Raw genomic sequence first — 56,256 nt, 5'->3', positions numbered from 1 at the left:
GACCTTTCGACGGGCGAGATCGTCCTCGATGCGACCGACGGGTCGGATGCCGGCATCGACGTGGTGTCGAGCGAATATGCCGTCATCGCCGCCGAACAGACGGCGCTTGAAAATCTCTCGCAGGACCTTGCCCAGCGGATCGTGACGCGCGTCGCGCTGGCGCTTCGCAACCAGCGGTGAAGCTGACGAACCGCGATTTCGCGGCGAAGGGGCGTTCGGCCGCACAGGGCTGTTCGATTTTCTTCTTTTGCGGCCAGGACGAAGCCGGGGCGACAGCTGCTGCCAACGATCTGGTCACCTGGCTTCCCGAACCGGGCGAGCGGTTGGAGATGTCCGGCGGCGAGGTAAAGAACGATCCGGCCAAACTGGGCGATGAAGCGCGTACCAATTCGCTCTTCGGCGACAAGCGTCACATCTGGATTCGCGCCAACGGAGACGAGGCGGCAGAGGCGCTGAAAGTGCTGATCGAAACCAGCGATGCTGGGGCGGGCGAGGCCTGTCCGGTGATTGTCGTGGCCACGTCCGCCACCGACAAATCGCGCACCGCCAAGCTGCTCGAAAAGCGCAGGGATGCGCTGGTGGCCATGTTCTATCCGCCCGATCTGCCCTCCGTCACCCGCAGCGTGCGCGCATTGGCGGATGGGGCGGGCGTGCGGCTGGGCGGCGATCTGGCGGAACGGATCGCGCGAGCCGCCAATCTCGACATCCGACTGGCCAAGAGCGAGGTCGACAAGCTGGCTCTTTATCTGGATGCCAGCGCGCAAAGTCCGCAGACGGCCACCGCGGACGATCTCGATGCCATCGGCGCATCGAGCGAAGACGATGGTTTTGCCTCGCTCGTCAATGTCGTGATGGGGGGGCAGGCCGCCAAGCTCGGGATCGAACTGGGGCGGATGAAGCAGCTCGGCCTCAATCCGGTGGGCGTGCTGCTGGCCTTTGAGCGGCGTGCGGCGCAGCTGGCGCGGATCGCCGCAGCACTCGGCTCGCGCGGGTTTGGCGATCTGGATCGGGGCGAAGAGGCGCGGCTCGGCATCTTCTTCAAGGAAAAGCGCGAGATCGGGCAGCAACTGGCGCTGTGGCGGCACGGCGACAAGCTGGACCGGCTGACCCGGCGGCTCGTCTCCCTGCACCGCGAACTGCTGACCAACAGCCAGGCGGCCGAACTGCTGCTGGCGCAGGGCCTGGCCGACATCGCCAGGGTGGCGACGGCGCGGACCCGCTAAGCGGCAGGTATCAGTTTTCGGGGACCGAGAACGTGCCTGTGACGCGGCCGCCCGACTGGCCCTGGCCGGTGACCGAGGACGATCCGCTGGCACGGCCATCAACGCTCGACACGCCGGTCGCCAGATCGATGACCAGCCGTCCGCCGTTCAGCGTATCGCCGCCGCGATTAAGGCGGACATTGCCCGCCATGGTGATGATCCGGCGGTTGAAATCATAAACCGCGGTGTCGCCGCGCGCGCGCTCGTTCCCGCGGGTCACCTGGACGCCGCCTGTAGCCATGATGCGCTGGATTTTCAGCGAACCGGCATCGGTATAATTGACGATGGTGCGCGCCGCATCGAGATTGAGACCAGCCTGCGTGATCTTCACATTGCCCGACAGGACGACGCGGTTCTGCCGGTCCTGCAGTTCGATGCGATCGGCCGCATAGCTGACCGGCGCATTGGAATTGTGCCCGGCAATCGCCTGCGCCGAAAGCTGAATGCCGGCAAAGGCGGCCGCCGTGACGGCAAAAGACCCGATGCCCCAGCGGGCGATGGTGGGGAGCAACGGCTTCATCAGGGCATCCTCAGCTTTCCGGGTTCCATGCGCAAGCGCGCATTGCCTGTCAGGGTAATGGTGCGTGCCGAAAGATCGGCGTTCAGGCGGTCGGCGCTGAAGGTGCCGGCGGGTATGGCGCCGTCGACCCCGCCCGAACCGACGAGCTGCTTGTTCGCAAGGTCGAGCGATACGCCGCGTGCGACCATGCGGTAGCCGTCGGCCGCCGTCAGGCGCAACGGCCCGCGTACTGCGACGATTTCGTTGTCGATACTATATTGCCCGCCCTGCGCGACCAGCCTTGCGGGACCTTCGTCGAGCAGCAGACGCGCCACGACATCGTTCATGCGCACGATGCCTTCGGCGCTGGAGCGCTGGACCGCTTCGCCCGCTGTCAGAGAGAAGGGACGGTTCTTGTTGTCGGCACCGCGATAAAGCGCATTGTCGACGCGCAGCCGCTCGTTGATGACGGCCACCTTGTTCCGATCGAGCAGGAAGCTGACTTCACCGCGCGGACTGAGCGGCGTGATCACCATCAGCGCCGCCAGCACCCCAACGCCCATGGGCAGAGCGCGCGACAGGAAAGCAACCATGCGATCGTGCGAGCCACCGGGCTCGGCCCAGTGCTGGCGCTCGCTGCGGCGCGCTTTCGCTTCCTGCGTTTCTATCCTGCGGTGCCGCGATACCATGGGTTATGCCTGACCGGCCTATCCTTACATATGGCTGAAGATGTCGTGGTCGGCCCAGCCTGCCACGTCCAGCCGCGCGCGTGTGGGAAGGAAATCGAAGCAGGCCTGTGCCATCTCGGTGCGCCCTTCGCGTTCCAGCCGACGGTCGAGTTCTTCCTTCATCCGGTGAAGATAGCGAACATCGCTCGCGGCGTATTCACGCTGCGCATCGTTCAGCACCGGGCCGCCCCAGTCGCTCGACTGCTGGGCCTTGGAGATGTTTTCGCCGAGCAGTTCCTCGACCAGCATCTTCAGTCCGTGGCGGTCGGTATAGGTACGGATGAGCTTGCTGGCGATCTTGGTGCAATAGCAGGGCGTCGCCATGACGCCGAGGTAATGCTCGATCGCGGCCAGGTCGAAGCGGGCGTAATGAAACAGCTTCAGACGGGCCGGATCGGCCAGCACGGCTTTCAGGTTCGGCGCATCGTAACTGCTGTCGGGGCCGAACCGGATAAGGTGCTCGTCGCCCTTGCCGTCGCTGATCTGGACGACGCAAAGCCGGTCGCGGATCGTGACCAGACCCATGGTTTCGGTATCGACGGCAACGGGGCCGTCGGCGAGTACGCCTGCGGGGAGGTCTTCTTCGTGGAAATGCACTGCCATGTGCGCGGCCTTAGGCCGATTGGGGATTGGTGGGAAGGGGTGCTGGCGAGCAAAGGCGGATCGGCCTAGTCCATCTGTCATGGCAAGCGAACCGATCCCCGAAAGCTGGCAACCCGTACTGGAACCGGTCCTGGCGACCGCAGAGGCGCGGCAACTGGGTGGGTTTCTGGTCGCAGAAGAACAGGCGGGCAAACAGATCTACCCGCCGCGCGGCTGCCGGTTGAAAGCGCTCGAACTGACGCCGCTGGACGAGGTGAAGGTCGTGATCCTGGGGCAGGATCCCTATCATGGTCCGGGTCAGGCCATGGGGCTGTGCTTTTCCGTCCCCGAAGGGGTGAAGATCCCGTCGAGCCTTGTAAGCATCTACAAGGAACTGGAAGCGGACCTTGGTGTGGCGCGCGCCGATCATGGCGATCTGAGCAAATGGGCGCGGCAGGGCGTGCTGCTGCTTAATAACACCCTGACGGTCGAGGCGGCCAAGGCCGGCAGCCACGCCAAGCGAGGATGGGACGCTATCACCGACGCCTGCGTTGCAGCAGTTGCGGCCCGCGATGAACCGAGCGTGTTCATTCTCTGGGGCAGCCATGCGCAGGCGAAGGCAAAGCGGATCGCCGGCCTGCGCGAAGGGCCGCACTGCGTGATCGAGAGCCCGCACCCCAGCCCTCTATCGGCGCATCGCGGGTTTTTCGGCTCGAAGCCGTTCAGCAGGACCAATGCCTTTCTTTCAGACCATGGCCGCGAGGCGATCGACTGGGCGTTGTAATCGCTTGCCAGTCGCCGGCACGTGTAGGATGATCGGTGGGATGGCAGGGGGAACGATGAAGCAAGCGATATTCAGGGCGAGCACTGCGCTGGCGGTGCTGGGCATGGCGATACCTGCGGGGGCGCAGACCGACAAGGCGCCCGCCGTGCAGACCGAACCCGCTGCGCAGATGGATGCTGCCAAGGCAGCCGCGCTGGCCGAAGCCATGCGCGCCAGCGAATTATGGATCGAAGGACAGCGCCGATACCGTAACATTCCTGCGATCTCCGCCGCTGTGGCTCTGGGCGACCGGACGGTGTGGGCGAAGGGGTTCGGCGCGACCGATCGCAGGCAGGACAAGCCCGCTACACCCGAGACGATTTATTCGATCTGCTCGATATCCAAACTGTTCACTGCCGTCGCGCTGATGCAGCAATGGGAACAGGGCAAGGTCGCGCTCGACGCGCCGATTACGCAATATCTGCCGTGGGCGAGGCTGGCGGACGATCCGCGTGAAAGCGTGCCGATCACCTTGCGCGGGGCGTTGACCCATTCGGCAGGCCTGCCGCGCGAAGCAGACTTTCCCTACTGGACCGGGCCCGATTTTACCTTTCCCTCGCAGGAGCAGGTTCGCGCGACCATCGGCAGCCAATCACCGCTCTATCCTGCATCGACAACCTGGCAATATTCGAATCTCGGCCTGACGCTTGTCGGCGAGACGGTCGAAGCGGTAAGCGGCCGACCCTATGCGGACTATGTGACCGCGAACATCATCGAGCCTCTCGGCCTGAGCGATACGCGTCCCGGTATTCCGGCGGAACTCTATGGCAAGCAGATGGCCGTGGGCTGGGGCGCTCTGGAGGCGGATGGCACACGTCCGGAACTGAAGCTGTTCAATCCGGCGGGCATCGCGCCTGCGGCAGGTTTCAGCGCCAGCGTGGCAGACCTCGCCAAATTCGCCAGCTGGACGTTCCGCCTTGCCCGGACGGGGCAGCGCGAAGTCCTGCGGCCCTCGACCCTGCGCGAGATGGAGCGGGTGCATTACGTGTCGCCCGATTGGGAGACCAACTGGGGCCTTGGCTTTGCCGTGCGCAATATCGGCGGCACCACCGTGGTCGGGCATGGCGGCAGTTGCCCCGGCTATCGCAGCATGCTGATGCTGGCGCCGGCCGAAGAGATGGGCGTGGCCATCGCCATGAATGCGATGGACGATCCCGGGCGCCTCGCCGAAGGGATCGCGGCGCTGATCAAGGCGCGCGGCGAAGCCAAACCGTTCGATGCGGTCGAGGGAGTCGATCTGGCCGAATTCGCGGGCGTCTATGACGGGCAGCCGTGGTCGGGCGAATTCATGTTCGTGCCATGGGCCGGCGGGCTCACCTGGATCGATCCCGATGCCGGGGCACCGGCGGACAAGATGTCGCGCCTGAAACCCCTGGGCGGCGATCGCTTTCGGGTCATCTCGCCCAGCGGCGAAGAGCGCGAGGAGGTGGTCTTCGAACGCGACCGTGCAGGCAAGATCCACACAGTCCGGCAGCATTCGAATACCAGCCGCCGGCTAAGGCCGCTGTAGCTCAGAAGATCGTGTAGCCGCCGTCGATCACTACCGAATCGCCGGTGTGGAACCGGCTGGCATCGCTGGCGAAATAGACCGCGATGCCGGCAAAGTCCTCGCCTTCGCCCCAGCGCCGCATGGGCACCCGGCCGATGGCCTTTTCGTTGAAGGCATCCCAGTTCTGCAGGCGTTCGGTCATGTCGGTGGCGATCCAGCCGGGCAGCACGGCATTGGCGCGAATGCCGTGCCGGGCAAGCTCCACCGCCGTGCCGCGCACCATCGCCAGCACGCCGGCCTTGGTAGCGGCATAGGCCTGGTTCTGCGGGGCGCCGTGGATCGCCGATACGCTGGATGTCACCAGCAACGAACCGCCCTTGTCACCCCGTTCCGCGCGTTCGACCATGTGCCGCGATGCTTCGCGCAGCGTCCAGAATACCGCGTCGAGATTGACCGTGGTCACCTTGCGCCATTGCTCGGTCGTCTGCTCAATCAGCGGGGCGCTGCCGCCCACGCCCGCATTGGCGATGCAGGTGTCGATCCGGCCCATCCGCGAAAGGCTTTCCGCCATCGCGTCCACCACGGCCGCCTCGTCCGATACGTCGACCGACAGCGCTTCTATCCGCGTGCCATAGGCTTTCAGCTGTTCGAGGGCGGCGGCGTTCTTATCCGCCTTGCGGCCCCAGATGACGACATCCGCGCCCGCCCCGGCAAGCCCTTCGGCCATGCCCAGCCCGATCCCGCCATTGCCGCCGGTCACCACCGCCACCTTGCCGGTCAGATCGAAGGGGGTGAAGGCCATGGCTGTCGCTCCTGTCAGCGGGGTAGTTCGCTCGCCCCCATCAGGGCGAGATCGACGGCGCGCGCGCACTGGCGCCCTTCGCGGATCGCCCACACGACGAGGCTCTGCCCGCGCCGCATGTCGCCGCAGGAAAACACATTCGCCTCGCTGGTGAGATACCATTCGGTATCCGCCGCCACATTTCCGCGCCCGTCCAGATCCACTCCTGCCCGGTCGAGCAGCCCGCGGCGCTTCGGCCCGGTAAAGCCCATGGCCAGCAGGATGAGATCGGCCTTCAGCGTGAAGGTGCTGCCTTCCACTTCCTGCATCCTGCCGTCTTTCCATTCGACGCGCACGCATTCGAGCCCGGCGACATCGCCGTTTTCTTCGGTGACACGCTTGGTCAGGACGGCCCAGTCACGATCGACCCCCTCTTCGTGGCTGGACGATGTGCGCAGCTTCAGCGGCCAGTCGGGCCAGGTCAGCGCCTTGTCTTCCTTCTCTGGGGGTTTTGGCATGATTTCCAGCTGCGTGACGCTGGCGGCGCCCTGCCTGTTGCTGGTGCCCACGCAATCGCTGCCGGTATCGCCGCCGCCGATCACGATCACGTGCTTGCCGGTCGCGGTGAGCGAGCCGCGCGGTGCGGCGCGCACTTCCTCGTCGCCCGCGTTGCGCTTGTTCTGCTGGGTCAGGAATTCCATCGCCAGCCGCACGCCGTTCAGTTCAGATCCGGGAATGTCCAGCATGCGCGCTTCTTCCGCGCCGCCCGCCAGCACGACCGCGTCGAAATTCTCCTGCAGGGCCTGAAAGCTGACTTCCACGCCCACTTCGCTCGATGTGCGGAACTGGACGCCCTCGGCCTCCATCTGCACCGCCCGGCGGTTGATCAGGTGCTTTTCCATCTTGAAGTCGGGAATGCCGTAGCGAAGCAGCCCGCCGATGCGGTCGGACTTCTCGAACACGGTCACGGCATGGCCGGCGCGCGCCAGTTGCTGCGCGCAGGCAAGCCCTGCCGGGCCGCTGCCGATGACCGCCACCGATTTGCCGGTGCGTTTTTCGGGCACTTCGGGTTTGACCCAGCCTTCCTGGAACCCGCGGTCGATGATCGCGCATTCGATCGACTTGATGGTCACCGGGCTGTCGACGATGTTGAGCGTGCAGGCCGCCTCGCACGGGGCGGGGCAGACGCGGCCGGTGAATTCGGGGAAGTTGTTGGTGGAATGCAGCACTTCGAGCGCATTCTTCCAGTCGTCCTCGTAGACCAGATGGTTCCAGTCCGGGATGATGTTGTTCACCGGGCAGCCGTTGTGACAATAGGGGATGCCGCAGTTCATGCAGCGCGCCGCCTGGTTCCGCAGTTGTTTCTCCGACAGCGGAACGACGAACTCCTTGTAGTGCGTCAGCCGTTCTTCGGGATCGCGATAGGTGCGATCCTCGCGGTCGAATTCGAGGAAACCTGTTTCCTTGCCCATTCAATCAAACCCTAAACTAAATCCGCAATCCCCGCGAAGGCAGGGACCCAAGGCCGCGCCGCACCCGTAACGGCTGGATGTCCGCCCATGCGGGAATGGCGAGGCATGCATGATCATTCCGCAGCTTCCATCGCGGCCTGTTCGCGTTCTTCCTCGAGCGCCTTCAGCGCCCGGGCATAGTCGCGCGGCATCACCTTGCGGAAATTCTTGAGCTCGTTCGCCCAGTCATCCAGCAAGCCCTTGGCGCGGGCCGATCCGGTGTGCAGCAGATGGCGTTCGACCAGCACCTTTACGCGCTCCGCGTCGTGGTAGAGCGGATCGCCCATGCCGAAATTCTCGACCGAAACGCCGCGCTGCTGCGGCCTGCCCCAGCTCTTGTCGGCGCCTTCGCCATCGCCCGGCTGGACATCCAGCACATCGACCTGCGCCAGATTGCACAGCTTTTCGAACCGGCGCTCCGGGTCGTAGACATAGGCTATGCCGCCGCTCATCCCGGCGGCGAAATTGCGGCCGGTGGGGCCCAGCACACAGACCACGCCGCCGGTCATATATTCGCAGCCATGGTCGCCCGTGCCTTCGACGACGGCGACCGCGCCCGAATTGCGCACGGCAAAGCGTTCGCCCGCCACGCCGTGGAAATAGGCTTCACCGGCGATCGCGCCGTACAGCACCGTATTGCCCACGATGATGTTTTCGCCCGGCGCGCGCGGGGCCTCTTCGGGCTGGCGAACGATGATGCGCCCGCCCGACAGGCCCTTGCCGACATAGTCGTTGGCATCGCCGGTCAGGCTTACGGTCACGCCGTGGGCCAGCCACGCACCGAAGCTCTGTCCGGCAACGCCGGTAAAGTCGATGCGGATGGTGTCGGGCTGCAGGCCCGAATGGCCATGCACCTCCGCGATCCGGCCCGACAGCATGGCGCCCACGGTGCGGTTCACATTGCGGATCGTGCGGGTAAGCTGGACGGCCTGCCCGCTTTCGATGGCGGGCGTGCAGGCCTTGATCAGTTCCACATCCATTGCCGCGGCAAGGCCGTGATCCTGCGTTTCGGTATGGTGGAGGGACTGGCCCTCTTCCAGCGGCACTGCGTGGAGGATGCGCTTCAGGTCGACGCCATGCGCCTTCCAGTGGCGTTCCACCCGGCGCATGTCGAGCCTGTCGACCCGGCCGATCATCTCTTCGATCGTACGGAAGCCCATTTCGGCCATGATGGTGCGCAGTTCTTCCGCCACGAAGAAGAAGTAATTGATGACGTGTTCGGGCGTACCGGTGAACCGCTTGCGCAGCACCGGGTCCTGTGTCGCCACGCCGACCGGGCAGGTGTTGAGATGGCATTTGCGCATCATGATGCACCCGGCCGCGATCAGCGGGGCGGTGGCAAAGCCGAATTCATCCGCGCCCAGCAGCGCACCGATGGCCACGTCCCGGCCCGTGCGCAGGCCGCCATCGACCTGCACCGCGATGCGGCTGCGCAGATCGTTGAGCAGCAGCGTCTGCTGGGTTTCGGCAAGGCCGATTTCCCATGGCGATCCGGCATGCGTCAGCGACGTCAGCGGGCTCGCCCCGGTGCCGCCTTCATATCCCGAAATGGTGATATGGTCGGCCTTGGACTTCGATACGCCCGCGGCGACCGTGCCCACTCCGACTTCGGACACCAGCTTGACCGAAATACGGCTCTTGGGCTGGACGTTCTTCAGGTCGTGGATCAGCTGGGCAAGATCCTCGATCGAATAGATGTCGTGATGCGGCGGGGGCGAAATGAGGCCCACACCCGGCGTCGCATGCCGCACCGCGCCGATACGCTTGTCCACCTTGTGTCCGGGCAGCTGCCCACCTTCGCCGGGCTTTGCACCCTGCGCCATCTTGATCTGGATATCGTCGGAATTGACAAGATATTCGGTGGTCACGCCGAACCGACCGCTGGCGACCTGCTTGATCCGGCTGCGCATCGAATCGCCATTGTCCATCGGGCGGAAGCGTTCCGGTTCCTCGCCGCCTTCGCCCGTGTTCGAACGCCCGCCCAGCCGGTTCATGGCGATGGCCAGCGTCGAATGCGCTTCGTGGCTGATCGAACCGAAGCTCATCGCGCCCGTGCTGAAGCGCTTGACGATCTCGACCGCCGGTTCGACCTCGTCGATGTCGATGGGCTGTTCGGCAGGCTTCAGTTCCATCAGTCCGCGGATCGTCAGCAGCCGTTCGGACTGCTCGTTGATCGCCGCGGCGAACTCCTGGTAATTCTTCGGATCGTTGCCGCGTACCGCGTGCTGCAATTGCGCGACCGATTGCGGCGTCCAGGCATGCGCTTCGCCGCGCAGGCGATATTGGTAGATACCGCCGACATCCAGCATACCCTTGTAGAGCGGGCTGTCGCCATAAGCCTGCGCGTGGCGCAGCACGGCTTCTTCGGCCACTTCTTTCAGGCCGATGCCTTCGATCGTGGTGGCCGTGCCGTTGAAATAGGCATCGACGAATTCGGAATTCAGCCCGACTGCATCGAAGATCTGCGCCCCGCAATAGGACTGGTAGGTCGAGATGCCCATCTTGGACATGACCTTCATGATCCCCTTGCCGACGGCTTTGACGTAATTCTGGCGGACCTGATCCGCGTCGAGTTCGGGGAACCGCTTTTCGCGCAGGGTCTCGAGCGTTTCGAACGCCAGATAGGGGTTGATGCCTTCCGCGCCGTAACCTGCCAGCGCGCAGAAATGGTGCACTTCGCGCGCTTCGCCGGTCTCGATGACCAGACCGGTCTGCATGCGCAGCCCCTGCCGCACCAACTGGTGATGCACTGCCGACGTCGCGAGCAGTGCGGGCATGGGAATACGGTCGGGGCCCTGCCCGCGATCCGACAGGATCAGGATGTTGGCATCGCCCAGTACGGCCTCGGTCGCAGCCCAGCACATTTCCTTCAGCGCCATGGCAAGCCCGTCGGCGCCCGTGCTTGCATCCCAGGTGATATCGATCGTGGCGGTCCGGAACGCGCCGTCCAGCGCGACTTCCACCGAACGGACCTTGGCCAGGCCTTCGTTGGTCAGGATCGGCTGGCTGACTTCCAGGCGCTTGTGCGTGCCGGCGTCGCGGCCCAGCAAATTGGGGCGCGGGCCGATCATCGACAGCAGGCTCATCACCAGCTCCTCGCGGATCGGATCGATCGGCGGGTTGGTGACCTGGGCGAAGTTCTGCTTGAAATAATCGTACAGCAGGCGGCTGCGGTCCGACAGCACGGCGATCGGGGTGTCGGTTCCCATCGAACCGATCGGGTCCTCGCCGCCGCGCGCCATGGGCTCAAGGAAGCGGCCGATGTCTTCCTGCGTGTACCCGAATGCCTGCTGGCATTCGAGCAGGCTGGTGTCGGTGCTCGCGATCTCGCTCAGATCCGGCTCGATGTGATCGAGATCCTTGAGCTTGTATTGTGCCGCTTCCAGCCATTCCTCGTAAGGTTCGGCATTGGAGAGCTGGGTCTTGAGCTCCTCGTCCTCGACGATGCGCCCTTCTTCCAGATCGATCAGCAGCATGCGTCCCGGCTGGAGACGCCACTTGCGCGTGATGTCCTCGTCCCTGAACGGCAGCACGCCGCTTTCCGATGCGAGGACGACGAGATCGTCCTTGGTCGTGCACCAGCGTGCGGGGCGCAGGCCGTTGCGATCGAGACAGGCGCCGATCTGGCGGCCATCAGTAAAGCACACGGCAGCCGGGCCATCCCATGGCTCCATCAGGGCGGCATGGTATTCGTAGAAAGCGCGGCGCGCGGGATCCATCAGCGGGTTCTTCGCCCAGGCTTCCGGCATCAGCATCATCATCGAATGGGCCAGGCTGTATCCGCCCGTCACCAGCAGCTCGAGCGCATTGTCGAGGCACGCGGTGTCGGATTGCCCGTGCGGGATCAGCGGCCACATCTTGTCGAGATCTGCGCCGAGCAGTTCGCTTTCCATCGTCCGGCGGCGCGCTTCCATCCAGTTCACGTTGCCGCGAACGGTGTTTATCTCGCCATTATGGGCCATGAATCTGTAGGGATGCGCCAGGCGCCAACTCGGGAAGGTATTCGTCGAGAAGCGCTGGTGGACGAGGCCGAGCGCCGAAACGCAGTCCGGATCACGCAGGTCGTCGTAGAAACTGCCCACCTGATTTGCCAGCAGCAGGCCCTTGTAAACGACCGTGCGGCTGGAGAAGCTGGGTATATAGGCCTGGCTAAGGCCTTCAATTCCATGCTTTTCTTCCAGTGCCTTCAGCGGATTGAGCGTCTGCTTGCGGATCACCACCAGCTTGCGTTCGAAGGCGTCCTGATCGGGGCAATTGGGGCCGCGCGCGATCACGCACTGGCGGATGCGCGGCATCGATTCGATCACGGCTTCGCCCAGTCCGTCGAGCGTTGTCGGAACGTCGCGCCAGCCGATCACACGCTGGCCTTCCTTCTCGGCGAAGCGTTCGAGCTGTTCGGTGACGAAATCAAACGCTTGATCCGCAGGTGGTAGGAAACACATGGCGACCGCGTAATCGCCCGGTGCGGGCAGTTCCTTGCCTTCGCTCTGCGCCCATTTGCGGAACAGCGGATCGGGAATCTGCAGCAGAATGCCTGCGCCGTCGCCCAGCAAAGGGTCCGCGCCTACCGCGCCGCGGTGGTCCAGATTTGCAAGTATTTCAAGCGCTTGCGTGACGATGGCGTGGCTCTTCCTGCCCTTGATATGGGCGACCATGCCGACGCCGCAGGCATCGTGCTCGTTACGCGGATCGTAAAGACCCGTAGCGTGGGGCGGCGTGCGTCCCATTGGCGAAGCGTCCTCCTTCATGCCCACCGACCGCCCGCCCAAAGCACGGATCGGTCAGGAACAGGATCAATCGGCACCGCGCGCGATGCCTGCAAAATTGCGCGAAGGGACCTAATGCCGACAGGAACGGTTTTTTGCAACTGCGAGCAGCGTAGCAAAATTTCACGGGCTGCAAGATTTACACTTTAACGGGCGTCAGGCGCTGAAAAGCGCGTACCCGGCTGGCTCTATTGCGACTTGGTCGCCCTGTTGAGCTTTTCAAGCGCGCTGCGCAGTTCCGCCTCCGGATCGCCGGTCTCGTCCTGGCGAGGCCGCAGCGGTGTCTCATTCTCGGCCTCGCGGCGAAGAAAGGCAATGACCGGATCGGTATTCTCGCCCTGGCGCGCCGCCACGGGGCCTGCCTTGCATGCCTCCAGCGCGCGTTCAAGCCGCGCCGTTAGCGCATCCAGCGACAGGTCGCCGACCGCTTCTGCAACAACCGGTGGAGCGACAGAGGATGTGTCGAAGGAAATCTCTTCCGTATCGCCAACGGATTGCCCACCGTCGGGTTCGTGGTCCCTGGAACCGCGCGCTTCGTCGTCGAGCGGTTCGACAATTTCAGAGGGGGATGCGCCGACTTCGGACGAATAGTCCGTTGGCTCATCAATAGGAAGCGCGGCAACCTCGGCTTCATCTGCCTGAGAAGTCGCAATCCCTTCTTCATGCATGTCTTCGCGCGGATTGAACGGGCGGCGCGGCGCGTCTTCGGTGGCGGCGACAGGAAGTGGCTCTTCCTCCTTGCGAAGCCAGGCGGGGTCGACGTCGTTTTCTTCATCGTCGTCGAGTACGGCGTCGTTTATCGCCGCGACACGCATGGCCAGCACGACACCTATCAGCAGGCCAAGCAAAGCCGCCATTACGGACAGGACAATCCTGCTCGACCCGGCGCTCAGCACGCCATCCAGCGAAAGTCGTTCGGCCAGTGCCTGATGGATGCTCTCGGGCATGACAAACAGGCCAAGCCCCATCAGCAACGCAAACCACAAGCCGACACCCCATTTGAACGCAGGGTGTTTGCTGACTGGTGCGGTGCGGGTTGCGTCGGTCATCGGTCGGTCTCAACTCACCATGGGCGGCTCAGGCGGCCGCGGACGAGGCACGTCCTAGCAGTTCTTGGTAAACGGCACGATAACGATCGATGTTCCTGGCCCAGTCGTGCTTTGCAGCGACATGCATGCGACCGGCCTTGCGCATGGCGGGCCAGCGCTCCTTGGCGTCGACAAATCCAGCCAAGGCTGCCGCGATGGCCTGCGGGTCGTCGGGCGGAAAAAGGAGGCCGCTGACGCCATCTTCGATCAGTTCGCGATGCCCGCCGACATCGCTCGCGGCAACGATCCGCTGCTGCGCCATTGCCTCCAGCGGTTTCAGCGGGGTGACCAGATCGGTAAGCCGCGATTTTTTGCGTGGGTAGGCAAGCACATCGATCAGCGAATAATACCGTTCGACCTCGTCATGAGGGACCCTGCCGGTAAATACGATAGCCTCGCCCACACCCGAGGCGGCAGCTTGCGCACGCAGTGCCGCATCCATCGGGCCGCCACCGACCAGCAGCAATTGTGCGTTCGGATGATGATTGCGTAGCGCAGGCATGGCGGCGATGAGATCGTCCAGCCCTTCGTAATCGTAGAAGCTGCCGATGAAACCGATGACCGGCCCTGACCCGATCCCGATACTGGCGGCAAGGGTTTCGTCGCGCGCCGGGGGATGTCCGAACAGCGTAAGGTCGACCCCATTGGGCGAGAGGGCGATCTTGTCGCCATCGTGACCGCGGGAGACGAGATCGTCACGAAGGCCGTTGCAGATAGTGAAGACGGCGTCGGCCTTTGCGACCACGCGATTTTCCAGCGCGCGGGTCAGGCGGTATTTTATCGAGCCTTCGCTGCCGGTTCCGTTGCCGACTGCCGCATCTTCCCAGAAAGCGCGTATTTCGTAAACGAAAGGCATGCCCAGACGGTGTGCGGCGCGTAAGCCGGCCATCCCGCATAAGGCGGGCGAATGGGCATGGATGATATCGGGCCGCCATTCCTTTGCCACGCATTCGATCCCTGCGCGCAAGGCTTCGATTTCCTGCCATTCACGGATGATCGGGGGGCTGGATAATCTCGTGGCGGTGCGATGGAAGGTCAGCCCGTCGACGGTTTCGACGGGTGGCCCTTGGGCCCGGTGGTGATTGCCCGTGATACCGCAAACCTCGATCCCGGCGCTCTGCGAACTCTTGAGTATGGCGCGCGTGCGAAAGGTATAACCGCTGTGCAGCGGCAGTGAATGGTCGAGAATGTGCAGAACACGGGTCATAAGATGGGTTCCTGTGACACATCACGCTTAACGACGCGTCAACTGCATTGCATTAGAGGCGCACTGGAAAGACCTGCACGTGATCGATTATTTTGCCCTTGCCCTTGCCCACGCGCTTCTCGTCATTGCGCTTTTGCGCATACTTGCGCGCGGCGAGCTCGACCGAGAGGAGGCATTAGGCGATGTGATCGCCGAGCCCGAGGAACATTCGACGGGAAAACGACCGGCTGGTACCCGCCAACGCAAGAAGCGCGGCGATGCTTGATGTAGCGCTCTTCCTGACCGTCATGGCCATGTTCCTGCTCGGTCTCAGGCGCCCGTTCATTTGGGTGCTGGCCTATCTCTATATCGATATTCTCGCGCCGCAGAAGATCGGGTGGACGCTGACGCCGATGCTGCCGATCTCGCTGATCGCATTCTTGCTGGCGTTTGCGGGATGGGCATTTGCGGACCCCAAGTCCGACACGAAGTTTACGCTGCGCCAGGGCATCATGTGCGCGCTGCTCGCCTACTGCTTCATGACCCTGCAATGGGCCGATTTCCCGATCGAGGCCCATGAAAAGTGGGATTGGGTATGGAAGGCGCTGGTCTTTGCCATCTTCCTGCCGGTCACGCTGATAACCCGCCTGCGGATCGAGGCTGCGGCGCTGGTGCTGGTGCTGACCGCAGGGGCGATCATCATTTCGGCAGGCATGAAGACGGCGCTCGGCGGTGGCGGGTACGAAAATCTCTATCTGTTCGTGAACGACAATTCGAACATCTACGAAAGTTCGACCCTGGCAACGGTTTCCATTGCGCTGATCCCGATCATCTTGTGGTTTACCAGGCATGGTACGATCTTCCCGCCCGACTGGCGTGTGAAGACCTTTGCCGGGTTGCTCATTTTCGCCTGCCTGCTGATTCCGATCGGCACCGAAGCGAGGACCGGCCTGCTCTGCATCGGCGTGCTCGGCATCCTGATGCTGCGCGATGTCAGGAACCGGCTGATGTATGTAATGGCCGCCGGCGCGCTGGGGGTTGCCGCGCTGCCCTTTCTTCCCGCCAGCTATTACGAACGCATGGCAACGCTGGGATCTGTCGAATCCGACGAATCGGCTTCGACCCGCATGCAGGTCTGGATGTGGACGCTGGATTATGTGTCCGAACATCCGCTGGGCGGCGGGTTCGACGCCTATCGCGGTAACAAGTTCACGTACCGCATGCCGGTAACACGCGAGGAAGGCGGTGCCCTGGTCACCGAAATACAGGATGTGACGGATGCAGGGCGCGCCTATCACTCCTCCTTCTTCGAGATGCTGGGCGAACAGGGCTGGCCGGGTCTGATCATGTGGCTCAGCCTGCATGCACTGGGCCTCCTGCAGATGGAGCGGATTCGCAGGAAGTGGCGGGACCGGACAAACCCTGCAGAACAGTGGCAGGGCCCGCTGGCAAGCGCATTGCAGTTTTCCAACATCGTCTATCTTGTCGGTGCAACCTTCCAGGGGATCGCCTATCAGCCGGTGTTCCTCATGCTCATCGGCTTGCAGATCGCTTTGTGGACCTATTGCCGAAAACGCGATTCGGCGCGTGAAGCAGCCGAGCACAAGGCGCGCCGTGACGCTCGTCGCGCGGCTGCTTCGGCCAAGCCCGCCATTCCGTAACGGCAGACTTCGCGCGGTTGCGCACCCCCTTTGCATGCGCCATGAGTCGCGCCGCATCGTGTGGTAGAGTCGCGCGAAACCAAGCGTTTTGAGTAGAGGAGAGGCGAGTATGAGCCCGCAGGAACTGGCAGAGAAGGTTGGACAGCAGATCGGCACCAGCGAATGGGTCGAAATGAGTCAGGACCGCATTAACAAATTTGCCGATGCGACCGGCGATCACCAGTTCATCCACATCGATGAAGAAAAGGCCAAGATGACGCCCTTTGGCGGGACCATCGCGCATGGCTTCCTCACATTGTCGATGATCCCCTATCTCGGCGCCAAGTCCGACATGCCCAAGATCGACGGCGTGAAGATGGGTGTGAATTATGGCGGTAACAAAACGCGCTTCATCTCGCCCGTTCGCAGCGGCAAGCGCATTCGCGGCCACTGGAAGCTGGTCGAAATGATCGAAAAGCGTCCCGGACAGTGGCAGCAGACCAGCGAGATCACCATGGAGATCGAGGGTGAGGAAAAGCCGGCCCTGATCTGCGAGTGGATCACCCAGATTTTCGTCTGATTTCCCCCTCCTCCCCGGTGAGGATCAGGTACATTTAGCAATCCAAGGAAATACCCATGCGTGACGCAGTCATCGTCTCCACCGCCCGCACCGCAATCGGCCGCGCTTACAAGGGCGGGTTCAACGACACCAAGGGGGCCACGCTCGGCGCTTATTCGCTGAAGCCCGCTATCGAACGCGCCGGCATCGAGCCGGGCGAAGTCGACGACGTATTGTGGGGCAGCGCGCTCCAGCAGGGCACGCAGGCCGGCAATCTTGCTCGGCAGGTGGCCCTGCGCGCCGGTTGCCCGATCGGCACCAGCGGCATGACCATCGACCGTCAGTGTTCAAGCGGCCTGATGAGCATCGCCACGGCGGCAAAGCAGATCATCACCGACCGCATGGATGTGGTCGCCGCCGGTGGTCAGGAGAGCATCAGTCTCGTCCAGACCAAGGAAATGCGCGTGATGCCGGATCCGGAACTGATGCAGATGCACGGCGCAATCTACATGCCCATGCTCCAGACTGCCGAGACGGTCGCGCAGCGGTATGGCATCAGCCGCGAGGCGCAGGACGAATATGCGCTGTCGAGCCAGCAGCGCACTGCCGCCGCACAGGAAGCAGGCCTGTTCGACGATGAAATCGTTCCTGTCACCACGACGCACAAGGTACAGGACAAGGAAACAGGCGAGATCTCTGATGTCGAGATCACCATCGCCAAGGACGAAGGCAATCGCCCCTCGACCACGCTGGAGGGGCTGCAGGCGCTCAAGCCGGTAATGGGTGAAGGCACCACGATCACGGCAGGCAACGCTTCGCAGCTGTCGGACGGTTCGTCGGCCAGCGTGTTGATGGAAGCCAAGGTTGCAGAAAAGAAAGGCCTGACACCGCTGGGCCGCTATGTCGGCATGGCGGTTGCGGGCACGGAACCCGATGAAATGGGTATCGGCCCGGTCTTCGCCATTCCCAAGCTGCTCGAGCGGTTCGATCTCAAGGTCGACGATATCGGCATCTGGGAGCTGAACGAGGCGTTTGCAGTGCAGGTGCTTTACTGCCGCGACAAGCTTGGCATCCCGGGCGATCTGCTCAACGTCAATGGCGGTTCGATCTCGATCGGCCACCCCTATGGCATGACCGGTGCGCGTTGCACCGGGCATGTGTTGCTCGAAGGCAAACGTCGCGGCGCCAAATACGGCGTCGTCACCATGTGCGTCGGCGGCGGTATGGGTGCAGCCGGCCTGTTCGAGATCTTCTAAGGAGAATTTTCGATGACCGAGCGCTGGCCAGAACTCGATTTCGCGGCCCAGCGCCCGGTCATCGAAAGCTTACATGCCTATCTTCAGGTGATCGGCAAACTGCCGACGCGCAGTTTGCCCTGGTGCAACCACAGCTGGCATCTCGCCTTGCGCGTGGTCCCTCGCGGGTTCCGAAGCTACCCTGTCTTCGCGCAGAATGGCGAAGCTGAGGTACTGGTGGACTGCCACCATTCGACCGTCGGGGTCGAGACATCGGCCAGCTTTGCCGAAAGCTTCGTAATTACCGGCCAGAGCGTTGCGGAATTCCATGACCAGCTGACTCAACTCCTTCGCGAGGCAGGAGTGGAAACCGACATATCCGGAGCCCCGAACGAAGTCGAAGACGCCGTTCCCTTTGCGCAGGATACGCGCGGCAGGGTGTGGAACCAACAGGCGATTTCGAAGATACATCGCGCCTTTTCCGACGCCAACCGGGTCTTCGAGCAATTCCGGACCGGCTTTGTCGGAAAATCCAGCCCCAGCCACCTATTCTGGGGAAGCTTCGATCTGGCAGTCACTCGTTTTTCCGGGCGGGAGGCGCCCGTGCATCCAGGCGGGTTTCCCAATCTTCCCGACGACGTGACGCGGGAGGCATACAGCCACGAAGTAGCAAGTGCCGGATTCTGGCTTGGCGGCGGGGGCGTCGAGGAAGCTGCATTTTATGCGTACGGTTATCCTTCGCCAGAAGGGCTGGAGAACGCGAAGGTTGGACCGCAAGCCGCCTATTGGCACGAACAGCTTGGTGAATGGGTGTTGCCCTATGCCCGCGTGCGCGCGTCGGGTGATCCGGACGCGATGCTGATGGAATTTCTCGAAACGAGTTATACCGCAGTGGCTGAGCTTGCGAATTGGGACCGGGCCGCGCTGGAAATTCCATTCGGTGCATACGGAAAGCCTTATGATGTGGCACATCATCGCGCCGATTGAGTTGTCCCAAGGGGCATTGGTGGCGTAGCCTCATAATCATGGGTGTGATGGAGATCATCGGCATAGCGGGGAGCGTGAGCCTGCTGGCGGGATGGCGGCTCTATCTGTGCATCTTTGCAACGGGCCTTGCCATGCGGATGAATGCGCTACCCTTGCCCGAGCATCTTGCCAGTCTCGACGTCTTGGCGAACCCATGGGTTATGTGCATTGCCGCGCTGGCGGCAATTGTGGAATTCCTTGCCGACAAGGTGATGTGGCTCGATACTGCCTGGGATGCCGTTCACACCATTGTCCGGCCGATCGGCGGGGCGCTGCTGGCGCTGGCAATCATCGATCCGTCCGATCCCGGTACGCAGGTAATCGCTTTTCTGCTCGGTGGCGGCGCGAGCCTTGCTGCTCATGCAGGTAAAGCCGGCGCCCGCGGAATGGTCAACGCCAGTCCCGAGCCAGTCAGCAATGTCGCCGTATCGACAGCGGAAGATGTGGCGACGGTCGGACTTTTGTATCTCGCTTATGAATTCCCGCTGCTGGCCGGCGGGATTGCACTGTTCCTGCTGGCCCTGACCATCACGCTACTCGTGATTATCCGGCGGGCGATTGGCAAGGTGCTGGCGCGGCGCAGACCGCCGCCGCCAGCGTGATCTGCCTCAGCCGTGCGCGGCGATGAATTCCTCTACCACCGGAGCGATCTTCCCGCGCCATTTGCTGCCGTTGAAAATGCCGTAATGGCCCGCGCCTTCCGCCATGTAATAACGCTTTTTCCTGTCCGACAGTTTGGGCGTCAGGTCGAGCGCGGCCTTCGTCTGGCCTAGACCTGAAATATCGTCACGCTCGCCTTCGATCGCGAGCAGAGCGGTCTCTGTAATGTCGGCAAGATCGACGGGTTTGTCGCGATGGACGAAAGTCCCGTTGGGGAGAGAATGCGTCTGGAACACCTCCTCCACCGTCTGGAGATAGAATTCGGCGGTCATGTCGCAAACGCTGCGATATTCGTCGTAGAAATCCTTGGTGGCCTGAGCGCTCTCGTCGTCGCCCACGGTGAGGTGTTTAAACATCTCGTAATGGCTCATCATGTGATTGCCGAGGTTCATGCTCATGAACCCGGCAAGCTGCATGAAGCCGGGATAGACGCGTCTTCCGGCCCCGCGATACTGCATCGGCACGGTGGCGATAACGCTGTGGCGGAACCATTCGATCGGACGTTCCATGGCGAGATCGTTGACGCTTGTCGGTGAACACCGCGTGTCGATCGGACCGCCCATCATGGTAAGCGTCTTGGGGGTGCAGGGATGCTTGTCGGCGTTCATGATCGCAGTCGCAGCGAACACCGGTACCGATGGCTGGCACACAGCCATTACGTTTGCGCCGGGCCCGATGTGTTCGAGATAGGCGATGACGTAATCGATGTAATCATCCAGATCGAATTCGCCTTCGTGCAGCGGCACGGTCTTGGCATCCGCCCAGTCGGTTACGAAAACGCGATAGTTTTCCAGCATCCGTTCGACCGTGCCGCGTAGAAGAGTGGCGTAGTGCCCGCTCATCGGCGCGACTACCAGAAGGCGCGGAGCATCTTCGGGCAAATCTTCGCGATAGAACTCTTTCAGATCGCCGAACGGCATGTTGACGACCGTTGATTCGATGACCGGGTGGGATTCGCCGCCCGCGTCAACGGCTTCGATGTTCCATGCCGGCTTGCCATAAGTGGCGGTGGCATGCGCGAACACTTCGAGTGCGCTCGCCGCGATAGGGCCGATATTCATGTAGCCCATGGGGCCTACGTAATTCAAAGGATTGGCCGGATTGTTCAGCATTTCCACCCCGATCGAGGCGAAAGTGCTGGCCGAATTGAGCCAGCTGCGCTGGAGTTCATGGGCGTGGTAAAGCAATGCGTATCCCCTGCTGACCCGGCCTTTTTTCTTGTCTCGTACCGGGCGAAAGACAGCTATCCTGCCTTTCCGGCATCTCTTGTGCAATGCACAAATTACCAAATTGTGCCTTCGCGCGTGCAGCAGAGTGGATTTTCCGCGCCCGCCCACCTAACTGAATGCCATGGGATCCAAGGACGATACCGAAACCGAGGGCCGCAGACGTTTTTCGCGTAAGCGGACGGCCAAGGACAATCCGCGCGAACGCTCTCTTCGCCCCTTGAGGATGGTTTATCGTGCCGGCGCCAATTATCCCGGCCACGTCGCGTTGGCTCTGGTTGCTCTGTGCATTACCGCCGCCGCGACGCTCGCCATTCCGGCAGGCTTCAAGCTGGTGATCGATCGCGGCTTCGCCGATGGTGCCGACCCGGGCAACATCGCGCGCTGGTTTCAGTATCTTCTCATGATCGTGGGCGTTCTGGCCATTGGAACGGCCATGCGGTTCTATTTCGTGAGCTGGCTGGGTGAACGCGTTGTCGCCGACATTCGGTTGCGTGTGCAGGAAAATCTGCTGCGACTGGCGCCGGGTTTCTATGAAGAAAACAGTCCGAAAGAAATCTCCAGCCGGATGACCAGCGATACGGCGCTGATCGAGCAAGTGGTGGGCACAACCGTATCGGTTGCGCTTCGTAATCTTCTCATGGCGATCGGCGGGACGGCCTATCTGTTCTGGCTGGTGCCGGGGCTCACCATGGGGCTGCTCCTGCTCATCCCCGCAATCATTATTCCCATAACCATATTCGGACGGCGGCTGCGCAAGGTGTCGCGCACCAGCCAGGATCGGGTGGCCGATATCGGCGCGATGGTCACCGAAGTGCTCTCGGCCATGAAGATCGTTCAAGGTTTCAACCAGGAAGGCCGCGAGCACGGTCGGTTCCAGGAGGCGGTCGAGCGTACCTTCTCCGTCGCGAGGCGCCGGGTCATGATCCGCGCAGCCATGACTGCTGTCGTCATCCTGCTGGTGTTCGGCGGAATTACCCTGCTGGTCTGGCGGGGCGCGCAGGCTGTAAGCGAAGGAACGATCACAGGCGGGACGATTGCGGCTTTCGTCTTGACGGCAGGCCTCGTCGCCGGCGCCATCGGAGCGCTTACCGAGGTATACGGGGACTTGTTACGCGGTGCGGGCGCGGCAAGCCGCCTATCCGAATTGCTCGATGAAAAGCCTGTGATTACCGCTCCTGCCCGTCCGCAGGAACTACCCGTTCCCCCGCGGGGCGGGCTATCCTTCCGCAATGTGACTTTTCGTTACCCCACGCGGCTGGAAGCTCCGGCAATCACCGATTTCAGTCTCGAGGTTGAGCCAGGAGAGACAGTTGCCATCGTCGGGCCTTCGGGTGCAGGCAAGTCGACGATTTTTCAGCTGGCCGAGCGGTTCTACGATCCGCAGGCAGGCTCCATCCGCCTCGACGGAATCCCGCTAACGGGCGCTGACCCCGCCGAAGTGCGGCGTCGTATCGCCTATGTACCCCAGGAAGGGGTTCTCTTCAGCGCCAATGCACGCGATAACCTGCGCTATGGAAATTGGGACGCAAGCGAGGAAGATATCTGGGCAGCGGCGCGCGCTGCCAATGCGTCCGGCTTCCTGCAGAAACTTCCGCAGGGCCTCGATACCTATCTCGGGGAAAGCGGTACTCAGCTGTCTGGCGGTCAGCGCCAACGCATAGCCATTGCCCGCGCTTTGCTACGCGATGCGCCGATCCTGCTGCTTGACGAGGCGACCAGCGCGCTGGATGCGGAAAGCGAACGCCTGGTGCAGGATGCGCTGGAACATCTGATGGAAGATCGCACCACGCTGGTTATTGCGCATCGCCTTTCCACTGTTCGTGCAGCAGACCGTATCGTGGTGATGGAAGATGGCCGGATCGTTGAACAGGGAACGCACCAGCAGCTTTCCTCGAATGGCGGTCTCTATGCGCGGCTGGCTTCGCTACAATTCGGGCTCGAAAGCGCCTGATCCTTCTGCGGACTGCCCGTGCGCTCCGATGAACCGCTTCGCCGCTACGACCAAACGTGTTAGATCGCGAGGCCTGAGGCCCGTTCGGGCCGGTCGCATTGAATCTCGGGAGAATGCAGAAATGATCCGTACCATGCTTGCCGCTGGCGCGAGTGCGCTTGCGTTGACGCTGGCCGCACCTGTTGCCGCACAGGACGAAACCGATACGCCCCTACCCACGATGAGCTTCGGCGAATGGGGTTTCGATCCCGCCTATATCTCGCAGGACATCGAGCCGGGCGACGACTTTTTCGCCTATGCGAACCAGAAGTGGCTCGAGGCCAATCCGCTCCCTGCGGAATTCAGCCGTTTCGGCGCATTCAATCTGCTTCGTGAAAAGTCGACGAGCGATGTTCAGACGCTGGTAAACGAGCTTCTCAAGAAAGACGCTTCCACTCTCTCGGCCGATGAGAAGCGCATTGTCGATGCATACAATGCCTACCTCGACACGAACAGCATCGAGGCCGCGGGTCTTACCAACATCAAGCCCTATCTGGACGCGATAGACGGCGCGGAAACCCCGGCAGCGCTCGCCTCGCTCTGGGCAACGCCTGGCTATGCTTCGCCCTTGGGCGGTTATGTTTCTGTCGATGCGAAAGAACCGAGCCGGTACTCTGTCTATCTGGGGTCGGGTGGCCTCGGTCTGCCGGATCGCGATTATTATCTCGACGACAGCGAGAAGGGCCGCAACATCCAGGCCAAGTATCGCGAATATCTGGCGTTTCTGCTGGGCGAAGCGGGCTATGCGGATGCTGCCGGCATGGCCCAGAAAGTGTATGATTTCGAAGACACCATCGCCCGCACCGTAAGCTGGGACCGTGCAACGCGGCGCAACCGGGACCTCACCTACACAGCTCTGACACACGCCCAGGTGGACGAACTCGCCAATGGCTTCCCGCTCGAGACCATGCTGCAGAAGATGGGTCTTGGGCAGACCGATCGTTTCATCGTGAGCGACATGCCGCCGAGCGCCGAACGCGCGGCGGAACTTGGGCTGGACGAAGCGACGCTGGCGAAGATCGGCGGAGGCACTCCGGCGATGACAACGCTCATCATGAATACGCCTGTCGATGTATTGCAGGCGTGGACGGCCAAGGAGATGCTGGAAAACAACGCGGCGATCCTGCCCAAGCGGTTCGACGATGCCGATTTCGCTTTTTACGGCACTTTGCTGCAGGGCACGCCCGAACAGCGCCCGCGTTGGAAGCGCTCGATCGCGGCTACCGAAGGCATGCTCGGCGAACTCGTCGGCAAGTCCTATGTCGAACGCTATTTCCCCGCAGAGAACAAGGCCGCAATGATCGACCTGGTCAGCAATCTGCGCAAGGCGCTTGCCGAAAGCATCGATGAAATCGACTGGATGAGCGATGCGACCAAGCGCGAAGCTATGGCCAAGCTCGACAGCTTCGATCCAAAGATCGGCTATCGCGATAATCTCGAGACCTATCCGGATCTCGCTATCACAGCCGGCAATCCGGTTGCGAACAGCATGGCGGCCGCCGAATGGGGCTGGCAGGACATGGTCTCCAAGCTCGGCCAGCCGATCGACCGGACCGAATGGTTCATGCTGCCGCAGACGGTGAATGCCTATTACAACTCGACCAAGAACGAGATCGTGTTTCCCGCTGCCATCCTGCAGCAGCCCTTCTTCGGCATAAGTGCCGATGATGCGGTGAATTACGGCGGCATCGGCGCTGTAATCGGCCACGAAATGGGCCACGGCTTCGACGATCAGGGTTCCAAATCGGACGCAACCGGCATGCTTCGCAACTGGTGGACCGACGCTGACCGCCAGGCTTTCGACAAGCTCGGAAACGCAGTAGTCGCGCAATACGACCAGTTCTGCCCGCTCGATGACGGCGAAACCTGCGTGAACGGACGGCTCACGCTTGGCGAAAATATCGGCGACCTTGGCGGACTGAGCCTTGCCTACCGCGCCTACAAGCTATCGCTCAACGGCCAGGAAGACGAAGTCATCGACGGGCTCACCGGCGATCAGCGCTTCTTCCTGGGCTGGGCGCAGGTCTGGCGCTCGCAGCAGCGCGAGGACGCCGCTCGTCAGCGTCTGCGTACCGACCCGCACAGTCCCGAAGAATACCGGGTCAACGGCGTCGTGCGCAATATGGACGAATGGTACGAAGCTTTCGGCGTGACGCCGGATGATGAACTCTACCTTCCGCCGGAAGAGCGCGTCCGTATCTGGTAAAGCCCGGTTTGCCGGTAATCTGCCATGGGGCGGAGCGGGTCGCTTGACTTGCTCCGCCCTTTCTTCATGGACGCATGCGCATGAACGATTATCTCACCGCGATCTTCCTCGGCATCGTCGAAGGACTGACCGAATTCATCCCGGTATCCTCGACCGGACATCTCATTCTCGCTACCGAATTGTCGGGCGCCGATCCGAGCGAATGGGCGATGTTCAATGTGGTGATCCAGCTCGGTGCCATTCTGGCGGTGGTGTATCAGTATTGGGGCACGTTCTGGTCTGCTGGGATGGGCGTTCTGCGGCGCGAGCGGGAAGGTCTCATGTTCGCCCGCAACATTCTGCTCGGCTTTCTGCCCAGCGCCGTTATCGGCTTCACGCTTTACGAAAATTTCGAGGCCATGCTCGGCAATCCCGGCATCGTCCCCTGGGCGCTGATCGCTGGCGGTATCGCCATCATCGTGATCGAACGGCTCGCCAAACCGCGTGAGGACGGTCAGGGTGTTGCCGATCTGTCTTTGACAAAGGTTCTGGCGGTCGGTTTCGCCCAGTGTCTGGCCATGGTGCCGGGCGTCAGTCGTTCGGGCGCAACCATCATGGGCGCGCTGGCCATGGGCATCAACCGCAAGACCGCAGCGGAGTTTTCATTCTTCCTCGCCGTGCCAACGATGGTTGGCGCGACCACCTTGGAAATGGCGACCAAATACGATCAGTTGATGGCGGGGGCGACGCGCGTCGGCTGGGACGAAATCGCGATCGGCTTCGTCGTGAGCTTTATCGTCGCGCTCTTCGTGATCCGAGCCTTCGTCGCTTTCGTCAGCCGGAACGGTTTCACGCCCTTTGGCTGGTACCGGATTGTTGCGGGCACAGCGGCGCTGCTGTGGCTCGGCCTCGTGTAGCAGGTGTTGCAATATTGCGGCACCGATGTTTCCATTCGGCAGATTTGGCGGAACCTTTGCCCGCCTGCGCGTTTTTCCAATTCGTATGAAACGCAAATGTAAGTAGGCACCGATGGGTTTGTTGATCCTGATTGTCGTGGGCGCTCTTCTGGGATGGTTGGCAACAATCATCCTTCGTATCGAGGATGGTCGCGGCATTTTGGCCAATGCACTGATCGGCGTGCTCGGTTCGCTGGTAACCGGCCTTATCGCCGGAAACGGGGCGATTTTCGGCACGGTAAGTGGGACAGCCCTACTGTGGGCCGTGCTTGGATCGGCTGTCGCCATCGGGCTGTTCAATCTCGTACGACAGCGCGCTTACAGCTAAACCGGTCGCCCGATATCTTGGGGTTTCCCGACGCGTCCCGGTCCTTTGCCGTGGCGCGTTTCTTACTTTGCTCAATACGTTCGACCGTGAATGGAGAAAGACGGGAACTCGCATCTGTCCGGCCCGTTCATCACATTCTCGCCGCATTTCGTTTACGGCGTTAACACGGCGTCGCCATTGCGGCGCGATACAAGGTCAAGGGGAATACACATGAAATTCACCAAAGCTTCGCTCGTCGTTTCGGCTGCCGCTCTTAGCCTCGGCCTCGCCGCTTGCGACGGCCCGAACGAAAACGCCATGGAAGATGCCGGCGAACAGCAGGCAGAAGCCGTCAACGAACGTGTTGATGCCATGGAAGACGCTGGCACGATCAGCGACGCACAGTCGGACGCTATCACCGACCAGGCAGAAGATAAGGCAGATGCCATGGAAGAGCAGGGCGAAGCCATGGATGATGCCCAGGGCATGTAAGCTCTGAGTTATTCTAACGACAACGGCCCCGGAGCGATCCGGGGCCGTTTTCGTTTAAACAGGCTTTGCGCCGGACCCGCGCCCGCCGCGCAGAGTGTATTCCAAAGTGCCCCGGTTCACCACGTAGTCGACGTCGATCACTGCCGTATTGGCGTAGGTGAAACCGGGCCCCAGGTTCCGATAGAGCTTGTCGAAATCGCGCTCCACTGTCTGGCGGTAGAGATCCTCGAAGCTTTCGATGACGAAATATGTCGGCTGCAAATCGCTGATGACATAATCGGTGCGCATCACACGATCCACGTTCAGCATGATGCGGTTGGGGCTTTCCGCCTCGATTGCGTAGACCACCTCGGTCGGGCCCGACAGAATGCCGGCGCCATAAGCCTTGATGCCGTCTTTTTCCTCGATCAGCCCGAATTCCACCGTGTACCAGTAAAGCGAGCCCAGTGCCTTGAGGCGATTATGCCGCATGGCTTTCCAACCCGCGCGGCCATATTCCTGCATATAGTCGGCATAGACCGGATCGGTCAGCATCGGGACATGCCCGAATACGTCGTGGAAGACGTCGGGCTCCTGGATGTAATCGAAGGTTTCGCGCGTGCGGATGAAATTGCCCGCAGGAAACCGGCGGTTGGCCAGATGCCAGAAGAACACATGATCAGGGATGAGCATCGGCACGGGAACGACGCTCCACCCGGTCAAGGCGGTCAGGTCTTCCGAAAGCTTGCCGAATTCCGGCACACCGCCGCGATTGAGATTAAGCTTCTGTAGCCCGGCCATGAAAGCGCTCGCTGCCCGCCCCGGCAAAACGCCCATCTGGCGCTCGAACAGATCGTTCCAGATTGCATCATCATCGCTATCGTACTGCGTCTGCTGGGGTTCGAGCCAGTCGTCGCCGACATGATCCGGCTTCTTCAGCGGTGCGGTGAATACCTCTGCCGGAAGGTCGGGTAGCCGGCTAAAGTCCTGTTCGGTTTCTTCGAATGTAGCCATATTGTTGCTGTTGATACTAGCATTGCGTTCACCATTCAAATCTGGCGCGGGAAAACCATGAAAAAGAGCGATTACGAAGCCGAGTTGACGCCGATGAAGACCGAACTTGTCGGGATGGCACGCTGGGCGCGCGCGACGGGTCAGCGGATCGTGGTCCTGTTCGAAGGTCGGGATACGGCAGGGAAGGGCGGCGCCATCCGCGCCGTGTCCGAACCACTGAACCCGCGCCAATGCCACATCGTAGCGCTGCCGAAGCCCACCGATACGCAGCAGACCCAGTGGTATTTTCAGCGTTATGTCGAACATCTTCCCAGTGCCGGAGAAATCGTGCTGTTCGACCGCAGCTGGTACAACCGGGCCGGGGTGGAAAAGGTGATGGGCTATGCCGGGGAAAGGCAGGTCGGCGCTTTCCTTTCACAGGCGCCGATATTCGAAAAGCAGTTGGTCGATGATGGGATACTGTTGTTCAAATATTGGCTGACCACCGATCAGGCCCGGCAGGAAGAGCGGCTGCGAGAACGGCTCGATGATCCGTTGAAGCGCTGGAAGCTGTCTCCAGTCGATCTGGCAGCACGGGACAAGTACAAGGCCTATACCGAGGCGCGCGAAGCCATGCTGTCCGCCACGCATACGGAATGGGCCCCGTGGACACTGGTGGATTTCAACGATCAGAAGCGTGGTCGGTTGACGCTGGTGCGCGATCTGCTCGATCGGCTCCCCGATACGAATGTGCCGCCCGAAGATATAGAACTGCCCGAACTCGGGCATGAACCGCAGGCGGAACGTTACACGGTGCTTCAACCCATCACAGACTATCCGCTGAATTAAGCCAGGCTGGCAGAAGCTTTCGTCACCTGACGCCCGTCGGTTGCGAAAGCACCCATTTCGATTGCCTCTCCCGCGCCCCGCATGACGAGGTGCAGGGGCTCGCCCGCTATTGCGGGGCTCACGCCACGAAAGGAGAAGCTCGCCAGACGGTTTTCGCCGAAACTTCCTGCAGCACATTGCAGCAGCAAGCTCGCAATCAGCGGCCCGTGGACGACCAATCCACGATAGCGCTCTACATCGCGCGCATAGGGTGCGTCGTAATGGATGCGATGGGTGTTGAAGGTGAGGGCGGAAAAACGGAACAGCAGTCGCTCGTCGGGTGTGGCGATGTGGTGGGCCTCCCATGCGGAAGGATCGAAGGTCTCGCCTGTCGGCTCCGGTGGAACCAGAGGCGCCGCGCTATCCTGCGCCTCCAGGTAGACGAGCGTTTGTCGTTCGGTCACTGCCAGTTGCCCGTCGGCGCCGGTCTCGTGTTCGATGTCGACGAAAACCATGTCGCCCCGGTTTCCCGACTTGGCTTCGATGGAAACCACGCGGCTCACGCGATCTATGGCCGAGCCTATGGATATCGGGGCGTGAAACCGGATGGCACTCGATGCCCACATGCGCCTTGGCAAAGGCACTGGCGGGAGGAAGCTGGCCGGACTGTCCTCGCGCGAAGGGTGACCGTCCGCACCAAGTTGGCCTGTTCGCGCCTCGGGCGTGCACAAGCAGAGGTGAATGCCCTGCGGCATCGCATCGCCCGGGGGGGCATCGCGGTCGAAGGTTGCGCACCAGCGCGCGGCAAGCGGCGGGTCGAGCTGGTCGGCACTGCGTTGCTCACGCCCGATCCAGTCCGACCACTCAGTCGTCATGCGGCGCGCTCGAATACCGCAGCCATGCCCTGACCCCCACCGATGCACATGGTTTCAAGTCCATAGCGGGCTTCGCGGCGTTGCATCTCGTGCGCCATGTCCGCGAGGATGCGGATGCCGGTCGCGCCGATCGGGTGGCCAAGCGATATGCCGGAGCCGTTGACGTTGACGATCTCGCGTCGGCTGTCGTCCTCGCCGAAGCCCCAGCCTTTCATCACGGCGAGCGCCTGAGGGGCAAATGCCTCGTTGAGTTCTATCAGATCGATATCGTCCCAGCCGAGGCCGTTCCTGGCAAACAACCGTTCGACAGCCGGGACCGGCCCGATACCCATGCGGCTGGGATCGCAGCCGGCCGCGCTCCACGAGTGGAACCAGACAATGGGTTCGAGGCCGAGTTCCTCGACCTTGTCTTCGGCGACGACGAGGCAGGCCGCCGCCGCATCGTTCTGCTGGCTGGCGTTGCCGGCCGTCACGATGGCATCCGGGTCGCGCTTCACATCGATGGCGCGCAGGGCCCCGAGCGTTTCGATGGTTGCGTCGGAGCGGAAGCCCTCGTCCCTGCCGAAGACGAGCGGATCGCCCTTGCGCTGCGGGATTTCCACCGGGACCAACTGGTCATCGAACTTGCCTTCGTCCCATGCGCGGGCGGCGTTCTGATGGCTGCGCGCAGCGAAGGCATCGGCCTCTTCGCGCGTAATTCCGTAATCCTTGGCGAGGTTTTCCGCCGTTTCGATCATGCCGGTGATGACGCCGTACCGTTCGATCGGCTGGCTCATCAGGCGGCCGCGGGTCAGGCGATCCCACAGTTGCAGGTCGCCGAGGCGGGAGCCGTGACGGGCCTTGGTCGTGTAATGTTCGACATTCGACATGCTTTCGACACCGCCAGCCAGCACGCAATCGGCGACGCCGGTCTGCACCATCATGGCGGCCGTTGCGACGGCTTGCAGGCCCGAGCCGCAGCGGCGGTCGAGCTGGAAGCCGGGGACTTCTTCCGGATAGCCTGCCGCCAGCCAGCTCCAGTGGCCGATGGCCGGCGCTTCGCCGCTGCCATAGCCTTGGCTAAAGACGACATCGTCGACGCGCGTAGGATCGATCCCGCTGCGTTCCACCAGAGCCTTGATGATGATGGCGCCAAGCTGCCCCGCCTCGAGCGGAGCGAGGGCGCCGAGAAAGCGCCCGACCGGGGTCCTGAGCGGCTTGCAGATGGCTACGCGGCGGTTGGTCGTCATGGGTCAGTCCTTGTCAGAAAGGCGGGCGATGCCCCGGTCGACGAGATCGCCGATGGCGCCGGAGGCGAGGCCGAGGCGGTCGGCCAGGACTTCCTCGGTGTGCTGGCCCAAGTAGGGAGCGGCCCGGGGCAATCCTGCATCGAGGGTGGGGATATTGGCGAAGCTGCGGGTTGCAGGGTATTCGAAGCCGCTGGGGTTGGCCGGGGAGGGCCCGAAAAGAGGGTTTTCCGTCACCAGTTCCGCATCGTTGGCGGCTTCGTGCATGGTACGATAGCGCTCGAACGTGGTGCCGTGCTGCGTCAGACGGTCCGACAACGCATGCCAATCATACGTTTGACTGCGGGTGCCGAACAGCTCGAACAGTCGGTGCCGGTGTTCGAAACGCGGCCGATCACCGTCGGCGAAGCGCACGTTCAGTTCGTTTTCGAGTTCGGCGATCTCATCGGCGAGATCGAAAGCCGCGACGAGGCCGTCCCATTGCTTGGCCGTCAGCGCGGCGACCATGAAGCGCACGCCATCGCGGCTGCGGAAATCGCGCCCGAATGCGCCCCAGATGGCATTGCCAAGCCGTTCGCGGTCGGCGCCGCGATAGAGCATTTCGGCCATGGCGCCGCTATTGGCCATGGTGCCGATGGCGACATCGCCGAGCGGCACGCGGATTTCGCTGCCCTCGCCGCTCGCGTCGCGGTGGCGCAGGCCCGCGAGCAGAGCGAAAGCGCAATAGGCGCCGGTGACGAAGTCCCAGGCGGGTAGCACCTGGTTGACCGGCGGCGCGGTGGCCGGGTCCCAGTCTTCCGGGCCGCACATGAGCGGGTAGCCGCTGGCGGCGTTGACGGTGAAGTCCATCGCCTGCCGGCCATCGTGCCAGCCCATGATGCGCACGCTGACCAGATCCGGACGCCTGTCAGCGATGGCGCCATGTGAAAGGAAGCTCTTTTCCGGCAGGTTGGTGATCAGATTGCCGGTCTTCGCCGACAGTTCGACCAGCAATTCCCGCCCTTCGCCGCTGCGCAGGTCGAGCGCGACGGACTTCTTCGCCCGGTTGAGATTTTCCCAGCTGAGCGAACGGCCTTCCTCCGTCAGCATGTAGCGATCGTAATCGAGCCCGCCCGCCTTGTGATCGACGCGGATGACTTCCGCCCCCATCTGCGCGCAGTACAGACCCGCCGTCGGCGAGGCGACGAAGCTCGACGCCTCGATGATGCTCAGACCCGATAGAAGGTCGTACATTCCCTAAAGGCCAGCGGCGTAATCGCGCAGCATGTGCTTGGCGATCTGCAGCTGGAGGATCTGCGTCGTACCTTCGTAGATGCGGTAGATGCGGGCATCGCGGAAGAAGCGTTCCGCGTCATATTCGGCAAGATAGCCGGCCCCGCCGTAGACCTGCACCACGCGGTCGACCACGCGGCCGCACATTTCGGAGGCGAAGACCTTGAAGGCGGCGGCATGCTTGACCGTGTTTTCGCCCCGGTCGACCCGCGCGGTAACATCGGCCATCATCGCTTCGGCAGCGTAGATTTCGGTCCAGCTTTCGCTGAGCATCTGCTGGATCAGCTGGAAATTGGCGATCGGTTCGCCGAAGGCCTGACGCTCGCTGGCATATTTGATCGCGCTGTCGAGCGCGCGGCGGGCGTAGCCCGTGCTGGCCGCGCCGACCGAGATGCGGCCATTGTCGAGGCTCATCATGGCAAAGCGGAAGCCCTGCCCGGTCTCGCCGCCCAGAAGCGCATCGCCCGGCACATGCACATCGTCGAGCATGACGTCGGAGATATGGCTGCCGGCCTGACCCATCTTGTGATCCGGGCTGCCGGTCGACACGCCGGGCGTGTCCATGGGCACGATGAAGGCGGAGACATGCGCGTTCTTGGGCAGCGCGTCCTTTTCCGTGCGGGCCATGATCAGGCCGACATCGGCATGCGGCGCATTGGTGATGTACCGCTTGGTGCCGTTGAGGATCCAGCCATTGCCATCGGGATCGGGCCGGGCGATGGTCGCCATGGCAGCGCTGTCGCTGCCGGAACCGGGTTCGGTCAGGCCGAAGCAGGCAATCGCGCCATTGGCGATCCGGGGCCACCATTCGGCCTTCTGCGCATCGGTCCCGCCGTTCTTGATCGCCGAATTGAACATGCCGACATTGATCGAGAAGATCGACCGGTAGGCAGGCGCGGCATAGGCCATGGTCTTCACGACCTTGGCATATTGGGTGCAGTTCAGGCCCGCGCCGCCATATTCTTCCGGCACGGTGAGGCCGAACAGGCCCATATCCTTCATTTCGGTGATGATTTCATCGGGAATGCGGTCATCGGCGATGACCTGCTTTTCTGCCGGGAGCAGCCGTTCGCGAACGTAGCGTTCGAGCTGTTCGAGGAACTGGTCGAAGATGTCGGCATCCATGCCGGGATTGACGGTGTCGGTCATTCGGTAGCTCCATTTTCCGGACCGCCGGTTGCGCGCGTATCCGCGCCAGCGGGCATGGCATCTTCTGCGTCGGCAGCGAGTGTCCCGTCGCCTGCAGCGGGAACCGCATCGTCCGGCAGGCGCCGCTGTTCGATCATTTCGGCAGCGTCGTCGAGCGCTTCGGCTTCGCTTTGCGAGACCGCTTCGACCGGCTGATCATCATCGTAGCCCGAACAGGCGGACAGCGCAGACAGCGCGGCGAGAAGGGGGACGAGTCGTTTCATTGGCGCGGAAGCTAGGCGCTATCGAACGCCGCGCAAAGGACGCTACGGCGCGGCTGGACGCGGGCGAGCCGGCTGGCCCGCCCGCATGCCGATCAGTTGCTGGAGTCTTCGGACATGGCATCCATGGCTGCGGCAGCGGTATCGGCTGCGCTGTCACCAGCTTCCTGGATCTGGACCTCTTCGCTGGGCGAGGTCACCTGCGGCGCGGGTTCGGTATTGGCGGCCGGATCGGCAACCGGCGTTTCCTCGATCCCGGTCAGAGCTTCGTCGGCGGGCATTTCGACGGTGTCGGCTTCGACTTCGGTCGAGGCATCTTCGGTGCTGCCGCAGGCAGCAAGGGCGATGGTTGCAGCGGCCGTCAGGGCGATACGGAATTTCATGATAAAGTCTCCTTCGTGGAATCTGGCTGGCGGTAAAGCGCAAGCGCGGCATGCGGGGCAAGGGGAAAATTGCCCGCCAGCGGTTGCGCTTGCCCCCGCGTCTGCCATCAGGCCCCGATGAGCGGGATCGCAGGCGCATATCAATCCTTGAAAGATGTCTTCGGCTTCGACGAATTTCGCGGTCGGCAGGAAGATGTCGTCACGCGCATCCTGGCTGGCGCATCGACGCTGGCGGTGATGCCGACCGGCGCGGGGAAATCGCTGACCTACCAGCTGCCCGCCGTGATGCTGCCGGGTACCTGCGTGGTGATCAGCCCGCTGATCGCGCTGATGCACGACCAGCTTCGCAGCGCGCGCGCCAACGGGATTCGCGCGGCCACGCTGACCAGCGCCGATGCCGACTGGCGCGAAACGCAGGATGCCTTCCGGGCCGGCGAGCTGGATCTTCTGTACGTCGCGCCGGAACGGGCGAGCCAGCCGGCCTTTCGCGAATTCCTGAGTTCTGCGCCGCTGTGCCTGTTCGCGATCGACGAGGCCCACTGCGTATCCGAATGGGGCCACGATTTCCGTCCCGATTACCGGATGCTGCGCGGCCTGATGGACGCTTTTCCGCAGGTGCCGCGGCTGGCGCTGACCGCGACGGCGGATCGCCAGACGCGCGCCGATGTCATGGCGCAGCTCGGCATAGCGGAGGACGGGCTGGTGCTGGCGGGGTTCGACCGGCCCAATATCCGTTATGCGATCCGCCATCGCGACAATCCGGTGCGGCAGCTGACCAATCTGATGGAAAGCGAGCCGGGGCCGGGGATCGTCTATGCCCAGACCCGGCGCAAGGTCGAGGATCTGGCGGACAAGCTGGCAGCGGCGACCGGGCGGGCCGTGCGGCCTTATCACGCAGGGCTGGATGCGCAGGTGCGCGCGGCGAACCAGAGCGCCTTCGTTGCCAGCGAGGACATGGTGATCGTGGCCACGGTCGCCTTCGGCATGGGGATCGACAAACCGGACGTGCGCTTTGTCGCCCATGTCGGCGTGCCCAAGTCCATCGAAGGCTATTACCAGGAAACGGGCCGTGCCGGCCGCGACGGCGATCCCAGTCAGGCGGTCATGTTCTGGGGGGCGGGGGATTTCGCCACCGCGCGCCAGCGGCTGGCCGAGGTGGACGAGACGCGCCGGGCGGCAGAGCGGACGCGGCTCGACGCGCTGGCGGGACTGGTGGAGACGGCCGAGTGCCGCAGAGCCGTGCTGCTGCGGCATTTCGGCGAACACCCGCCGGCAAGCTGCGGCAATTGCGACAATTGCCTGGAGCAGCCCGATGTAACCGATGCGACCGAACTGGCGCGCAAGCTGCTGTCGGCGGTCTATCGTACCGGGCAGAGCTTCGGCATGGGGATCTGCAGAAGGTACTGACCGGGAGCGAAGACGAGCGGGTGCGCCAGCGCGGCCATGACCGGCTGAGCGTGTTCGGCATCGTCGAACCGGCAGAAGCCGTCATGCTGCAGCCGCTGTCCCGGGCCCTGCAGGCGCGCGGCGACCTGGTGGCCAACGAGCATGGCGGACTGGCGCTGGGCGGATCGGCCCGCGCCATCCTGAAGGGGGAAAGCGCGGTACAGATCGTAGTCCCGCCCAAGCGCAGGCGCGGGCGACGCGGCGACATGACGCCCAACCCGGTCGGGGATCCCCTGTTCGAGGCCCTGCGCGCCCTGCGCAAGGAACTGGCCGAGGATGCTCAGGTGCCGCCCTATGTCATCTTCCACGATTCAACCCTGCGCGAGATGGCGGCGGCACGACCGGCCACGCTCGACCAGCTTGGCCGGTTGCCGGGCATCGGGGCCAAGAAGCTGGAAGCCTATGGCGACCGCTTTCTCCGCGCAATCGAGCGCCATTGACGGGATCCGATTGACGGAATTCATCGGCTGATATAAATATGATATCATAATTATATCGAAGGAGTGATTCGTCATGTCGGTGGAATTCAAGGGGATGAATACGAGCACCGAGCGAGCGGGGTCGAGCTTCAGCGGCTATCCCATGCTGCTGTTCATTCTGGCCCTGCTGGTGCTGGTTGTCTGGAACGTGGCGGGGAACATCCCGCCGGACGGTGCGGCCAAGGCCGTGAAGCTGACCTTTGTCGGGCTGATCATCTTCCCGCTGCTGGTGCTGGCATTTCTGGCAGCCGGGTTCTTCATGATCCAGCCCAATCAGGCGACCGTGATTACCCTGTTCGGCGAATATCGCGGGACCGAACGGCGCGAAGGGCTGCGCTGGGTGTGGCCCTGGATGATGAAGAACAAGATGTCCGTTCGCGCGCACAACATCCATTCCGAACGGGTGAAGATCAACGATCTGCGCGGCAATCCCATCGAGATCGCCTGCAACGTGGTGTGGCGGGTGGCCGATACCGCGCAGGCGAGTTTCGATGTCGACGATTACAAGGAATTCGTGAACATCCAGATCGAGGCGGGCCTGCGCACGGTCGGTTCGCGCCATCCCTATGACGATTTCGAAAACGAGGAAGTCACGCTGCGCGGCAGCGCCGATGTCATCAACCGCGAACTGCTGGAGGAGCTGAACGACCGGCTGAAAGTCGCCGGCATACTGGTGGACGAGGCGGGGCTTACGCATCTTGCCTATGCCAGCGAAATCGCCAGCGCCATGCTGAAACGCCAGCAGGCCGATGCGATCATCGCCGCGCGGGCCAAGATCGTGCTTGGCGCGGTGGGCATGGTGGAAGATGCCCTGATCAAACTGTCGCAGGACAATATCGTCGAGATGGACGATGAACGCCGCGCCGCCATGGTCAGCAACCTCATGGTCGTGCTGTGCGGCGAAAAGGAAGCGCATCCCGTGGTGAACGCGGGCACGCTGTACCAGTAGGCGGGCCGGGCGGAACGCTGTCATGAAGAAGAAGGCCTTTGCCCTGCGTCTCGACCCGGCAGTCCATGCCGCGGTCGAGCGCCTGGCCGCGGCCGAACTGCGCAGCGCGAATGCCCAGATCGAGATGCTGCTGCGCGAAGCGCTGGAGAAGCGCGGCATCGATGTCGGCGTCAGCAAGGCGCCGAGGCGCGGACGACCGGCGAAGGAGGACTGACATGGACGACGGCAGACCCTGGTTCGCGCAGAAGCGGTATGGGTATGGCGCAGGCCTGCCCATCGCCTGGCAGGGCTGGGCCGTGCTGGGAGCATGGTTTCTGGCCCTGCTGACCGGCATCGGGCTGGCCGCATGGGACGAGGACGTGGGCCTGATCGCGGGCCTTGCATTGATAGTTCCCGCAACCGCCGCGCTGATCTATGCAAGTGCGATCAAGACCCGCGGCGGATGGCGCTGGCGGTGGGGCGGCGACGACTGACGCCGTTACCTAAGGGGGGTAACTTATCTCGATGTTAACCATCAAATCCTATGTCGGGACAATGATGTCTCCCTTTGTCTCGCCCGCTTCGCGTCTGCCACGCTGGCTCCTGGCCGCAGTCGGCGTTGCCGCGGTGGGGGCCATTCCGCTTGCTGCGCTGCTTGCCCAGGGCGGCGGCGCGAGCAGTTTTACCGTGCTCGAAACGGGCCGCGGATACGGATCGCTGCAGGAAGCGGTCGACGCGATCGGCGACCGCGAAGGCACCGTGATCATCGCCCCCGGCAACTGGAGCGAATGCGCGGTACAGAGCGAAGGCGTGGTCCATTTCCGTGCCGCCGAAGCGGGCAAGGCCCTGCTGGGCGGGCAGGCCTGCGAAGGCAAGGCGGCGCTGGTCCTGCGCGGGCGCGGGGCGACCGTCGACGGCCTGGTCTTCGCCGATCTGGCGGTGGACGACGGCAATGGTGCCGGTATCCGGCTGGAGCAAGGCCCGCTGCGCGTATCGCAAAGCTGGTTCCGCGACAGCCAGCAGGGCATCCTCACCGCGAACGGCGTCGACAGCGAACTGGTGGTCGACAAATCGACCTTCACCCGCCTCGGCACATGCGAGAATTCGGCCGGATGCGCGCATTCGATCTATGCCGGCGATTACGGCACGGTCACGGTGACCCGTAGCCGGTTCGAACAGGGCACGGGCGGCCACTATCTCAAATCGCGCGCATCGCGCACCGTGGTGGAAGATTCCAGCTTCGACGATTCTCAGGGCCGCGCGACCAACTATCTCATCGACCTGCCCAATGGCGGCACCGGTTCGATCCGCGGCAACTGGTTCGTGCAGGGGCGCGACAAGGAAAACTGGTCGACCATGATCGCCGTGGGCGCGGAAGGCGCGAATTACAGTTCGAACGGTCTCGTCATTGCGGGCAACGAAGCGCGGCTGGTGCCGGGCCTGTCGCGCAACCCGGCCTTCGTGGCGGACTGGACGGGCGACGATATCGTCATGAGGGACAACCAGCTCGGCAGCGGCATCAGGGCGTTCGAGAAACGCTGATACTGCGCGCTCGCGCCGCTGGTCAGAGGAGATGTCCCGACCGGTCGCGCTTGGTGGCGAGGTAATCGGTGTTGTGCGGATTGTCGGGCAGGGCATGCGGCACGCGTTCTGCGACACGAACGCCCTCTGCCTCGAGCGCGCGGACCTTGGCCGGATTGTTCGTCATCAGGCGGATCGTGTCGATCCCCAGCAGATCGAGCATGCGGGCCGCAGTGGGAAAATCGCGCGCTTCGTCCGGCAGGCCCAGCCGCGTATTGGCATCGACCGTATCGAAGCCCTGGTCCTGGAGCCGATAGGCACGCAGCTTGTTGATGATGCCGATGCCGCGCCCTTCCTGACGCATGTACAGCAGCACGCCCCAGCCGCCCCTGCCCGCTTCTGCGGCCATGGCCTGCAGGGCCGCATCGAGCTGCGGACCGCAATCGCATTTGAGGCTGCCGAGAATGTCGCCGGTCAGGCATTCGGAATGCAGGCGCACCAGCGGCGTGCGGTCCGCCGATTGTTCGCCGATGACGAGTGCGACATGCTCGCGCGTGTCGTCAAGACTGCGAAACGCGACGATGCGCGCATCTTCCGCCGCCGCCACCGGCAGGCGGGCCCGCGTTGCGATCTGCAGGCGCGATGCGTCGGCGAATGCCGCCACATCCCCTGCCGAAAGCGATACGGCTTCACCCGCGCCCTGCGGATCGACCAGGAAGGCGGGAAGCACGCCGGCCATGCGGGCCAGTTCCAGCGCCGCCCTGGCCTGCGTTTCCCAGCCGAGCGGGAGGGCTTTGAACGGACCCTTGAGGGGGTTCTGCATGTCGAGCGCGGGATCGGCGACGGCAAGGGCCGCCGGCAGATCGAAGGCCTGTGCCCCGCGCATCAGCACCGGCTGGCGCGGCGCCGACGCTTCGCGCTGGTTGGCCAGCTTCAGCGTGGTCGCACGGGTGGCGGAGATCAGCATCGCCTCGCCCGTCATTTCGCCAAAGGCCGTTTCGACGGGCTGCAACAGCGGCGCGCCCTTGATCGCCAGCGGCCAGCCATGGCGCAGCGCATCGACGGCCTGCGCAGCGCGGCGCGAAGGCGAGCCTGCGCTCAGAGCGCGAACTCCGTCACCAGCGGAACGTGGTCGGACGGTTTTTCCCAGTCGCGGGCATATTCGTGGACCGAGTGGCCGACAGCCTGTTTCGCCAGTTCGGGGCTTGCCCACATATGGTCGAGCCGGCGCCCGCGATCGTTCGTCTTCCAGTCTTTCGAGCGATAACTCCACCAGCTGTAATAGCGATCGGGCGCCTTGATGTGTTCACGGCCGATATCGGACCAGCCGTGCGCGTCCATGAAGCGCTGCAGGCTTTCGACCTCGATCGGCGTGTGACTGACCACCTTGAGCAATTGCTTGTGGTTCCACACATCGCTTTCGAGCGGGGCGATGTTGAAATCGCCGACGATCAGCGTGGGCCGGTCGATCGCGTCGGCCCAGCGGGTCATGCGTTCGAGAAAGTCGAGCTTCTGGCCGAACTTGTGGTTTACCTCCCGGTCGGGCTCGTCGCCGCCGGCAGGAACGTAGACGTTTTCCACGATCATGCCCTGATGTTCGGGCAACTCCACCCCGACATGACGGGCTTCGCCATTGTCCTGCCAGTCGTAACGGGAAAATTCCCTGAGCGGCGTCTTCGATACGGTCGCCACGCCGTGATAGCCTTTCTGGCCGTGCACCGCGAAATGTTCGTACCCCAAGGCGCGAAAGGCTTCGTAGGGGAACTGGTGTTCCTGACACTTGATCTCCTGCAGGCACAGGACGTCGGGCGCCTGCTCCTCGATGAAGCGGGCGACGATCGGCATCCGCAGACGAACCGAATTGATGTTCCAAGTAGCAACAGTGACCATGCGCAGCGAGGTAGGCGAGCGCCCCTTTTCCCGCAAGCGTCACACTTTTGTCTTGTGGGTCACTGATATACGACCTCACGAGTTTCATTCCGGAGATACTGCATGATGTTCCGTTCGTTCTGTCTCGCGACCTGCGCCGCCACGCTGGCCCTGGGTGGCTGCACCGCGACAGTCGCACGGGATGCGCCGCAGGCCGCCGCGGCCCCAGTGGCGTCGAGCGAGCAGCGGGCCAGGAACGTCATCCTGTTCATCGGCGACGGCATGGGGATTTCCACGGTTACTGCCGCGCGAATCTACGCCGGGCAGAAGCAGGGGCAAACGGGCGAGGAATATGTCCTGCCGTTCGAGAATTTCGATCATGTCGCGCTCGTAAAAACCTACAACAGCAATGCGCAGGTCCCCGACAGCGCCGGGACGGCCAGCGCCATGAACACGGGCGTGAAAACGAATATCGGCATGCTCGGCTATGGCCCCGGGGCAACCCTTGGCGACTGCGCATCCGGCAAGGGGAATGAAGTGCCCCTGGTAAGCGAAGAGGCACACGACAAGGGCAAGGCGCTCGGCATCGTCAGCACGGCCCGCATCACCCACGCCACCCCCGCAGCGGTCTATGCACGCAGTGTCAGCCGGAACTGGGAAGGCGATTCGGAAATTCCCGAAGACCAGCGCGGCCTCGGCTGCATGGATATCGCCCGCCAACTCGTCGAGACGCCATTCGACGTCGCGCTCGGAGGCGGGAGCGCGGCCTTCTTCGGTGAAGGCAAGGGGGGCCGCAGGCTCGAGGCAAGCGCAGATCTTCCCGGAGAGTGGACGGCGAAGACCGGCGGAGCCTTCGTAACGAGCATGGACGAAATGACCGCCGCACCTGCAGGAAAGCCGCTGCTGGGTCTTTTCTCACCCAGCCACATGACGTTCACGGCGGACCGCACGCCCGAAAGCACAGAGCCCACGTTGACCGACATGACGGCCGCGGCCGTGGGTCGGCTGCGCGGCGATCCGCAAGGATATTACCTGATGGTCGAAAGCGGGCGGATCGATCACGGTCACCATGCGGGCCAGGCCGGTTACGCGCTGGAAGAGGCCGTGGAATTCGCTCGCGCCATCCAGTGGGCGATAGACAACACCGATCCCGAAGAAACGCTGATCCTGGTGACGGCGGATCACAGCCACGTGTTCACCATGGCGGGATACCCCCGCCGGGGGAACGACATCCTCGGCCTGGTCGTGCCGCCCGCCGGTGGCGGGGAGGATGGCGATACGGGCGAAGGCCCCTCGCTCGCGGCCGATGGCAAGCCCTATACGACGCTGGGCTATGGCAACGGCCCCGGGGCGATAAAGCCCGGCGGTCGCGAAATGCCGGAAACCGGCGTGGCCGCGCACCAGCAGGCAGCCATTCCCACCGGTTCGGAAACCCATGGCGGCGAGGATGTGGCGCTCTATGCCAATGGCCCGGGAGCGCAGAACGTGCGCGGAGTGATGGAGCAGAACGTGATCTACGATGTGATTCGCAAGGCCTTCGGCTGGGCCGACTGATCGACGGATCATCTACGGGGGACGCAAAAAACCCCCGCGCCGGGGGCATTGGCACGGGGGTTTCCTGTGAGCGTTCGTCACGCTTGGAACAAGATGAACTAGATGGAAGGGGTCAACAGGGGGGAAACCCGCTTCGCGTCATCTCGTGATTTGAAATCTAGGCGCGCCCCGCTTGCTGTTCAATGAACGCATAGGGGCGGGATGTCGCATAGATGACACCTTTCGCCGCTGATCCGTTTAACCCGGGCGACGGGATGATTGGCGCGGGTCACGGAAGGTGAACGCGCTGTCGGCTACTGACACCCCGTAACGCTGGTTCGACAGCCTGACGGTCGTACGGTGATTCTGCGAATCGAGCGCGACCCAGTGGGTCAGTTTCAGCCCGCCGGGCGCAGACGCATCGCGGGAAAAGATCAGGGTGATCACACCGTATTCGGGGCGATTGGTATCGCGCACCTCGACACTGACGACGTCGGGATGGCTAGTAGGAACCAGCTTGCCGTATTTCTTCACGTCGCGACTCGGGTCGAGCAGCGCACCCAGGGGTGAATTGCTGACCGGCCAGCGCTGGACCTGATTGACCTCGTAATCGACCATGTACATCGACTTGCCGTTCGATACGACGAGCATGGGCACGCCCTTTTCGTATTCGAACCGGATCTTGCCGGGGCGCTTCAACGTCATGACGCCGCGCACGGATTGACCCGCACGGTCGGTCTGGACGAAATCGGCCTTCATGGTGGATATGCCGCGCAGGGCAGCGACCGCTTTGTCGAGGTCCCCTGCCGCGGCTTGTGCCGGGGCAGGGGCCAGGATGGCGGACGCGGGAAGCGCCGCAGCCAGCGATAAAGCCAGCGCGGCGCCGATCGATTTGTTCTTTTTAGAAGACAAGGTGCTCATGCTCCTGCGTTTAGATTTGGAGCATTGAACCATCACTGAACCCGGCTCGTTCCCGCGGTTCAGCTTGGCGCGCATTACTTGATCTTGGCTTCCTTGAACTCGACGTGCTTGCGCGCGACGGGATCGTACTTGCGGAAGGTGAACTTTTCCGTGTGGTTACGCGGGTTCTTCTTGGTCACGTAATAGAAGCCCGTGCCCTCGGTCGAGACGAGCTTGATCTTGACGGTTGCGGGCTTCGCCATGGCGTGTTCCTAAAGATCTTTCTGATGAGCCTGCCCAAAGCGGGCGAAAGGCCGAAATAATTATGGCGGCGCGTGCAGCACCGCCGTCCGGCGCGCCCATTGGGTGATTCACGGGTAAAAGTCAAGCGTCGTGGCTTGTCGGCTACCAGTCTACCTTGCCCCTGTTCGCCTTCACCGTCCCGCGAACCTTCTTCGCCTTCAGGCGCTTGACCTTGCCGACCCGGTTGACGCGGCTCTTGGCGCGTTTGCGCGGCGGGGTAAGCGCTTCTGACAGCAAACCGAGAAGCCGTTCGCGTGCCGCTTCGCGATTTTGGTCCTGCGTGCGGTATTCATTGGCGGTAAGGACGATTTCGCCGCCCTTGGTCATTTTACTGCCCGCAATGTCCTTGAGCCGTTCGAACGCTTCGGGCGGCATGCCCAGCTGGAAAACGTCGACACGCAGCTGGACCGCGGTCGCAACCTTGTTGACGTTCTGTCCGCCCGGACCGGAGGAGGCGATGAACTTCTCCTCCGCGATTTCGATAGCCTTGTCCGCTATGCGTCCCATTCAGTCCTGGCCATCGACGAAGCCGAGCGCGGTAAAGTCGCGCGGCAACGGAGCCGTTGCAGCGATCGGCGGCTTGCCATCGCGGGGCACGCCGATCGCTGCGGCGTGAAGCATGGTGCGCGGTGCGCCCTTGCCATTACCGTATACCGGATCGCCGAGCAGCGACATGCCGAGGCCAGCCTGGCAATGTACGCGAATCTGGTGCGTGCGCCCCGTTTCGGGCCGGAATTCGAGCAGCGCGTGGCCATCGATTTCGGCGAGAACGCGCCAGTGGGTAATCGAGGGTTTGCCCTTCTTCGCCGCGATCATGCGCCAGCCTTTTTCGGCACTGCTGATCTTGGACAGGGACAGTTCGATCGTGCCTTCGCTGGTCGATGGGACACCTGCCAGTACGCCGAGGTAACGCTTTTCGACGAGCCGATCCTCGAAAGCCTTGGCGAATCGTTTCAGCGCCTTGGGATTGCGGGCCAGCAGCAGGCAGCCGCTGGTGTCCGTATCGATCCGGTGAACCGGCATGGGCGGGCGCTGGAAGCCGAGTTTGAGCTGTTCGAAATGGTCTTCGAGACTTGCCCCGCCACGACGCGGACGTTCGATGGGGAGGCCGGCGGGCTTGTCGATTACCAGCGCTTCGCCGTCTTCGAACAGGATCGGAATATTGGTCATGTCTTGAGTTTCGCGTCCATCATCAGGCGCAGCGCATTGCCTAGGAAGAAGCCGTTTTCCAAGTCTTCTATATGTAATTCGGCTTCGCGCGCCTTGCCTTCGTCCAGCAGGGTCTGCCGGAAAACGCCGGGTAACAGGCCGAGATGGGCGGGCGGTGTCAGCAAGACCCCGTCTTCGCCGCGAACGAAAATGCTGGTGACGCAGCCTTCGGTAAGCAGCCCGTCCTCGCGCACGAACAAGGCTTCCTGCACGCCGTGGGCGCGGGCTACGCGCTGCCCTTCCTCGTAAAAACCGCGGTCCGTGGTCTTGTGTCGAAGGCGCCAGTCGCCGGGATCGACCGGGAGGGGAAGGACGATCGCCTGTGCCGGTTCCGGCCAAGCTTCGGGAACGTCGTGCGCTTCCAGCGAAATCGCACCCGATCGCGCCGCCAGCAGGCGGACCCTGCTGGGTTTATCGAGCACGAAGCAGAGCGCGTGCATCTGGTTGCGCGCCTCGTGGCGGTCGAAGGAAAATCCCAGCTCCGCCGCGCTGGCCTTCATCCGCATGAGGTGCGCCTCGAGCAGGGGGATGCCCTTGTCCGGGGTGAAACGCATGGTTTCGACCAGATCGAACTGTGCGGCGCGGTGTTCGGGCGAGGACGTGCGCGCGAAGGCACCCTTGAGCAAGGCCTCGCGCCATTCGGTGCGCGGTTCGCTGTCGGCAACGATCGCACCGCCCACGCCCAGCACGGCCTTGCCCCGGCCGTTTTCGATCTCGGTCAGGCGCAGAGTGCGGATGGCCACGTTGAACGCCGCATCGCCATCTGCGCCAATACGACCGATCGCGCCGCAATAGGGCCCGCGCGCATCGCGTTCGACCGCGTCGATCAATTCCATGGCGCGGATCTTGGGCGTCCCGGTGATCGAACCACAGGGGAACAGGGCACGGACCAGATCGACGGCGCTCTGGCCCTCATCCAGGCGTGCCCGAATGACGCTGACCATCTGGTGGACGGTGGGGTAGGTTTCGATTGCGAAGGGTTCGTCCACATGCACGCTGCCCGCTTGGGCAACGCGGGACAGATCGTTGCGCATGAGGTCCACGATCATTAGGTTCTCGGCCCGGTCCTTGACCGACCCGGCCAGCTCGGCCGCCATCGCCGCGTCCGATGCCGTATCGCCGCCGCGCGGGCGCGTGCCCTTCATCGGCTTGGCCTTCGCTTCGCGTCCCTTGAGCGAAATGAAAAGTTCGGGGCTCAGGCTCAGCAGCCAGTGCGATCCGTCGAAGATCACGCCGCCGTAGCCGGCCTGCGCTGCCGGGCGCAGCGCGGCGTAAAGGCCGACGGGATCGCCCGTGAAATTGCCGGCGAGCGGAAAGGTGAGGTTCGCCTGGTAGATATCGCCCGCCCGGATCGCTTCCTGCAGCGTGGCGAACGCCTTCTCGTAGCCGCCCGGTGAAAGCTGCGGATCGAGCGGTCCCACGCTGCCGGCACCCTGCGCATGGGTGGCCAGCCAATCGGGCATATCGGCGGCGGCAATGCGGGTGGGCGCGTCGAACAGGCCAAGCCAGACAAGCGGGCCGGCCGCCCCGCTGCGCGCATGGGCGAGCGGACGCAGCCTGTCTTCCAGCGCCAGCCCGGCCTCGTAAGCGATGAAACCGGCCAGTTCGCCGCCGGACTTGCGGGTTTGTTCCGCTGCGGAAAGGACGTCGGCAACCTGGTCCGGCCGATGGGCAACAAAGACCTGGCGCGGGTTTTCGAACAGCAAGGCATCTGCCGCACCGTGTTCGCGCGCATCGTCGAGCAGGACAAAGGGATGCCTCTCCGCCATCGGTGCCAGCCTTTACCCTATGCGCTGCGCCTGTCGAGGGATTGCTTGACCGCGCCCACAAGCCTTTGCCACATCACCGGGGACGAAACAGTGTCGGGAGTACGGGCGGGTGAGCGAGATTTTCATAGGTCTGGGGGCGAATGGGGAACAGCAGGTCCTGCGGCTGGACCAGGCCAATCGCCATGGCCTGATCGCGGGCGCCACCGGTACCGGCAAGACGGTAACCCTGCAGGGGCTCGCCGAAAGCTTCTCCGCCGCGGGCGTTCCGGTATTCGTCGCCGATGTGAAGGGCGATCTTGCAGGCATATCGATGGCCGGATCGCCCCAGTTCAAGAACGCGGACAAGCTGGAAAGCCGGGCCAGGGAACTGGGCATGGACGACTATGCCTATGCCGACAATGCCGCGGTGTTCTGGGATCTGTACGGCGAACAGGGGTTCCCCATCCGCACGACGATTTCGGAAATGGGGCCGTTGCTATTGTCCCGCCTGCTCGATCTGAACGATACGCAGGAAGGCGTTCTCAACATCATCTTCCGCTATGCGGACGACAACGGGCTGCTGCTGCTCGACCTGGGCGATCTCCAGGCGATGCTGGCCTATGCTTACGAGAACGCGAGCGAGCTTTCGGGCAGCTATGGCAATGTCACCCGGCCGAGCGTGGGCGCCATCCAGCGCCAGTTGCTGAGCTTCGAAAGCCAGGGCGCCGATCTGTTCTTCGGCGAGCCGGCGCTCGAGATCGACGATTTTCTTAAGGTCGACGATCGGGGCCGCGGCATGATCAACGTGCTGGCCGCGGACAAGCTGATGCGCGGGCCAAAGCTGTATGCGACCTTCTTGCTCTGGCTGCTGGCCGAACTGTTCGAAAGCCTGCCCGAAGTGGGCGATCCGGATAAGCCCAGGCTGGTCTTCTTCTTCGACGAGGCCCATCTGCTGTTCGACGAGGCGCCCGAAGCGCTGGAAGACAAGGTCGAACAGGTCGTGCGCCTTATCCGGTCGAAAGGCGTGGGAGTCTATTTCGTCACCCAGAACCCGATCGACATCCCCGAAAAGATCGCCGGGCAGTTGGGCAACCGGGTCCAGCATGCCCTGCGCGCTTTCACTCCGCGCGACAAACGCGCGATCAGGGCGGCGGCAGAAACCTTCCGCATCAATCCCGACCTCGATGTGGAACAGGCGATAACGGAATTGAAAGTGGGCGAGGCGCTGGTGTCCACGCTGGATGAAGACGGTGCGCCCGGCGTGGTGCAGCGGACCCTGGTCAAGCCGCCCTATTCGCGGCTCGGTCCCGTGACGGAAAAAGAACGCAAGATCGTCAATTCGATCAGCGATCTCGATGGCAAATATGACGACGCCGTCGATCGCGAAAGCGCGGAGGAAGTGCTCGCTGCGAAAGCTGCGGATGCGGCTTCCACGGCTGCGGAGGTGGAAGAGGCCGGCCGCAAGGAGGTGGGCAAGCGAAGCCGCAAATCGACCTCGCTCTGGGGCCGTGCGGGCAAGGCCGCTGCAACCGCAGCCGCCGGTTCTCTCAGCTCGATTGCGGTGGCGACGGTCCTTGGCAAGAAATCCAGTGCCGACCCGTTGCGCACCGGGGCAACCGCCTTCGTGCGCAACATCATCGGCGGATTGATGCGCTAGACAGGGATTCGAAACTCTGCGCGAAGGCCGCCTTCCGGCCGGTTTGCCAGCACCAGCGCGCCGCCGTGCTGTTCGGCCACGGCCCGCGCCAGCGTAAGACCTAGCCCCGCCCCACCGGTTTCGCGATTGCGGCTGGCTTCGCCGCGGGTGAACGGTTCGAGCATGTCCTGAATGCGGTCGGCCGGAATACCCGGCCCGTCGTCGTCGACGCGCAGGACGGCGTGGCCGTCTTCGCGCAGAATGGTGACGCGCGCCGTTCCCGCATAGCGCAGCGCATTGGTGATGAGATTGCGCAGCCCGCGCTTCAGCCACGTCAGGTGCACCGGGGCGACCACGCGGCCTTCCGTATCCAGCGTTACCGGACGCCCCATGTCTTCGAATTCCTCCACCACCGATTCGGCCAGCGCGCCCAGTTCGGTTCTTTCCGGCGCCGCGCTGGTGCGTCCGATCCGGGCGAGCGAAAGGATCTCGTCGAGCGTGTTGGTGATATCCTCGATGCTGTCCGCCATCTTTGCGCGAGCGGCTTCGTCATCGACGCTTTCGATGCGCACGCGCAGTGCCGCCAGCGGAGTCTTGAGATCGTGGCCGATGGCGCCGAGCATGACGTCCTTTTCGTCGAGCATCGAGCCGATCCGCGCCTGCATCGCATTATGCGCTTCGATCAGGCGGCGGATATCCTGCGGGCCCGATACGGCCAGCGGTTCCTCCGCCATCCCCGCGCCGCCGAACCTGCGCGTGCGCTCGGCCAGCGTGTCGAGCGGGCGGGTGATCCGCCGCAGGACGAAATAGAGCAGCCCCACAAGTACCAGAAACAGTATCACCGTCTGCATGGCGAGCGTGCGGACGATGGCGCGGTCGCGCTGGGGCAGCGGCAGGCGGGCCACCTGCCATGTGTCGCTCCCTGCCTGCCTCAGCCCCACGACGAGAAGATCGTGCGGTGTCGCATCGGCCCTGGCCTTGAGCCGTGGGCGGCGTTCTGCGGCAGCGCGGACCAGTTCGTCATCCAGCAAAGGGCGCTCGAAGACGACGAGTTCTTCGACATCGACCCCTTGCGCGGCCAGAATATCGGCCAGTTCGGTTTCGCGCTCGGCTTGGCGCGCCTGACCGGGGACCAGCGGCGATTGGCCGGCCTCGCGGTACCGGATATTGCGCGGAAGCCGGATGCGGCGCTCTCCTTCGCCGGCCGGTGAAAGCGGGCGAGCCAGGCGCCGCGGTCCCCGCCTCTCGCCGCGTTCAGACGGCGCGCGCTCGGCCCGGCGGGCGCCGGCGAGCAACTGGAAAGCCGCTGCATTCATGATGGCGAGTTCGCGCCGTTCCGACGCGGCGCGATAGAGCATGACCGCCGAAATGCCCTGCGCGATCAGCAGCGCGGCCGCCATCGACAGCATCACCTGGCCGAGCAGGCTCTGCGTAAACAGGCGCATCAGCCCTCGTCCGCGCGGCGCAGGCGCGCGACATCGGTGGCGAACCGGTATCCGCCGCCCCTGACGGTCTGGATAAAGCGCGGGTCGCGGCTGTCGGCTTCGATCTTTCGCCTGAGGCGGCTGATCTGATTGTCGACCGCGCGGTCGAACAGATGCGCCTCGCGGCCCTGCACCATGTCGAGCAGCCGGTCGCGGTCGAGTACCTGCCGCGGGTGGTCGCAAAAGGCGCGCAGCATGCGGAATTCGGCCGTGGAGAGCGGCACCAGCGCGCCGTCCGGATCGGTCAGCCGATGCTTCAGCGGATCGAGCTGCCAGCCTTCGAATTCATACAGGAGTTCGTCATCGGTCGCGGGCACTGCGGGGCGCTCGGCACGGCGCAGTACGGAACGGATCCGGGCGACAAGTTCGCGCGGCTCGAACGGCTTGGTCACATAATCGTCGGCGCCGATTTCCAGGCCGATGATCCGGTCCATCGCTTCGCCTTTCGCGGTAAGCAGAATGGTCGGCAGGCGCCGGCTTTCTACCAGATGGCGGCACAGCGAGAGCCCGTCTTCGCCCGGCATCATGATATCGAGCAGGACCAGATCGGGCGTCGCTTGCGCCAGCTTCGTGCGGGCCGCGGCGGCGCTTTCTGCCTCCTGCACCACGAACCCCTGGCGAGTGAGATACTCGGCCAGGGGCTCGCGCAGGGTCGGCTCGTCGTCGACCAAGAGAAGGGTGGTAGGCGCGGGTTCGGTCATGATCGGTCCTGGCCCGCGATTACCTGTGGTTTGGGTCTGCTAGCAAGCGGCTTACTGGTTCTGCCGTGCTTCGCGCTTGGCTTTCCATTCGGCGCGCATGGCATCCCGGGCGGCCTTGCGTTCGTCCTGCGTGACCACACCGTCGCCATTGGCGTCCATCTTGGCAAAGCGTGCTTCGATCGCTGCATCGAATTCGGCGCGCGTAATCGAACCGTCGCCATTGGTGTCGGCCATACGCATCATCATGCCGCCGCCGCGCATGCCGTGACCACCGCGCATTCCGCGCTTGCCCTTGCCTGCACGGTCGCCGCGCGCTTCGCGCTTTGCGGCCATTTCCTCGGCGGAGACGCCGCCCGAACCATCGATATCGAGCTTGGCGAAGCGTTCCGCCATGCGGTCGCCGCGGCGTTCGCTGCGGGCTTCACGTCGCTGTTCGCGGCGCTGCTGGCGGGCTTCCTGTGCGGCCTGCATTTCGGCCTGCGAGATTTCGCCGTCGCCATTGGTGTCCATCTTGGCGAACATCTGCTGACGGCGCACTTCGCGGTCTTCGGCGTTGATGACGCCATCGCTATTGGCATCCATCCGGGCGAACATCTTGTCGCCGCGGGCCTTCATGTCGGCAAGGGTGAGATCGCCGCCGCGATCCTGCTGCTGGGCGATGGCGGCGGTGCCGGTCAGCGCCAGCGTGGCGGCCGAAAAGGCGAGAAAGGTCTTGCTGTTCATTTCATATCTCCAAAACTCTGGAGAGCTGCGGCGGACCTGGGACCGGAGGGGAGGGGGAATGTCTGAAGCCCGCCGCAGCTCGTGTGCCCTGTCTAGGCCTGCAATGTCGCAGGATTATGCCGGATCGGGGTCGAATTGTATCGGTTTGTCGCACGCGGACCGTGCCGTTCACCGCAGGGAAAGTCGGCGGGGGCGGAAAAGTCAGCGGGGGCGGTGCTGCGTGCCTTCGCCTGCCGTGATGAAGATGGCTGTCGCTTCCTGAACGATATCGGCAATGTGCCACACGCCGGGCGGGTTGATGGCATATTCGCCGGGTCGCAGCGTCACGCTCTCGCGCCGGCCGTCGGGAAATTCCTGCGTCAGTTCCATTTCCCCGGCAGTGCAGATCACCACTTCTTCGCCTGCCGGGTGCATTTCCCAGCCCGGCCAGTCTTCGGTGAAGGTATACTGGCTGACCAGCCGCCCTTCGCGCCCGTCCGCCCCGTGCCGTTCGCCATAGGCGCCGTACCATTCCATCCCGTCGAACGGCGGCTGGGGCACGGCGGTTGCGCCGAGCCCCAGATGGATGAAACGCTCGTCGAGACGGGGCGGCTGGGTCATGTCAGCTCACCTTGTCCATCAGGAAGGCATTCAGCTTGTTGCCGTCCGGATCGCGAAAATAGGCGGCGTAGAACACCATCCCGTTTTCATCGGGTTCGCCGCGCGGGCCGGGTTCGCCCTCGCTGCTGCCGCCATTGGCCAGCGCGATGTCGTACAGCCGCTTCACCTGATCGCGATCCTTGGCCTCGATTGCCACCATCGTCCCGTTGCCGACCGTCGCTTCCTTGCCGTCGAACGGCTTGGTCGCGGCGATACCGGGCGCCCCTTCGGGTTTGCCCCAGGCGATGAAGGTCCCGAAGTCCATCATCCGCCCCACCCCCATTTCGGCGGCGAGGGGATCGTAGAACCGGGCTGCGCGCTCGAGGTCGTTGGTCCCGAGAGTGACGTATCCGATCATGGCAATGCTCCTTGAAAACGACTCGCGACCAAGAGAACATTATGTGAACATTTCCTACATCACAAGGGGGCGCATTCCGCTTCCAGCCATTCGAGATCCGCGCCATCCAGCTGCGGCGCCACGATGTCGCGAACCTTGGCGTGATAGTCGTTCCACCAGCCGATTTCGGCGGGCGAGAGCAGGTCCTTGTCCACCAGCCTGCGGTCGAGCGGGACGAAGGTCAGCGTCTCGAAGCCGAGATAGTCACCTTCGCTCTCGATACCCGCGGGCACGACGAGAACCAGGTTCTCGATCCGGATGCCGTAGGCCCCGGCCTTGTAATAGCCGGGCTCGTTCGAAAGGATCATGCCTTCGCGCAGTTCGGTTTCCGTGCCGGGGAATGCGCCGCCGGGCTTGGAGATACGCTGCGGGCCTTCATGGACCGACAGGTAGCTGCCCACGCCGTGACCGGTGCCGTGGCCGTAATCGACCCCGCCGTTCCACAGATGCATCCGCGCCAGCGCGTCGAGCGCTCCGCCGCTCGTGCGGTCGGGGAATTTCTGCATGTCGAGCTGGATGTGACCCTTCAGCACGCGGGTGTTGCGCTCGACCATTTCGGCACTCGGCTCACCCGGGCCGACCCACACCGTACGGGTGATGTCGGTGGTTCCGTCAAGATACTGGCCGCCCGAATCGACCAGATAGATCGACGATGGCGGGATCGGGATATTGCTGTCTTCGTCGACCTTGTAATGCGGCAGGGCAGCATGCGGCCCCGCAGCGCTGATGGTGTCGAAGCTGGCGTCTTTCAGCACGCCGCCGGCCTCGCGGAATTCGCGCAGCTTGGCGGCGGCGGTCAGTTCGTCCACCCCGCCTTTGGGCGCTTCGATCGAAATCCAGCGCAGGAAACGCGAAACGGCCGCGCCGTCGCGCGCCTGGGCATCGCGGTGGCCCTGCTGTTCCGCAGGGTTCTTGATCGCCTTGGGCAGAACGGTCGGATCGGCATCGCGCACGACCGTCGCGCCGCCGGCCGCCAGGGCGTGGAAGATGCCCGCCACCGCATGGTTGGGATCGACCGCGACAGTCTTGCCCCTGAGCGCCTCGAGAGCGGGCTGGAATTCGTCGCGATTGCGCACGGTCACAGCGTTGCCCAGATGCTTGGTGAGTTCGGGGGTGACCTTGTCGGGCGCGATGAACAGTTCCGCCGTGCCGTCTGCATGGGCCAGCACATAGGACAGCGAAACCGGCGTATTGTCGACGTCGGTGCCGCGCATGTTGAGCAGCCAGGCTACCGAATCCAGCGCACTGATGACGGTCGCATCATAGCCTTCGTTCTTCAGCCAGTCGGCGATTTCGGCGCGTTTGTCAGCGCTCGACCGGCCGGCATGCTCGTCGGCATGCGGCACGGCTGCCGCAAGCGAAGCTTCGGGACGGTCGTCCCAGATCGCATCGATCGGATTGCCGTCGACCGGCACCAGTTCGATGCCCTTCTTGGCAAACAGCTTTTCCGCGTCTTCTGCCCAGCCGATGCCGTGCAGCCAGGCATCGTAACCGATCTTTGCGCCTTGCGGGGCATGGGCGGCAATCCATTTGGCGGGCGATGTTGCGGGCACATCCTCGTAATCGTACAGCTTGCCGTCCACCTGCTCGCGCACCTGCACGGTGTAACGGCCATCGGTGAACATGGCCGCCGCGTCTTTCAGCACTGCGGCACTGCCCGCGCTGCCGCCGAAGCCGGTCAGCCATTTCAGGCGCTGTGCGTAAGAGCCGACATATTCGCTCATATGTTCATCGGAAATCGGGATCACGAAGCCATCCAGGCCGCGGCGGCCCAGTTCCTTGCGTAATCCATCGAGGCGAGCTTCGTATGTCTGCATCAGCATGAGGCGAAAAATATCCTTTCATCGGGGCCGGTGGCGCGCTGGCCGACTCGGCGCTTGCGGCCAGACGGGCAGCCGCATAATCACCCTGCCATCATAGTCATCCGCGGCGCGCCTTTCCACCTTTGCGCCGCGCAAGGGGGGACAGGTCATGGCTTTCAAGCGATACACCGCATGCCTATCTGCCGCGACGCTGGCACTCGCCGCGCCGCTTTATGCGCAAAACACCGAAGGAACACACGTGACACAGCCGACTTCCCCGCCCACAGCCGAGAAGCGCGATCACAGCTATTCGCATCACGGGATCACCATCGCCGATCCCTATTACTGGCTCAAGGACCAGTCCTATCCGACCGTGGACGACACGGACATTCTCGATCACCTCAAGGCGGAAAACGCCTGGTTCGAAGCGCGGATGAAACCGCAGCAGGCGCTGGTCGACGAATTGTTCGAAGAAATGAAGGGCCGGATCAAGGAAGACGATTCCACCGTGCCGCAGAAGGATGGCGACTGGCTCTACTGGTCCGAATTCGAAGAAGGCGCGGAATACCGCAAATATTATCGCAAATCTGTCGCGGGCGGCGATGCTCAGCTGATCCTCGATGAAAACGCGCTGGCCGATGGTCATGAATATTTCCGGCTGGGTGCCTTCTCCGTGTCCAAGAACGGGCGCTATCTCGCCTATTCGGCCGATACCAATGGCTCGGAACGCTTCACCGCGCGGATCAAGGATCTCCAGACCGGCGAATTGCTGCCCGACGAAATCCCCGGCACGCTGTCGGGCCTCGTCTGGGTGAAGGGCGATACCGCCCTCGTCTACGGCCTCGCCGACGACAACTGGCGGGTTCACGATGCCACCTTGCACGTACTCGGCACACCGGTGAGCGACGATGTGGAACTCTACCGCGAAACCGCGGACGAAGGGTTCCGGGTCGGCACCGGTCTCTCCGCTCAGGAAGACTGGCTGGTCATCGCCACCGGCGACAACGAGACGAGCGAAGTGCGCCTCGTACCTGCCGACGATCCCACGGCCGAACCGATCCTCGTCAAGGCACGACAGAAGGGCGTCGAATATGATGTCGACGTGCGCGACGGGACACTGTGGGTCCACACGAATGACGATCACGTCAATTTCAGGCTGGCTACCGCCACGCTGGATGCGCCGGGCGAATGGACCACGCTGATCCCCGGATCGGATGAATTCTACCTCACCGATTTCGATCTGTTCAAGAATTTCTACGTCACCGAAGGGCGGCTGCGCGGGCTCGATCAGATCCAGCTGCGCGACTATGCCGATCCGAATCTGGTCAAGCCGATCGCCTTCACCGAAGCGAGCTTCGATGCGGGGCTCAGCAACAATCCCGAATACGATCAGAACACCCTGCGCCTTGCCTATGAAAGCATGGTCACGCCCGATTCCGTGTTCGATTACCACGTCGACAGCGGTGAACTGGAACTGCTCAAGCAGCAGGAAATCCCCAGCGGATACGATGTCGATCTCTACACGACGGAGCGCGTGGAAATCCCCGCGCGTGACGGTACGATGGTCCCGGTCAGCATCGTGATGCGCAAGGACCGCCCGAAGACCGGCCCGCTGCATCTCTATGCTTATGGCGCCTACGGCTATGCCGTGCCGCCCGGCTTTTCGACCACGCGCCTCAGCCTGATCGATCGCGGCTATGCCTATGCCATCGCGCATATCCGCGGGGGCGACGATCTGGGCCGCAAATGGTATCTGCAGGGCAAGCTCAACGAACGGACCAATACCTTCAACGACTTCGTCGATGTGGCGAAGGGGCTGGTGGACAAGGGCTATACCGAAAAGGGCAAGATCAGCATTTCCGGCGGTTCGGCCGGCGGCGAACTGATGGGTGCGGTGGTCAATACCGATCCCGATCTGTGGGGCGCCGTGGTGGCGCATGTTCCCTTTGTCGATGTGCTCAACACAATGCTGGACAAGGATCTGCCGCTGACGCCGGGCGAATGGCCCGAATGGGGCAACCCGATCCTTTCCAAGCAGGCCTTCGCCTATATCCTCAGCTACTCGCCTTACGATCAGGTCGTGGCGCAGGACTATCCGCCCATGCTGGTGACCGCCGGTCTCAACGACCCGCGTGTGACCTATTGGGAACCTGCGAAATGGGTGGCCAAGCTGCGCGAGGTCAAGACCGACGATAACGAACTGCTGCTCAAGACCAATATGGGCGCGGGCCATGGCGGCAAGTCGGGCCGGTTCGAATCCATTCGCGAGGCGGCCGAAGAGGTTGCCTTCATACTGTGGCAGCAGGGCAGCGCGGACCGTTCGGCTGCCGAACAGGCCAAATAATACGTATGATCCGCACCTTTTCTGCAGCACCGGAGCACATCGACGAACTCGGTCACGTCAATAATGCCGTCTGGGTGCAGTGGATCCAGGACATCGCCACCGCCCATTGGGATGCGGCTGCACGCCCGGAAGATCGCGCCGCGTTCTTCTGGGTCGTGACGCGTCACGAAATCGATTACCGTGGAAATATCGATGCGGGTCAAAGCGTTACGGGTGAAACCTGGATCGAAGGGCCCGCCCGCGGTGCCACTTCGCTGCGTCGCGTCGATTTCCGCAATGCCGCCGGAAAGGTCATCGTCAGCGCGGCCACCACCTGGGCCATGCTCGACCGCAAGACCAATCGCCTGGTCCGGGTCCGGCCCGAGGTACTCGCCCCCTTCACGACCTAAGCCGCGGCGCTCGCCCCCCCGTCCGCCTGCGGCACGAACCATTCCAGTGCATCGCGCCCCGTGCGGTTGCGGCCTGCACATTTGGCATCGTACAGAAGCTGGTCAGCTCTGGTGTAAAGGCTCCAGAAGTCGAGATCAGGGTCGTCGGCCACGGCCGTAAAATCGAGCAGGCCCATGCTTGCCGTGATCGGCCGGTCCAGCCCGTCCATAGTCGCCAGCGTACGTGCCGTGATAGCTCGCCTGCGT

At 63.2% G+C, this 56,256-nt stretch carries 54 protein-coding genes and 1 pseudogene (2 of these 55 running past the window's edge); 25 read left to right on the top strand and 30 right to left on the bottom strand.

Going from position 1 to position 56,256, the window contains the following annotated elements:
* Nucleotides 1-180, top strand: the final stretch of a protein-coding gene (lptE, locus tag AC13F2_RS07035) for an LPS assembly lipoprotein LptE (protein ID WP_103023955.1). Its footprint begins 309 nt before the window's first position; the window shows 180 of its 489 coding nt (coding positions 310-489); the start codon falls outside the window, past its left edge; its stop codon occupies nt 178-180.
* Entirely contained in the window at nt 177-1,223 is a 1,047-nt protein-coding gene (holA, locus tag AC13F2_RS07030; protein WP_103023956.1) for a DNA polymerase III subunit delta, read from the top strand. Before lptE ends, holA begins: the two co-directional genes overlap by 4 nt.
* Before the next feature lie 10 nt (nt 1,224-1,233).
* Here the strand turns inward: holA and AC13F2_RS07025 are convergent, their stop codons facing one another.
* The 3 genes from AC13F2_RS07025 to AC13F2_RS07015 are packed head-to-tail and all read right to left on the bottom strand — an operon-like array spanning nt 1,234 to nt 3,092.
* Nucleotides 1,234-1,782 carry an LptA/OstA family protein gene (locus tag AC13F2_RS07025; RefSeq protein WP_103023957.1) on the bottom strand — a complete coding sequence of 183 codons (549 nt, stop codon included), beginning with the start codon at nt 1,780-1,782 and terminating at the stop codon, nt 1,234-1,236.
* Entirely contained in the window at nt 1,782-2,450 is a 669-nt protein-coding gene (locus AC13F2_RS07020) for an LPS export ABC transporter periplasmic protein LptC (RefSeq protein WP_103023958.1), read from the bottom strand. The genes AC13F2_RS07025 and AC13F2_RS07020 overlap by 1 nt, the downstream gene beginning before the upstream one ends.
* A 24-nt stretch (nt 2,451-2,474) precedes the next feature.
* Nucleotides 2,475-3,092, bottom strand: a complete 618-nt coding sequence (locus tag AC13F2_RS07015; RefSeq protein WP_482964740.1) for a ribonuclease D — start codon at nt 3,090-3,092, stop codon at nt 2,475-2,477.
* 79 nt (nt 3,093-3,171) lie between these two features.
* Between AC13F2_RS07015 and ung the strand changes: the two genes are divergently transcribed.
* Both ung and AC13F2_RS07005 read left to right on the top strand, forming a co-directional pair.
* Nucleotides 3,172-3,855: a uracil-DNA glycosylase gene (gene ung, locus AC13F2_RS07010; protein WP_482964739.1), complete on the top strand. Its 684-nt coding sequence runs from the start codon at nt 3,172-3,174 to the stop codon at nt 3,853-3,855.
* Between the two features lie 55 nt (nt 3,856-3,910).
* Complete coding sequence (locus AC13F2_RS07005) at nt 3,911-5,404, top strand: serine hydrolase domain-containing protein (RefSeq protein WP_482964738.1); 1,494 nt, start codon at nt 3,911-3,913, stop codon at nt 5,402-5,404.
* Between the two features lies 1 nt (nt 5,405).
* Here the strand turns inward: AC13F2_RS07005 and AC13F2_RS07000 are convergent, their stop codons facing one another.
* From AC13F2_RS07000 to AC13F2_RS06980, 5 genes are all read right to left on the bottom strand, one after another.
* Nucleotides 5,406-6,185, bottom strand: coding sequence for an SDR family NAD(P)-dependent oxidoreductase (locus AC13F2_RS07000; RefSeq protein WP_221596580.1), 780 nt, complete (start codon nt 6,183-6,185; stop codon nt 5,406-5,408).
* Nucleotides 6,186-6,199: 14 nt separating this feature from the next.
* Nucleotides 6,200-7,636, bottom strand: coding sequence for a glutamate synthase subunit beta (locus tag AC13F2_RS06995; RefSeq protein ID WP_103023963.1), 1,437 nt, complete (start codon nt 7,634-7,636; stop codon nt 6,200-6,202).
* 113 nt (nt 7,637-7,749) lie between these two features.
* Entirely contained in the window at nt 7,750-12,402 is a 4,653-nt protein-coding gene (gene gltB, locus AC13F2_RS06990; RefSeq protein ID WP_482964737.1) for a glutamate synthase large subunit, read from the bottom strand.
* A gap of 227 nt (nt 12,403-12,629) precedes the next feature.
* Nucleotides 12,630-13,490 (bottom strand): hypothetical protein, encoded by an 861-nt coding sequence (locus AC13F2_RS06985; protein WP_482964736.1) that lies wholly within the window; start codon nt 13,488-13,490, stop codon nt 12,630-12,632.
* A gap of 28 nt (nt 13,491-13,518) precedes the next feature.
* Nucleotides 13,519-14,736: a TIGR04063 family PEP-CTERM/XrtA system glycosyltransferase gene (locus AC13F2_RS06980; RefSeq protein WP_482964735.1), complete on the bottom strand. Its 1,218-nt coding sequence runs from the start codon at nt 14,734-14,736 to the stop codon at nt 13,519-13,521.
* Nucleotides 14,737-14,815: 79 nt separating this feature from the next.
* Between AC13F2_RS06980 and AC13F2_RS06975 the strand changes: the two genes are divergently transcribed.
* From AC13F2_RS06975 to AC13F2_RS06950, 6 genes are all read left to right on the top strand, one after another.
* Nucleotides 14,816-15,001: a hypothetical protein gene (locus AC13F2_RS06975; RefSeq protein WP_222827032.1), complete on the top strand. Its 186-nt coding sequence runs from the start codon at nt 14,816-14,818 to the stop codon at nt 14,999-15,001.
* Nucleotides 14,994-16,376 (top strand): DUF5935 domain-containing protein, encoded by a 1,383-nt coding sequence (locus AC13F2_RS06970; RefSeq protein ID WP_196847136.1) that lies wholly within the window; start codon nt 14,994-14,996, stop codon nt 16,374-16,376. The genes AC13F2_RS06975 and AC13F2_RS06970 overlap by 8 nt, the downstream gene beginning before the upstream one ends.
* A 109-nt stretch (nt 16,377-16,485) precedes the next feature.
* Nucleotides 16,486-16,935 (top strand): MaoC family dehydratase, encoded by a 450-nt coding sequence (locus tag AC13F2_RS06965; RefSeq protein WP_103023968.1) that lies wholly within the window; start codon nt 16,486-16,488, stop codon nt 16,933-16,935.
* A 56-nt stretch (nt 16,936-16,991) separates the two neighbouring features.
* On the top strand, nt 16,992-18,170 hold the full coding sequence (locus AC13F2_RS06960; RefSeq protein WP_482964734.1) for an acetyl-CoA C-acyltransferase: 1,179 nt from the start codon (nt 16,992-16,994) through the stop codon (nt 18,168-18,170).
* A 12-nt stretch (nt 18,171-18,182) separates the two neighbouring features.
* A complete protein-coding gene (locus tag AC13F2_RS06955; protein ID WP_482964733.1) occupies nt 18,183-19,136 on the top strand; it encodes a DUF5996 family protein in 954 nt (317 codons plus the stop codon).
* 38 nt (nt 19,137-19,174) lie between these two features.
* Entirely contained in the window at nt 19,175-19,777 is a 603-nt protein-coding gene (locus tag AC13F2_RS06950; RefSeq protein WP_482964732.1) for a DUF4126 domain-containing protein, read from the top strand.
* Nucleotides 19,778-19,783: 6 nt separating this feature from the next.
* On the opposite strand, the gene AC13F2_RS06945 is transcribed toward AC13F2_RS06950, so the two are convergent.
* Entirely contained in the window at nt 19,784-21,022 is a 1,239-nt protein-coding gene (locus AC13F2_RS06945) for a polyhydroxyalkanoate depolymerase (RefSeq protein ID WP_301643231.1), read from the bottom strand.
* 163 nt (nt 21,023-21,185) lie between these two features.
* Between AC13F2_RS06945 and AC13F2_RS06940 the strand changes: the two genes are divergently transcribed.
* The 5 genes from AC13F2_RS06940 (at nt 21,186) to AC13F2_RS06920 (ending at nt 26,994) form a co-directional block, all read left to right on the top strand.
* Entirely contained in the window at nt 21,186-23,015 is a 1,830-nt protein-coding gene (locus tag AC13F2_RS06940) for an ABC transporter transmembrane domain-containing protein (protein ID WP_196847133.1), read from the top strand.
* 121 nt (nt 23,016-23,136) lie between these two features.
* Nucleotides 23,137-25,260: a M13 family metallopeptidase gene (locus AC13F2_RS06935; protein WP_301643232.1), complete on the top strand. Its 2,124-nt coding sequence runs from the start codon at nt 23,137-23,139 to the stop codon at nt 25,258-25,260.
* An 80-nt stretch (nt 25,261-25,340) separates the two neighbouring features.
* A complete protein-coding gene (locus AC13F2_RS06930; RefSeq protein ID WP_369828439.1) occupies nt 25,341-26,156 on the top strand; it encodes an undecaprenyl-diphosphate phosphatase in 816 nt (271 codons plus the stop codon).
* 112 nt (nt 26,157-26,268) lie between these two features.
* Nucleotides 26,269-26,523 (top strand): GlsB/YeaQ/YmgE family stress response membrane protein, encoded by a 255-nt coding sequence (locus tag AC13F2_RS06925; protein WP_482964731.1) that lies wholly within the window; start codon nt 26,269-26,271, stop codon nt 26,521-26,523.
* A 210-nt stretch (nt 26,524-26,733) separates the two neighbouring features.
* Nucleotides 26,734-26,994, top strand: a complete 261-nt coding sequence (locus tag AC13F2_RS06920) for a hypothetical protein (protein ID WP_103023977.1) — start codon at nt 26,734-26,736, stop codon at nt 26,992-26,994.
* A 54-nt stretch (nt 26,995-27,048) separates the two neighbouring features.
* On the opposite strand, the gene phhA is transcribed toward AC13F2_RS06920, so the two are convergent.
* Nucleotides 27,049-27,987 carry a phenylalanine 4-monooxygenase gene (gene phhA / locus AC13F2_RS06915; protein ID WP_103023978.1) on the bottom strand — a complete coding sequence of 313 codons (939 nt, stop codon included), beginning with the start codon at nt 27,985-27,987 and terminating at the stop codon, nt 27,049-27,051.
* 57 nt (nt 27,988-28,044) lie between these two features.
* Here phhA and ppk2 point away from each other — a divergent pair, with 57 nt between their 5' ends.
* Nucleotides 28,045-28,815, top strand: coding sequence for a polyphosphate kinase 2 (ppk2, locus tag AC13F2_RS06910; RefSeq protein WP_482964730.1), 771 nt, complete (start codon nt 28,045-28,047; stop codon nt 28,813-28,815).
* Here ppk2 and AC13F2_RS06905 read toward each other — a convergent pair.
* The 6 genes from AC13F2_RS06905 to AC13F2_RS06880 form a co-directional block, all read right to left on the bottom strand.
* The gene (locus AC13F2_RS06905) at nt 28,812-29,669 is read right to left on the bottom strand and encodes an HTD2 family dehydratase (RefSeq protein WP_482964729.1); all 858 of its coding nucleotides are present in this window, start codon (nt 29,667-29,669) and stop codon (nt 28,812-28,814) included. The two genes, ppk2 and AC13F2_RS06905, sit on opposite strands and share 4 nt — an antisense overlap.
* Nucleotides 29,666-30,898, bottom strand: a complete 1,233-nt coding sequence (locus AC13F2_RS06900) for an acetyl-CoA C-acetyltransferase (RefSeq protein ID WP_482964728.1) — start codon at nt 30,896-30,898, stop codon at nt 29,666-29,668. Before AC13F2_RS06900 ends, AC13F2_RS06905 begins: the two co-directional genes overlap by 4 nt.
* Nucleotides 30,899-30,901: 3 nt before the next feature.
* A complete protein-coding gene (locus tag AC13F2_RS06895) occupies nt 30,902-32,128 on the bottom strand; it encodes a CoA transferase (RefSeq protein ID WP_482964727.1) in 1,227 nt (408 codons plus the stop codon).
* A gap of 3 nt (nt 32,129-32,131) precedes the next feature.
* Nucleotides 32,132-33,316 (bottom strand): acyl-CoA dehydrogenase family protein, encoded by a 1,185-nt coding sequence (locus AC13F2_RS06890; RefSeq protein WP_482964726.1) that lies wholly within the window; start codon nt 33,314-33,316, stop codon nt 32,132-32,134.
* Nucleotides 33,313-33,579 (bottom strand): hypothetical protein, encoded by a 267-nt coding sequence (locus tag AC13F2_RS06885; RefSeq protein ID WP_196847126.1) that lies wholly within the window; start codon nt 33,577-33,579, stop codon nt 33,313-33,315. Before AC13F2_RS06885 ends, AC13F2_RS06890 begins: the two co-directional genes overlap by 4 nt.
* A gap of 92 nt (nt 33,580-33,671) precedes the next feature.
* The gene (locus tag AC13F2_RS06880; RefSeq protein ID WP_103023984.1) at nt 33,672-33,959 is read right to left on the bottom strand and encodes a hypothetical protein; all 288 of its coding nucleotides are present in this window, start codon (nt 33,957-33,959) and stop codon (nt 33,672-33,674) included.
* A gap of 117 nt (nt 33,960-34,076) precedes the next feature.
* On the opposite strand from AC13F2_RS06880, the pseudogene recQ reads away from it, so the two are divergent.
* The 5 genes and pseudogenes from recQ (at nt 34,077) to AC13F2_RS06855 (ending at nt 38,354) form a co-directional block, all read left to right on the top strand.
* A pseudogene (gene recQ / locus AC13F2_RS06875) lies at nt 34,077-35,845 on the top strand (DNA helicase RecQ).
* Nucleotides 35,846-35,918: 73 nt separating this feature from the next.
* Nucleotides 35,919-36,833, top strand: a complete 915-nt coding sequence (locus AC13F2_RS06870; protein WP_234003177.1) for an SPFH domain-containing protein — start codon at nt 35,919-35,921, stop codon at nt 36,831-36,833.
* Nucleotides 36,834-36,855: 22 nt separating this feature from the next.
* Nucleotides 36,856-37,047 (top strand): type II toxin-antitoxin system antitoxin, encoded by a 192-nt coding sequence (locus AC13F2_RS06865; RefSeq protein WP_196847124.1) that lies wholly within the window; start codon nt 36,856-36,858, stop codon nt 37,045-37,047.
* Between the two features lies 1 nt (nt 37,048).
* Nucleotides 37,049-37,306 (top strand): hypothetical protein, encoded by a 258-nt coding sequence (locus AC13F2_RS06860; protein WP_482964725.1) that lies wholly within the window; start codon nt 37,049-37,051, stop codon nt 37,304-37,306.
* Between the two features lie 31 nt (nt 37,307-37,337).
* On the top strand, nt 37,338-38,354 hold the full coding sequence (locus tag AC13F2_RS06855) for a right-handed parallel beta-helix repeat-containing protein (protein ID WP_234003178.1): 1,017 nt from the start codon (nt 37,338-37,340) through the stop codon (nt 38,352-38,354).
* Nucleotides 38,355-38,376: 22 nt separating this feature from the next.
* On the opposite strand, the gene ribA is transcribed toward AC13F2_RS06855, so the two are convergent.
* Together ribA and xth are read right to left on the bottom strand one after the other, a co-directional pair.
* Nucleotides 38,377-39,483, bottom strand: a complete 1,107-nt coding sequence (gene ribA / locus AC13F2_RS06850; RefSeq protein ID WP_482964797.1) for a GTP cyclohydrolase II — start codon at nt 39,481-39,483, stop codon at nt 38,377-38,379.
* Entirely contained in the window at nt 39,432-40,223 is a 792-nt protein-coding gene (gene xth / locus AC13F2_RS06845) for an exodeoxyribonuclease III (protein WP_482964724.1), read from the bottom strand. Before xth ends, ribA begins: the two co-directional genes overlap by 52 nt.
* 102 nt (nt 40,224-40,325) lie before the next feature.
* On the opposite strand from xth, the gene AC13F2_RS06840 reads away from it, so the two are divergent.
* The gene (locus AC13F2_RS06840) at nt 40,326-41,756 is read left to right on the top strand and encodes an alkaline phosphatase (RefSeq protein ID WP_482964723.1); all 1,431 of its coding nucleotides are present in this window, start codon (nt 40,326-40,328) and stop codon (nt 41,754-41,756) included.
* A gap of 237 nt (nt 41,757-41,993) precedes the next feature.
* Here AC13F2_RS06840 and AC13F2_RS06835 read toward each other — a convergent pair whose 3' ends face one another.
* From AC13F2_RS06835 to pabB, 5 genes are all read right to left on the bottom strand, one after another.
* Nucleotides 41,994-42,656, bottom strand: coding sequence for a LolA family protein (locus AC13F2_RS06835; RefSeq protein ID WP_103023991.1), 663 nt, complete (start codon nt 42,654-42,656; stop codon nt 41,994-41,996).
* 74 nt (nt 42,657-42,730) lie between these two features.
* Entirely contained in the window at nt 42,731-42,898 is a 168-nt protein-coding gene (rpmG, locus tag AC13F2_RS06830) for a 50S ribosomal protein L33 (protein WP_103023992.1), read from the bottom strand.
* Between the two features lie 142 nt (nt 42,899-43,040).
* A complete protein-coding gene (gene arfB, locus AC13F2_RS06825; protein ID WP_103023993.1) occupies nt 43,041-43,445 on the bottom strand; it encodes an alternative ribosome rescue aminoacyl-tRNA hydrolase ArfB in 405 nt (134 codons plus the stop codon).
* Nucleotides 43,446-44,108 (bottom strand): RluA family pseudouridine synthase, encoded by a 663-nt coding sequence (locus AC13F2_RS06820; protein WP_103023994.1) that lies wholly within the window; start codon nt 44,106-44,108, stop codon nt 43,446-43,448.
* Nucleotides 44,105-45,916, bottom strand: a complete 1,812-nt coding sequence (gene pabB, locus AC13F2_RS06815) for an aminodeoxychorismate synthase component I (RefSeq protein ID WP_482964722.1) — start codon at nt 45,914-45,916, stop codon at nt 44,105-44,107. The genes AC13F2_RS06820 and pabB overlap by 4 nt, the downstream gene beginning before the upstream one ends.
* Before the next feature lie 109 nt (nt 45,917-46,025).
* Here pabB and AC13F2_RS06810 point away from each other — a divergent pair, with 109 nt between their 5' ends.
* Nucleotides 46,026-47,552 (top strand): helicase HerA-like domain-containing protein, encoded by a 1,527-nt coding sequence (locus AC13F2_RS06810; protein ID WP_482964721.1) that lies wholly within the window; start codon nt 46,026-46,028, stop codon nt 47,550-47,552.
* Here the strand turns inward: AC13F2_RS06810 and AC13F2_RS06805 are convergent.
* The 6 genes from AC13F2_RS06805 to AC13F2_RS06780 form a co-directional block, all read right to left on the bottom strand.
* Complete coding sequence (locus AC13F2_RS06805) at nt 47,549-48,976, bottom strand: sensor histidine kinase (protein ID WP_482964720.1); 1,428 nt, start codon at nt 48,974-48,976, stop codon at nt 47,549-47,551. The two genes, AC13F2_RS06810 and AC13F2_RS06805, sit on opposite strands and share 4 nt — an antisense overlap.
* Complete coding sequence (locus AC13F2_RS06800) at nt 48,976-49,716, bottom strand: response regulator (RefSeq protein ID WP_482964719.1); 741 nt, start codon at nt 49,714-49,716, stop codon at nt 48,976-48,978. Before AC13F2_RS06800 ends, AC13F2_RS06805 begins: the two co-directional genes overlap by 1 nt.
* 51 nt (nt 49,717-49,767) lie before the next feature.
* Entirely contained in the window at nt 49,768-50,439 is a 672-nt protein-coding gene (locus AC13F2_RS06795) for a hypothetical protein (protein ID WP_482964718.1), read from the bottom strand.
* A gap of 201 nt (nt 50,440-50,640) precedes the next feature.
* The gene (locus tag AC13F2_RS06790) at nt 50,641-51,039 is read right to left on the bottom strand and encodes a cupin domain-containing protein (RefSeq protein WP_482599223.1); all 399 of its coding nucleotides are present in this window, start codon (nt 51,037-51,039) and stop codon (nt 50,641-50,643) included.
* A 1-nt stretch (nt 51,040) separates the two neighbouring features.
* Nucleotides 51,041-51,436, bottom strand: coding sequence for a VOC family protein (locus AC13F2_RS06785; RefSeq protein WP_482964717.1), 396 nt, complete (start codon nt 51,434-51,436; stop codon nt 51,041-51,043).
* Between the two features lie 59 nt (nt 51,437-51,495).
* Nucleotides 51,496-53,298 carry an aminopeptidase P family protein gene (locus AC13F2_RS06780; RefSeq protein ID WP_482964716.1) on the bottom strand — a complete coding sequence of 601 codons (1,803 nt, stop codon included), beginning with the start codon at nt 53,296-53,298 and terminating at the stop codon, nt 51,496-51,498.
* Between the two features lie 148 nt (nt 53,299-53,446).
* Between AC13F2_RS06780 and AC13F2_RS06775 the strand changes: the two genes are divergently transcribed.
* Both AC13F2_RS06775 and AC13F2_RS06770 read left to right on the top strand, forming a co-directional pair.
* Entirely contained in the window at nt 53,447-55,621 is a 2,175-nt protein-coding gene (locus AC13F2_RS06775; protein WP_482964715.1) for a S9 family peptidase, read from the top strand.
* Nucleotides 55,622-55,626: 5 nt separating this feature from the next.
* The gene (locus AC13F2_RS06770) at nt 55,627-56,010 is read left to right on the top strand and encodes an acyl-CoA thioesterase (RefSeq protein ID WP_103024004.1); all 384 of its coding nucleotides are present in this window, start codon (nt 55,627-55,629) and stop codon (nt 56,008-56,010) included.
* Here AC13F2_RS06770 and AC13F2_RS06765 read toward each other — a convergent pair.
* Nucleotides 56,007-56,256, bottom strand: the final stretch of a protein-coding gene (locus tag AC13F2_RS06765; RefSeq protein ID WP_482964714.1) for a sensor domain-containing diguanylate cyclase. Its footprint extends 1,484 nt past the window's final position; the window shows 250 of its 1,734 coding nt (coding positions 1,485-1,734); its start codon lies beyond the right edge, outside the window — the gene reads right to left on this strand; its stop codon occupies nt 56,007-56,009. The two genes, AC13F2_RS06770 and AC13F2_RS06765, sit on opposite strands and share 4 nt — an antisense overlap.

The organism is Qipengyuania sp. L-5Y (assembly GCF_056859455.1).
This window is presented reverse-complemented; position numbering and strand designations above follow the sequence as displayed.

Bases quoted from the DNA above. Each gene is read 5' to 3' on its own strand.
- AC13F2_RS07000 (WP_221596580.1), bottom strand. From the start codon at position 6,185: ATGGCCTTCACCCCCTTCGATCTGACCGGCAAGGTGGCGGTGGTGACC.
- AC13F2_RS06835 (WP_103023991.1), bottom strand. From the start codon at position 42,656: ATGAGCACCTTGTCTTCTAAAAAGAACAAATCGATCGGCGCCGCGCTG.
- rpmG (WP_103023992.1), bottom strand. From the start codon at position 42,898: ATGGCGAAGCCCGCAACCGTCAAGATCAAGCTCGTCTCGACCGAGGGC.
- AC13F2_RS06940 (WP_196847133.1), top strand. From the start codon at position 21,186: ATGGGATCCAAGGACGATACCGAAACCGAGGGCCGCAGACGTTTTTCG.
- AC13F2_RS07025 (WP_103023957.1), bottom strand. From the start codon at position 1,782: ATGAAGCCGTTGCTCCCCACCATCGCCCGCTGGGGCATCGGGTCTTTT.
- AC13F2_RS06930 (WP_369828439.1), top strand. From the start codon at position 25,341: ATGAACGATTATCTCACCGCGATCTTCCTCGGCATCGTCGAAGGACTG.
- AC13F2_RS06865 (WP_196847124.1), top strand. From the start codon at position 36,856: ATGAAGAAGAAGGCCTTTGCCCTGCGTCTCGACCCGGCAGTCCATGCC.
- AC13F2_RS06870 (WP_234003177.1), top strand. From the start codon at position 35,919: ATGTCGGTGGAATTCAAGGGGATGAATACGAGCACCGAGCGAGCGGGG.
- AC13F2_RS06890 (WP_482964726.1), bottom strand. From the start codon at position 33,316: ATGACCGACACCGTCAATCCCGGCATGGATGCCGACATCTTCGACCAG.
- AC13F2_RS06805 (WP_482964720.1), bottom strand. From the start codon at position 48,976: ATGCGCCTGTTTACGCAGAGCCTGCTCGGCCAGGTGATGCTGTCGATG.
- gltB (WP_482964737.1), bottom strand. From the start codon at position 12,402: ATGGGACGCACGCCGCCCCACGCTACGGGTCTTTACGATCCGCGTAAC.
- AC13F2_RS06880 (WP_103023984.1), bottom strand. From the start codon at position 33,959: ATGAAATTCCGTATCGCCCTGACGGCCGCTGCAACCATCGCCCTTGCT.
- AC13F2_RS06970 (WP_196847136.1), top strand. From the start codon at position 14,994: ATGCTTGATGTAGCGCTCTTCCTGACCGTCATGGCCATGTTCCTGCTC.
- AC13F2_RS06885 (WP_196847126.1), bottom strand. From the start codon at position 33,579: ATGAAACGACTCGTCCCCCTTCTCGCCGCGCTGTCTGCGCTGTCCGCC.
- AC13F2_RS06960 (WP_482964734.1), top strand. From the start codon at position 16,992: ATGCGTGACGCAGTCATCGTCTCCACCGCCCGCACCGCAATCGGCCGC.
- AC13F2_RS06950 (WP_482964732.1), top strand. From the start codon at position 19,175: ATGGGTGTGATGGAGATCATCGGCATAGCGGGGAGCGTGAGCCTGCTG.
- AC13F2_RS06985 (WP_482964736.1), bottom strand. From the start codon at position 13,490: ATGACCGACGCAACCCGCACCGCACCAGTCAGCAAACACCCTGCGTTC.
- AC13F2_RS06840 (WP_482964723.1), top strand. From the start codon at position 40,326: ATGATGTTCCGTTCGTTCTGTCTCGCGACCTGCGCCGCCACGCTGGCC.
- AC13F2_RS06860 (WP_482964725.1), top strand. From the start codon at position 37,049: ATGGACGACGGCAGACCCTGGTTCGCGCAGAAGCGGTATGGGTATGGC.
- pabB (WP_482964722.1), bottom strand. From the start codon at position 45,916: ATGGCGGAGAGGCATCCCTTTGTCCTGCTCGACGATGCGCGCGAACAC.
- ung (WP_482964739.1), top strand. From the start codon at position 3,172: ATGGCAAGCGAACCGATCCCCGAAAGCTGGCAACCCGTACTGGAACCG.
- AC13F2_RS06820 (WP_103023994.1), bottom strand. From the start codon at position 44,108: ATGACCAATATTCCGATCCTGTTCGAAGACGGCGAAGCGCTGGTAATC.
- AC13F2_RS06800 (WP_482964719.1), bottom strand. From the start codon at position 49,716: ATGACCGAACCCGCGCCTACCACCCTTCTCTTGGTCGACGACGAGCCG.
- AC13F2_RS06980 (WP_482964735.1), bottom strand. From the start codon at position 14,736: ATGACCCGTGTTCTGCACATTCTCGACCATTCACTGCCGCTGCACAGC.
- AC13F2_RS06965 (WP_103023968.1), top strand. From the start codon at position 16,486: ATGAGCCCGCAGGAACTGGCAGAGAAGGTTGGACAGCAGATCGGCACC.
- AC13F2_RS07015 (WP_482964740.1), bottom strand. From the start codon at position 3,092: ATGGCAGTGCATTTCCACGAAGAAGACCTCCCCGCAGGCGTACTCGCC.
- AC13F2_RS06995 (WP_103023963.1), bottom strand. From the start codon at position 7,636: ATGGGCAAGGAAACAGGTTTCCTCGAATTCGACCGCGAGGATCGCACC.
- AC13F2_RS06925 (WP_482964731.1), top strand. From the start codon at position 26,269: ATGGGTTTGTTGATCCTGATTGTCGTGGGCGCTCTTCTGGGATGGTTG.
- AC13F2_RS06955 (WP_482964733.1), top strand. From the start codon at position 18,183: ATGACCGAGCGCTGGCCAGAACTCGATTTCGCGGCCCAGCGCCCGGTC.
- AC13F2_RS06855 (WP_234003178.1), top strand. From the start codon at position 37,338: ATGTTAACCATCAAATCCTATGTCGGGACAATGATGTCTCCCTTTGTC.
- arfB (WP_103023993.1), bottom strand. From the start codon at position 43,445: ATGGGACGCATAGCGGACAAGGCTATCGAAATCGCGGAGGAGAAGTTC.
- AC13F2_RS06905 (WP_482964729.1), bottom strand. From the start codon at position 29,669: ATGACGACTGAGTGGTCGGACTGGATCGGGCGTGAGCAACGCAGTGCC.
- ppk2 (WP_482964730.1), top strand. From the start codon at position 28,045: ATGAAAAAGAGCGATTACGAAGCCGAGTTGACGCCGATGAAGACCGAA.
- AC13F2_RS06775 (WP_482964715.1), top strand. From the start codon at position 53,447: ATGGCTTTCAAGCGATACACCGCATGCCTATCTGCCGCGACGCTGGCA.
- xth (WP_482964724.1), bottom strand. From the start codon at position 40,223: ATGGTCACTGTTGCTACTTGGAACATCAATTCGGTTCGTCTGCGGATG.
- AC13F2_RS06900 (WP_482964728.1), bottom strand. From the start codon at position 30,898: ATGACGACCAACCGCCGCGTAGCCATCTGCAAGCCGCTCAGGACCCCG.
- AC13F2_RS06920 (WP_103023977.1), top strand. From the start codon at position 26,734: ATGAAATTCACCAAAGCTTCGCTCGTCGTTTCGGCTGCCGCTCTTAGC.
- AC13F2_RS06770 (WP_103024004.1), top strand. From the start codon at position 55,627: ATGATCCGCACCTTTTCTGCAGCACCGGAGCACATCGACGAACTCGGT.
- AC13F2_RS06935 (WP_301643232.1), top strand. From the start codon at position 23,137: ATGATCCGTACCATGCTTGCCGCTGGCGCGAGTGCGCTTGCGTTGACG.
- AC13F2_RS06780 (WP_482964716.1), bottom strand. From the start codon at position 53,298: ATGCTGATGCAGACATACGAAGCTCGCCTCGATGGATTACGCAAGGAA.
- AC13F2_RS07020 (WP_103023958.1), bottom strand. From the start codon at position 2,450: ATGGTATCGCGGCACCGCAGGATAGAAACGCAGGAAGCGAAAGCGCGC.
- AC13F2_RS06790 (WP_482599223.1), bottom strand. From the start codon at position 51,039: ATGACCCAGCCGCCCCGTCTCGACGAGCGTTTCATCCATCTGGGGCTC.
- AC13F2_RS06785 (WP_482964717.1), bottom strand. From the start codon at position 51,436: ATGATCGGATACGTCACTCTCGGGACCAACGACCTCGAGCGCGCAGCC.
- AC13F2_RS06895 (WP_482964727.1), bottom strand. From the start codon at position 32,128: ATGTACGACCTTCTATCGGGTCTGAGCATCATCGAGGCGTCGAGCTTC.
- phhA (WP_103023978.1), bottom strand. From the start codon at position 27,987: ATGGCTACATTCGAAGAAACCGAACAGGACTTTAGCCGGCTACCCGAC.
- AC13F2_RS07005 (WP_482964738.1), top strand. From the start codon at position 3,911: ATGAAGCAAGCGATATTCAGGGCGAGCACTGCGCTGGCGGTGCTGGGC.
- AC13F2_RS06795 (WP_482964718.1), bottom strand. From the start codon at position 50,439: ATGAACAGCAAGACCTTTCTCGCCTTTTCGGCCGCCACGCTGGCGCTG.